The 57,671-nt window shown below is 55.2% G+C and carries 44 protein-coding genes and 2 riboswitches (2 of these 46 cut by a window edge); of the genes, 17 read left to right on the top strand and 27 right to left on the bottom strand.

The window, feature by feature from the left end; translation table 11 throughout:
* From celB to ACTHO6_RS03960, 3 genes are all read right to left on the bottom strand, one after another.
* Window positions 1–271, bottom strand: partial view of a PTS cellobiose transporter subunit IIC gene (gene celB / locus ACTHO6_RS03970; RefSeq protein WP_440239601.1) — the 5' end (the start) only. 1,073 nt of this gene lie to the left of the window's left edge; the window shows 271 of its 1,344 coding nt (coding positions 1–271); it begins with the start codon at window positions 269–271; its stop codon lies beyond the left edge, outside the window.
* 13 nt (window positions 272–284) lie between these two features.
* A complete protein-coding gene (locus ACTHO6_RS03965) occupies window positions 285–587 on the bottom strand; it encodes a PTS sugar transporter subunit IIB (RefSeq protein ID WP_440239599.1) in 303 nt (100 codons plus the stop codon).
* A gap of 206 nt (window positions 588–793) precedes the next feature.
* Window positions 794–3,472, bottom strand: a complete 2,679-nt coding sequence (locus ACTHO6_RS03960) for a sigma-54-dependent transcriptional regulator (RefSeq protein ID WP_440239597.1) — start codon at window positions 3,470–3,472, stop codon at window positions 794–796.
* 236 nt (window positions 3,473–3,708) lie between these two features.
* On the opposite strand from ACTHO6_RS03960, the gene ACTHO6_RS03955 reads away from it, so the two are divergent.
* From ACTHO6_RS03955 to lplT, 4 genes are all read left to right on the top strand, one after another.
* Window positions 3,709–5,103, top strand: coding sequence for a sensor histidine kinase (locus tag ACTHO6_RS03955; RefSeq protein WP_440239595.1), 1,395 nt, complete (start codon window positions 3,709–3,711; stop codon window positions 5,101–5,103).
* Between the two features lie 2 nt (window positions 5,104–5,105).
* A complete protein-coding gene (locus ACTHO6_RS03950; RefSeq protein WP_440239593.1) occupies window positions 5,106–5,744 on the top strand; it encodes a response regulator transcription factor in 639 nt (212 codons plus the stop codon).
* A gap of 108 nt (window positions 5,745–5,852) precedes the next feature.
* A complete protein-coding gene (locus ACTHO6_RS03945; RefSeq protein WP_440239591.1) occupies window positions 5,853–7,961 on the top strand; it encodes an AMP-binding protein in 2,109 nt (702 codons plus the stop codon).
* A 1-nt stretch (window position 7,962) separates the two neighbouring features.
* Window positions 7,963–9,153 carry a lysophospholipid transporter LplT gene (gene lplT, locus ACTHO6_RS03940; RefSeq protein ID WP_440239589.1) on the top strand — a complete coding sequence of 397 codons (1,191 nt, stop codon included), beginning with the start codon at window positions 7,963–7,965 and terminating at the stop codon, window positions 9,151–9,153.
* A 135-nt stretch (window positions 9,154–9,288) separates the two neighbouring features.
* Here lplT and recQ read toward each other — a convergent pair whose 3' ends face one another.
* The 5 genes from recQ to ACTHO6_RS03915 form a co-directional block, all read right to left on the bottom strand.
* Window positions 9,289–11,064, bottom strand: a complete 1,776-nt coding sequence (gene recQ, locus ACTHO6_RS03935; RefSeq protein ID WP_440239587.1) for a DNA helicase RecQ — start codon at window positions 11,062–11,064, stop codon at window positions 9,289–9,291.
* Window positions 11,065–11,251: 187 nt separating this feature from the next.
* The gene (gene fumC, locus ACTHO6_RS03930) at window positions 11,252–12,640 is read right to left on the bottom strand and encodes a class II fumarate hydratase (protein ID WP_440239585.1); all 1,389 of its coding nucleotides are present in this window, start codon (window positions 12,638–12,640) and stop codon (window positions 11,252–11,254) included.
* Between the two features lie 232 nt (window positions 12,641–12,872).
* The gene (locus tag ACTHO6_RS03925) at window positions 12,873–13,550 is read right to left on the bottom strand and encodes an MgtC/SapB family protein (protein WP_440239583.1); all 678 of its coding nucleotides are present in this window, start codon (window positions 13,548–13,550) and stop codon (window positions 12,873–12,875) included.
* Window positions 13,551–13,746: 196 nt separating this feature from the next.
* Complete coding sequence (locus tag ACTHO6_RS03920) at window positions 13,747–15,102, bottom strand: MATE family efflux transporter (RefSeq protein WP_440239581.1); 1,356 nt, start codon at window positions 15,100–15,102, stop codon at window positions 13,747–13,749.
* 146 nt (window positions 15,103–15,248) lie between these two features.
* Window positions 15,249–16,157: a nucleoside hydrolase gene (locus ACTHO6_RS03915; RefSeq protein WP_440240086.1), complete on the bottom strand. Its 909-nt coding sequence runs from the start codon at window positions 16,155–16,157 to the stop codon at window positions 15,249–15,251.
* Window positions 16,158–16,351: 194 nt separating this feature from the next.
* Window positions 16,352–16,454: riboswitch (SAM riboswitch) on the top strand.
* Window positions 16,455–16,578: 124 nt separating this feature from the next.
* Here ACTHO6_RS03915 and ACTHO6_RS03910 point away from each other — a divergent pair.
* From ACTHO6_RS03910 to ACTHO6_RS03880, 7 genes are all read left to right on the top strand, one after another.
* Window positions 16,579–17,412 carry a MetQ/NlpA family ABC transporter substrate-binding protein gene (locus ACTHO6_RS03910; protein WP_440239579.1) on the top strand — a complete coding sequence of 278 codons (834 nt, stop codon included), beginning with the start codon at window positions 16,579–16,581 and terminating at the stop codon, window positions 17,410–17,412.
* 41 nt (window positions 17,413–17,453) lie between these two features.
* The gene (locus ACTHO6_RS03905) at window positions 17,454–18,512 is read left to right on the top strand and encodes a methionine ABC transporter ATP-binding protein (RefSeq protein WP_440239577.1); all 1,059 of its coding nucleotides are present in this window, start codon (window positions 17,454–17,456) and stop codon (window positions 18,510–18,512) included.
* Window positions 18,491–19,153, top strand: coding sequence for a methionine ABC transporter permease (locus tag ACTHO6_RS03900; RefSeq protein ID WP_440239575.1), 663 nt, complete (start codon window positions 18,491–18,493; stop codon window positions 19,151–19,153). Before ACTHO6_RS03905 ends, ACTHO6_RS03900 begins: the two co-directional genes overlap by 22 nt.
* 167 nt (window positions 19,154–19,320) lie before the next feature.
* Window positions 19,321–19,761 carry a hypothetical protein gene (locus ACTHO6_RS03895; RefSeq protein ID WP_440239573.1) on the top strand — a complete coding sequence of 147 codons (441 nt, stop codon included), beginning with the start codon at window positions 19,321–19,323 and terminating at the stop codon, window positions 19,759–19,761.
* Window positions 19,749–20,048: a YxcD family protein gene (locus ACTHO6_RS03890; RefSeq protein WP_440239571.1), complete on the top strand. Its 300-nt coding sequence runs from the start codon at window positions 19,749–19,751 to the stop codon at window positions 20,046–20,048. Before ACTHO6_RS03895 ends, ACTHO6_RS03890 begins: the two co-directional genes overlap by 13 nt.
* Before the next feature lie 210 nt (window positions 20,049–20,258).
* Window positions 20,259–21,107, top strand: coding sequence for an ABC transporter ATP-binding protein (locus ACTHO6_RS03885; RefSeq protein WP_440239569.1), 849 nt, complete (start codon window positions 20,259–20,261; stop codon window positions 21,105–21,107).
* A 262-nt stretch (window positions 21,108–21,369) separates the two neighbouring features.
* Window positions 21,370–21,726, top strand: coding sequence for a response regulator transcription factor (locus ACTHO6_RS03880; RefSeq protein WP_440239567.1), 357 nt, complete (start codon window positions 21,370–21,372; stop codon window positions 21,724–21,726).
* Window positions 21,727–21,788: 62 nt separating this feature from the next.
* On the opposite strand, the gene ACTHO6_RS03875 is transcribed toward ACTHO6_RS03880, so the two are convergent.
* Complete coding sequence (locus ACTHO6_RS03875; RefSeq protein ID WP_440239565.1) at window positions 21,789–27,770, bottom strand: AAA family ATPase; 5,982 nt, start codon at window positions 27,768–27,770, stop codon at window positions 21,789–21,791.
* Between the two features lie 127 nt (window positions 27,771–27,897).
* On the opposite strand from ACTHO6_RS03875, the gene ACTHO6_RS03870 reads away from it, so the two are divergent.
* Window positions 27,898–28,509 (top strand): cupin domain-containing protein, encoded by a 612-nt coding sequence (locus ACTHO6_RS03870; RefSeq protein ID WP_440239563.1) that lies wholly within the window; start codon window positions 27,898–27,900, stop codon window positions 28,507–28,509.
* A 122-nt stretch (window positions 28,510–28,631) separates the two neighbouring features.
* The gene (locus ACTHO6_RS03865) at window positions 28,632–29,282 is read left to right on the top strand and encodes a YHYH domain-containing protein (protein ID WP_440239561.1); all 651 of its coding nucleotides are present in this window, start codon (window positions 28,632–28,634) and stop codon (window positions 29,280–29,282) included.
* A gap of 132 nt (window positions 29,283–29,414) precedes the next feature.
* Here ACTHO6_RS03865 and ACTHO6_RS03860 read toward each other — a convergent pair whose 3' ends face one another.
* The gene (locus tag ACTHO6_RS03860) at window positions 29,415–30,368 is read right to left on the bottom strand and encodes a lipase/acyltransferase domain-containing protein (protein WP_440239559.1); all 954 of its coding nucleotides are present in this window, start codon (window positions 30,366–30,368) and stop codon (window positions 29,415–29,417) included.
* A gap of 169 nt (window positions 30,369–30,537) precedes the next feature.
* Between ACTHO6_RS03860 and ACTHO6_RS03855 the strand changes: the two genes are divergently transcribed.
* Entirely contained in the window at window positions 30,538–32,169 is a 1,632-nt protein-coding gene (locus tag ACTHO6_RS03855) for a family 10 glycosylhydrolase (RefSeq protein WP_440239557.1), read from the top strand.
* A gap of 94 nt (window positions 32,170–32,263) precedes the next feature.
* On the opposite strand, the gene ACTHO6_RS03850 is transcribed toward ACTHO6_RS03855, so the two are convergent.
* Together ACTHO6_RS03850 and ACTHO6_RS03845 are read right to left on the bottom strand one after the other, a co-directional pair.
* Window positions 32,264–33,247, bottom strand: coding sequence for an iron-hydroxamate ABC transporter substrate-binding protein (locus ACTHO6_RS03850; RefSeq protein WP_440239555.1), 984 nt, complete (start codon window positions 33,245–33,247; stop codon window positions 32,264–32,266).
* 164 nt (window positions 33,248–33,411) lie between these two features.
* Entirely contained in the window at window positions 33,412–34,509 is a 1,098-nt protein-coding gene (locus ACTHO6_RS03845; RefSeq protein ID WP_440239553.1) for a nitric oxide synthase oxygenase, read from the bottom strand.
* A gap of 443 nt (window positions 34,510–34,952) precedes the next feature.
* On the opposite strand from ACTHO6_RS03845, the gene efeO reads away from it, so the two are divergent.
* From efeO to ACTHO6_RS03830, 3 genes are read left to right on the top strand one after another with little or no spacing between them, the layout of a single operon-like run.
* Window positions 34,953–35,840, top strand: a complete 888-nt coding sequence (efeO, locus tag ACTHO6_RS03840) for an iron uptake system protein EfeO (protein ID WP_440239551.1) — start codon at window positions 34,953–34,955, stop codon at window positions 35,838–35,840.
* A 4-nt stretch (window positions 35,841–35,844) separates the two neighbouring features.
* On the top strand, window positions 35,845–37,119 hold the full coding sequence (efeB, locus tag ACTHO6_RS03835; protein WP_440239549.1) for an iron uptake transporter deferrochelatase/peroxidase subunit: 1,275 nt from the start codon (window positions 35,845–35,847) through the stop codon (window positions 37,117–37,119).
* A gap of 28 nt (window positions 37,120–37,147) precedes the next feature.
* Window positions 37,148–38,944: an FTR1 family iron permease gene (locus ACTHO6_RS03830; RefSeq protein ID WP_440239547.1), complete on the top strand. Its 1,797-nt coding sequence runs from the start codon at window positions 37,148–37,150 to the stop codon at window positions 38,942–38,944.
* A 179-nt stretch (window positions 38,945–39,123) separates the two neighbouring features.
* Here the strand turns inward: ACTHO6_RS03830 and ACTHO6_RS03825 are convergent, their stop codons facing one another.
* The 15 genes from ACTHO6_RS03825 to ACTHO6_RS03755 all read right to left on the bottom strand — a co-directional run.
* On the bottom strand, window positions 39,124–40,548 hold the full coding sequence (locus tag ACTHO6_RS03825) for an aldehyde dehydrogenase family protein (RefSeq protein ID WP_440239545.1): 1,425 nt from the start codon (window positions 40,546–40,548) through the stop codon (window positions 39,124–39,126).
* Between the two features lie 18 nt (window positions 40,549–40,566).
* A complete protein-coding gene (gabT, locus tag ACTHO6_RS03820; RefSeq protein ID WP_440239543.1) occupies window positions 40,567–41,916 on the bottom strand; it encodes a 4-aminobutyrate--2-oxoglutarate transaminase in 1,350 nt (449 codons plus the stop codon).
* A 196-nt stretch (window positions 41,917–42,112) separates the two neighbouring features.
* A complete protein-coding gene (locus tag ACTHO6_RS03815; protein WP_440239541.1) occupies window positions 42,113–43,516 on the bottom strand; it encodes a sigma-54 interaction domain-containing protein in 1,404 nt (467 codons plus the stop codon).
* 221 nt (window positions 43,517–43,737) lie between these two features.
* Window positions 43,738–44,802 carry an enoyl-CoA hydratase/isomerase family protein gene (locus ACTHO6_RS03810; RefSeq protein WP_440239539.1) on the bottom strand — a complete coding sequence of 355 codons (1,065 nt, stop codon included), beginning with the start codon at window positions 44,800–44,802 and terminating at the stop codon, window positions 43,738–43,740.
* 13 nt (window positions 44,803–44,815) lie between these two features.
* On the bottom strand, window positions 44,816–44,989 hold the full coding sequence (locus ACTHO6_RS03805) for an enoyl-CoA hydratase-related protein (protein WP_440239537.1): 174 nt from the start codon (window positions 44,987–44,989) through the stop codon (window positions 44,816–44,818).
* Window positions 44,990–45,309: 320 nt separating this feature from the next.
* Window positions 45,310–45,499, bottom strand: a riboswitch (cobalamin riboswitch).
* Window positions 45,500–45,604: 105 nt separating this feature from the next.
* Window positions 45,605–45,943, bottom strand: a complete 339-nt coding sequence (locus ACTHO6_RS03800; protein WP_440239535.1) for a zinc ribbon domain-containing protein YjdM — start codon at window positions 45,941–45,943, stop codon at window positions 45,605–45,607.
* Between the two features lie 126 nt (window positions 45,944–46,069).
* Window positions 46,070–47,449, bottom strand: a complete 1,380-nt coding sequence (gene lpdA / locus ACTHO6_RS03795; protein WP_440239533.1) for a dihydrolipoyl dehydrogenase — start codon at window positions 47,447–47,449, stop codon at window positions 46,070–46,072.
* 12 nt (window positions 47,450–47,461) lie between these two features.
* A complete protein-coding gene (locus tag ACTHO6_RS03790) occupies window positions 47,462–48,772 on the bottom strand; it encodes a dihydrolipoamide acetyltransferase family protein (RefSeq protein ID WP_440239531.1) in 1,311 nt (436 codons plus the stop codon).
* Between the two features lie 98 nt (window positions 48,773–48,870).
* Window positions 48,871–49,908 (bottom strand): alpha-ketoacid dehydrogenase subunit beta, encoded by a 1,038-nt coding sequence (locus ACTHO6_RS03785; RefSeq protein WP_440239529.1) that lies wholly within the window; start codon window positions 49,906–49,908, stop codon window positions 48,871–48,873.
* A 17-nt stretch (window positions 49,909–49,925) separates the two neighbouring features.
* Window positions 49,926–50,918, bottom strand: coding sequence for a thiamine pyrophosphate-dependent dehydrogenase E1 component subunit alpha (locus ACTHO6_RS03780; RefSeq protein ID WP_440239527.1), 993 nt, complete (start codon window positions 50,916–50,918; stop codon window positions 49,926–49,928).
* 279 nt (window positions 50,919–51,197) lie between these two features.
* Window positions 51,198–52,031 (bottom strand): lipoate--protein ligase family protein, encoded by an 834-nt coding sequence (locus ACTHO6_RS03775; RefSeq protein WP_440239525.1) that lies wholly within the window; start codon window positions 52,029–52,031, stop codon window positions 51,198–51,200.
* Window positions 52,032–52,068: 37 nt separating this feature from the next.
* Window positions 52,069–53,961: a sigma-54-dependent Fis family transcriptional regulator gene (locus ACTHO6_RS03770; RefSeq protein WP_440239523.1), complete on the bottom strand. Its 1,893-nt coding sequence runs from the start codon at window positions 53,959–53,961 to the stop codon at window positions 52,069–52,071.
* Between the two features lie 224 nt (window positions 53,962–54,185).
* A complete protein-coding gene (locus tag ACTHO6_RS03765; RefSeq protein ID WP_440239521.1) occupies window positions 54,186–55,235 on the bottom strand; it encodes an LLM class flavin-dependent oxidoreductase in 1,050 nt (349 codons plus the stop codon).
* A 184-nt stretch (window positions 55,236–55,419) separates the two neighbouring features.
* On the bottom strand, window positions 55,420–56,808 hold the full coding sequence (locus tag ACTHO6_RS03760; protein ID WP_440239519.1) for an amino acid permease: 1,389 nt from the start codon (window positions 56,806–56,808) through the stop codon (window positions 55,420–55,422).
* A 440-nt stretch (window positions 56,809–57,248) separates the two neighbouring features.
* Window positions 57,249–57,671 carry the 3' portion of an alpha/beta hydrolase gene (locus ACTHO6_RS03755; RefSeq protein ID WP_440239517.1) on the bottom strand. It continues 393 nt past the right edge of the window, so only the last 423 of its 816 coding nucleotides appear in the window; its start codon lies off the right edge, out of view; the stop codon is at window positions 57,249–57,251.

The following is a 57,671-nucleotide window of genomic DNA, read 5'->3' as shown; positions in this document are numbered from 1 at the left end:
CTCCGAAGCTGACAATCAGCGCCATGATGTCAAACGTCGCGTTCACCGGATACAACAGCTTGGTCAGCCATTGATCGCCGAAGATTCCGCTCATGAATTCGCTGTAACCCGGAATGGGAATAAAACCGATGATGAGGAAAAGAGAGCCGATAATGAGCAAAGGCATGGTAAGAATAATTCCGTCGCGAATCGCCTGCAAATGCTTCTGCTCCGCAATCCTGCCCGCCACAGGCATCACGCGGTTCTCCAGAAACGAAATAAACCCTGCCATACGCCATCCCCCTCTACTGTTTTAGCCGCAGCGCAAACTCCAGCACGTTCTTGCCATTCAGCGAGCCGTAGTCGACCGTGCCAATCACATCAACGGGAATCCCTCTCGCTGCGCCTTCCTTTTTCATTTCCGCCAGCTTGTAGCGGACTTGTGGACCCAGCAAAAGCACCTCGGCCTGGTCGATATGATGCTTCACCTCGTCTGCCGACACCGCCCAGATTTTTGCTTCCAGCCCTTTTTCCCGTGCCGCCTGCTCCATTTTTTGCACGAGCAGACTCGTAGACATCCCCGCTGCGCAACATAGCAAAATATTCAATTCAGCATCCTCCCCTCGATTGGTTATGTCCTTTTCCTAGAGCAAGTCACGTGCCAAAACACCAGAGCTGTATGCGCTTACAAAAAGAGGCGCATCACAATCGCATTTGGTGGGCACCCGTCGCTTTTGCCGTCTTGCAGTGTTTGAATGAAAGCGCTGTAGTGTTTTGGTGACAGAGCCAAAACAGACAAAAAATAAAACACTAGCTACACCAGCGTTTTATTGTGCAGGAAGAAATTCATGACGAAACACACATCATCCTCGCTGAGAACCGCGTCGTATTTGTCCTCCAACGGCTGTAGCTCATGGCGAATCAGGCTGTACAGCTTGCGGTTTTCCGCCAAAAACGGCACCTTGTCGGTATAGGCTACGGAGCGCTCCCCGGCTTTCAGCCGATCCACCAGGCAGCAGATGTGCAGATAGGCCCCGATTCGCGTATCGAAAACCAGCTTGCTGACAAGCCGCTCCTCCATGCGCGCCACACACGTCCTGACGTCATCGAGAATGTCTTGGCCCCTCACCATTTTCAGGTGCTCCCTGAGCGATTCCTTCATCTTCACATAAGCTTCTTCCAGATCAATCAGCTGCTGGATGTCGGACAGCGCCTCGCCGTTCACTACATCGTCCATGCTGTAGCAGCGCAAGTCGCGATCCAGCATGTAGTTGCTCACGACGCAGAGAACCGTCCGCTCCTCCTTGAGCTTTTTCAACCGATTTTTCGCTTGCCCTTTGTCCATGAGCTGCAGCGGGACGAATTCCAGCAGCTTCTCGTCGTAGCGCAGCTTCGATTCGAGCAGCTTTTTCAAAAAAAGCGCGCTGCCCTCGCCGGACAGGCAGGCCGCTACGATCGTCAAGGCCGGTACCGACACGTCTGTCGCTTCCTTGGGCAGTTCCTCCCGCTGCCCCATCGAAATGCCGACGACATCGCGGTACACATCGTCCAGCGAATGTCCCAGCATCGCTTTGCGCGTCGCCTCGATCACATGGGGGGTGCTCACCATCGGCACCACCTTGACGGGAATGCCCAGCTCCTTTTCGATGGCCTCCCCGAATCCCAGCAGCGAGCCCATGTCGACGAGCAAAAGCAGCCCGGCTGCGCTTCCGATTTCCCGCGCTGTCTTGATCGCTTGCTCCAGGACGACCAGCGAGTCTTCCTCCAGCGGCAGGTCGATGGCACGCGCGTACTGGGTGACCAGCAAACGGTTGGTCACGTCGACCATCGCCGTCGCTCCCCCGCTGCCGTGCGTGATGACCAGGACACCGACTGTTTCCCTCTCCTCCTGCATGCTCTCGTCATCCAGCACGAAAAACATGGTCAAGTAGCCCGCTTCGCCAATGGGCAAGTCCATCAGCAGCGCTTCCTCGATCATGCGCACGCACTCCAGCGCTACGGCAAACTCCCGTTTGTATTTGAGCCGCACGCTGTTGATGTGCGGGTGGACGATTTGCTTTCCTTGCGACAGCCGCTCCTTCGACGTCTGGATGTGCAGCGCCAGGCCGAAGATGACCTTTTGGCTCAAAACCTTCTCCAGCTTCGCCTCGGCATAGCGCACGATGTCTTCGACGAGGTGAATGATAAGCGGATCAATAATTCGCGCCATGTCGCCTTTGTTGATGCGCTGATGAACCCCTTTGATAAACGTGGTGAAGTAATGCTCGATATCGAATTCCAGCTCTTCCTCGCTGACCCCCTGGTTTTGCAGCTCGTATATTTTCTGCTCGATCTTCTCGTAGACGCTGTCGGCGGCATTCTCCGACTCGCCGCCAAACCAGATGCTTTCCTCGGAGGGCTGCACCACAAAGCATTTGCGCTCGGTGCCGATCAGCGCCTCCAGCTCCTGGCGATAGTCTTTGGCCAAAAGCAGCCCTTGCTTGACGTGATGCGGAACGTCCTGAATAGAGACTTGCAGCAAATTTTTCTTCAAGGAAATAAATTCGGCATAAGCGCTGGCACAGGTCAGCTGGATATCTGTCTTCAACTGGCCGATATTGTTCGGGCAATGATAGCAGAGAAACGCTTGCACGACGCTTGCCGAGATCTGAATTTCCCGCCCCAGCCGAAACGCTTCTTCGCGGAAAATTTCCAGGATAAGCCCGAAGCGCTCCTCCATGTCCCGCTCCACCAGGGAAGGCAGCTTGATGACCATCGGGATGCGGCGCATGAACGTCTTGAGCAGGCTGGATTCCGGATTTTCCGTCGTTGCCATGACGATTTGCACCTGCGCGGAACGCTCCACCTCTGTTTCCCCGACCCGGCGGAACGTCCCTTTGTCCATGAACGTAAAAAAGATTTCCTGCCCCTCTGCCGGCAAGCGGTGAACCTCATCGAGAAACAAAATCCCGCCGTCCGCCTTTTCCACCAGCCCTTTGCGGTCCATCTCCGCTCCGGTGTACGCCCCTTTTTTGACCCCGAACAGTTGGCTGATTAAAAGCTGCGGGTTGTTGGCGTAGTCGGCGCAGTTAAACACGACAAAGGGCGCCCCCTTGTCCAGCCGACCGATATCGACGGCAAACTCGTGGATCATCCCCGCAAACCACGACTTGCCTACTCCCGTTTCGCCCAAAATCAGACAGTGCATCCCGCGCGGCGGATACAGCACCGCTGCCTTCGCCTGCTCGATGCGGGTCATCAGGCTTTTGTTCGTTTTCGCCAGCCTGTCCAATGCCGTTTGCGCCAAATAAAGCGAGTCTTTCGCTTGCTTCACAGAAAACCGAGTCGGACGCCCCTCTTCTTTTTCAATGCGCCCTTCCCTCCATAAGCGATTCAAATCGCTGCTCACATTCGCGCGGCTCAGGCCCAACAGCTCGGCCAGCTCGCCTGCGCTGACCTTTTTTCCGGGACCGGACTCAAGCAGCTTCTGGTAAATGAAATCGACTCGTTTCACCACTGTTCACCTGCCACACAACGGATTCGTTTTCATTTTTACGCTATACTGGAAAAAGCTTCTTACCTATGAATATGCTGGATGGACACGCCTCATCCCGGCAAAATAAACAGCCACCCTTCTCTGAGAAAAGGATGGCTGCTTACCCATTTTTTTGTAATCGATTCATTTTCGTTTTCTGCCTCACAGGTACGCTATAATGGGTGTAACATGACGGACACAGGAGATCGCTTGCCATGATGGTTTTCATCTTATTCACCATATGGGCGCTAGGGCTATTGGTCCTGTTCACGGACCCGAAGCGCACGTCGATCCGCTGGGCCTGCGCCACTGCATTCATCGGAGGATGCGGCTTCCTCTCTGCGGTCATTGAAGAGACGGTCATGCCTCTTTGGGCCGATGCTTTCACCATGAATCACGGTACCGAGCAGACTTTGCTTTTCTTCAGTCGCTTGTCGTCCTTCATCTGTCAGGTCGGGTTGCCTTATTCATTTCTCATGTTCGCCGTCCATTCGGCGGAATTTCTCACCCGCCGAACAAAGCTGATAGCCCCGTTCGCTGCGCTCTGCCTGCCGCTTCTGATGCTCGCGATCACCCCCATTTATCCTGTACTGAGCTTCAATTACTGGATCATGGTGGCATGGGTCATTCCCTTTTTTCTGATCGCCTGCACGCTGCTCATCATACAGTACCGGAACGAGAAAGACCCGTTGGTCAAAAAGAACAGCTTTTTCACGAACGTCTTAATCATCGTCCCGCTCTTTTTCGTCTTTATTTTCATCTACGTCATGCGCATTCAGAACGATTACGAAGCATGGCGCTACAACATGCTGGTCGTCGCGATCCAGTTCATTTTGATTGTTGCCATCAGTTTGAAATACGGCTTTTTGGGCGTCCGGCTCCGCGTAGAAAAAAGGCGTCTGGACAGCACGTTGCGCGCCCTCACGTCAGGCGCGCAAATCATGAACCACACGATCAAAAACGAAGTGGGCAAAATCTCGTTGTACGCCGATCGGATCGAAACGTACGCGGAGGAAACAAACCAGCCGAAACTAAAGGAGGACGCGCTCGTCCTCCTGCAATCCTCCCAGCACATGCTCGACATGATGAACCGGATTCAAAACCAGCTTCGCGACGTCGAGCTGCGCGAATCATCCAGCGCACCTGGCGAGATCATCAGGCAAGTCATTCAAAACTTGAAGCCCTACATGGAAAAGCAGCAGGTGCTGGTGGAATGCGAGCTGGATGAGAGCCTTCACCTGTATGGCGATCCCGTGCAGCTTCGGGAAATTCTCACCAATTTGTGCATGAACGCGATCGAAGCGATGAAGTCGGGCGGCAAGCTCACCCTGCAACTGTTTTTGTCCAACCGCCACCTCGTCATCGCCGTCGCGGATACGGGTACAGGCATCTCCAAGGAAAATTTGCCGCATGTGCTCGACCCTTTTTTCTCTACCAAACGAACCGGCCAAAACTTCGGCCTCGGACTTTCCTATTGCTATAACGTCATGCAAAAGCATCAGGGAATGCTGGAGATATACAGCGAGCCAGGAAAAGGAACGACGGTGTTTTTGTTCTTTCCGAAAAAACGCGTCCTGACAGGCTCTACCCAAACAGAAGGGGGGAAATGAACATGGAGACGATCAAAGTATTTCTCGTCGAGGACGACCCTGTCTGGCGAAAAGGACTGGTCGACTACCTGAACAAAGAAGCCGACCTGACTGTTGTCGGCGAAGCAGGCACCAAGGCGGAAGCGACCGAGCGCTTTTTGGCAGCAAAAGCCGACGTCGTCCTGATGGACATCAACCTGACCGAAAACAATCTCGACGGCATCGAAACCGCGATGGAGCTGATTGCGCTTGAGGCAGGCTGCAAAATCATCATGCTCACGTCCTTGACCGCCGAGGATGTGATTGTCGAGTCCTTTTCTGCCGGCGCCGTCAACTACATCAGCAAGTCCAGCTTCAAGGAAATTCCCGACGCCATCCGCGCTGCCCACAACCAGCAGTCCGCGATTCACCCGACAGCAGCGGCCGCTTTGCGCAACGAGTTTTTGCGGCTGAAAAACGAAGAAAACCGGAAGCTTCTCTCCCCTGCCGAAAAAGATATTCTGCAACTGATCCACCAGGGAAAGACGCAGACGCAAATCGAGCAGTCCCTGCACATCACCAAGCGGACCATCAAAAACCACATCAACCGCATCCTGAAAAAAATGGGCGTCAAAACAAGCAAGGAAGCGGCCGCAAAAGCCAGCCAGAAAAAGCTATTCTAGGTATTATGACCAGGTACCAATGAATGTTGGTACTTTTTTTACTCCCCCCGCTCCTTACAATGAGGACTATAAAGCAACACCATTCCCCTTTGAAAAGGTGTGGTCTACATGGTCCTCATTCATGCCTTCCTGAAAATGATTTTGCTGCTGTGGTTTCGGCCGCGCATTCACGGTGTAAACAAAATCGACCTGACAAAACCGTCGCTCCTCATTCCCAACCACGTCTCCCTGCTTGATGCGGTACTGCTTTCCTTTTGCCTGCCGAAGAAAGCTACCTTTGTCGTCAACACCGAGATTGCCAAGCGGTTTGCCTTTTTCCTGCGCTTCCGCAAGCATATCGCAATCGACCCGCTCAACCCGTACTCGATTCGCCACATGCTGCGAGTCATCCGCAAAGGAGAGACACTGGTCATTTTCCCGGAAGGCCGCATCACCACAACAGGCGGCCTGATGAAAATTTACAGCGGCGTCGGCTACCTCGCCATGAGAACAGGCGCAACCGTCTACCCGATCGCAATCAACGGACTGGAGCGCTCGCTCTTCTCCTATTTGCAAGGCAAGCTGCGCTGCTCACTGTTTCCCGCCATTACGATGACTGTGGGCACGCCGTTCACCATCGACCGCGACGAAAACCGCTCCATGCGTGAACAAAAGGCGTCGGCCAATGACCTGATCCTGCGCACCATGCAGGAGGAACTGTTCCATAGCCGGATGAAGCAAAACGTCAACCTGTTCGATGAAGTGCTGGCAGCCGCCCGCCTCAACGGGCCAAAAATGGAGATCGCCAAAGACCTGACCTCGGCTATCAACTATCGCACCCTGCTCATCGGCAGTTACCTGCTCGGCAACAAGCTGCTACAGCCTTTGAGGGGGAAGGCGGCCGTCGGCGTATTCCTCCCCAACTCGGTCGGGCATCTGGTTACGTTGCTGGCGCTGTTTTGCATCGGGAAAACACCAGCGATCCTGAACTTTTCGCTCGGCATCCGCTCGCTGCTCGACTGCTGCGAGACAGCGCATCTCGATACGATCCTGACCTCGCGCGCCTTCATCGAAAAAGGCAAGCTGGAGCTTATCATCGCGGGCCTGTCGCCGAGCGTGCAGATCATTTACCTGGAAGATTTGAAAGCGTCGGCGACTGCTTTTGACAAGCTGGCTGCCCTCGCCGCTTATGTGACGAAGCGAAAGGCCGCGCCAAGCACCAACGAGCTGATTCTGTTCACATCCGGCAGCGAAAGCAAGCCAAAGGGTGTCGTGCTGACGCACACCAATCTGTACGCGAACATCCAGCAAGTGACCAGCATGATCGACATTACCAGCCGCGACAAGTTTTTCAACGCCTTGCCGATGTTCCACAGCTTCGGGCTGACTGCCGGCACGCTTTTGCCCGTCATCAAAGGCATTCCGGTGTATCTGTATCCGAGCCCGCTGCACTACAAGGCGATTGCAGAGCTGGTGTACGATCAGAACGCGACCATTTTGTTCGGAACCTCGACGTTCATGGCTGGCTACGGCCGGATGGCGCACCCGTACAACTTCTACTCTTTGCGCTATGTGTTCGCAGGCGCAGAGAAGCTGAAGGACGACGTGCGCAAGCTGTGGATGGATAAGTTCGGCGTGCGGATTTTCGAAGGCTACGGCGCGACCGAAACGGCTCCGATTCTCGCCCTCAACACGCCGCTCGCCAACAAACCCGGCACTGTAGGACGGCTGGTGCCCGGCATGAGCTATCGGCTGGACCCGGTCGCAGGCATCGACGAAGGCGGAGAGCTGCTCGTCAAAGGCCCGAACGTCATGAAAGGCTACCTGATTCACGGCAAGGGCTTCGTGCCCGCCGGGGAATGGTACCGCACTGGCGATCTGGTGACGGCTGACAAGGAAGGCTTTCTCAGCATTCAGTCCCGCCTGAAACGTTTTGCCAAAATCGGCGGCGAGATGGTGTCGCTCAATCTGGTGGAAGAACTGGCCATGCAATGCTTCGGTCACTCCGCCTTTGCCGCGATCACCGTCAACGACCAGCGAAAAGGCGAGCGCGTCCTGCTGTTCACTACAGATGAAACCGTTCAGCTCAGCCAACTGCGCGCGTATTTGACGGAAAAGCAATACTCGCCGCTGCTCATTCCCGGCACGATGCAGGTAATCAAGGCGCTGCCACTTCTCGGGAGCGGAAAAACGGACTACGTCAGTCTGAAACAACTGGCGGAAAGTGGAGGAAACTGATGTGAAGATGCGACTGCAACCGCTGCAAGCCCTGTATTTCACGCAATTTCTCTCGGCCTTTGCCGACAACATGATCTTGTTTGTCATTGCCAACCTGCTGCGGGAGAACGGCTTTTCTCCCGCAATGCTCGCACTCGTTTCCATTTCCTTTTTTCTGCCGTACGTTTTTCTGGCTCCGCTCGTCGGGCCTTTTGCCGACAAACACGCCAAATCGTTCGTTCTGGTGATCGGCAACCTGATAAAAGCGCTCGGCATCGTGCTGCTCTTGGTCATCGACCACTCCAGCATTTTGCTGCTGATGCTCTGCTACTTTACGGTGGGGGTCGGCGCGGTTGTCTACTCGCCTGCCAAGTACGGCATCCTGCCAGAGCTGACTCGGAATGAGCAGGAGCTGTTCCAGGCCAACGCACGCATCGAGGCGTACACCATCGTCGCGATCTTGACCGGAATCGGCGGAGGCGGAGCGATCGCTTCCATGACCGCGCCGCTGTTCTCCTCCAGCATCTGCCTCATCCTCTACCTGCTGTCGCTGGGCGTGACCTTTTTCATCCCGCGCCTGAAAGGGAACGCCGCGATTCGCTACGGTGCGGAAGCTCGCCGCTTTTTCATCGACTTCCAGCACCTGATGAACCGTGCGGAAACGAACTTTGCCCTGATCGGCACCGGAGCCTTCTGGATGAGCTCGGCTGTGCTGCGGGTCGCCGTGCTGGCCTGGATACCCGCCGCGCTCGGGATGAACCCGCAAAGCTTTTTTGTCTCGCTGATCCTGGCTACGACGTCAATCGGGATCATCATCGGCGCTTTTCTCGCGCCGCGGCTGATTCCGCTGTCCCGGTTCACCCGCTCGGTCAGCTACGGCTTCGGCATGTTTCTCGTCATCGTGCTGTTTCCGTGGATTCACGTTACTGTCATCGCGATCTGCCTGCTGCTCTTGGTCGGGTTCATGGGCGGGGTGTTCATCATTCCGATGAATACGATCTTGCAGGACGAGGGCAAAAAGATGGTCGGCTCCGGCAAGACGATTGCGATTCAAAATTTTATCGAAAACGTTTTGATGGCTGTCGGGTCGGGGATTTACTACCTGGTCGTCTACCTGGGCGCCTCCATCTCCGGCGCGATTGTCGCCCAAGGGTTGCTGCTGCTGGCTTTTCTGCTGTATCTGATGAAGCATCGCAGGAGAATCGCGGGCTAAAGCGGGGGAAAGAGAAGACTGCTGCGTGCGTGAGTGGATGGCGCCCGTGCATAAAGTAGCAAAAGCCGTGATAGTCAGCGTCACGGCTTTGGTTTTGGCCACCGCTACCATAGCGAAAAGCCGTGACAATGAACGTCACGGCTTGACGGCGGCGTAGTTTTGCAAGCACTCCAGGAAAAGGTGGCCGTACTTGTCAAACTTGGCTTCGCCCACGCCTTTGATCTGGAGCATCGCCTCTTTGTCGGTCGGGCAGAGGCTGCTCATTTCCTTCAACGTGCTGTCGTGGAAAATAACGTATGGCGGCACGCCTTCGCGCTGCGAGATTTCCTTGCGCAGCGCACGCAGCTGCTCGAACAGCTCGTCGTCCTCTGCGAGCGCCACAGGGCGGAGCGAGATTTTTTGCACGACGCGCTCCTCGCCCTTGAGCACGGGAAGCGCCCGCTCGCCCAGCTTCACGATCGGGTATTGGCTCTCTGTCACCTGCAAGTATCCTTCGGCGATGAGAAGCTGGATCAGGTCGGCGATCTCTTTTTCCTTGTACTCCTTCATCAGCCCGTAAGTCGGAAGCTGATCGAACTGGAACTGCGCAACCTTCTTGTTTTTCGAGCCTTTGAGCACCTGGGCGACCAGTGCCGCGCCGAAGCGCTCCCGCATTCGTTTGACGCAGGAAAAGATTTTTTGCGCTTCGAGCGTGATGTCGGTCAGCTCCGTGTCGTCCGTGCAGTTGTGGCAGCGGCCGCACGCAGGTGCCTCTGTCTCGCCGAAATACTGCACGATGTACTGTTGGAGGCAGCGCGGGGTCCGGCAGTAGTCGACCATGGCGTACAGCTTTTTGTACTCGTGCTCCTTGCGCTCGTCGGTCAGCTGGTTTTGCTCGATAAAAAACGACTGGGTCTGGATGTCCTGCGGCTGGTACAACAAAATGCACTCGCTCGGCTCGCCGTCGCGTCCGGCCCGTCCTGCTTCCTGGTAGTACGCCTCCAGGTTTTTCGGCATGTTGTAGTGAATGACGTAGCGCACATTGGACTTGTCGATGCCCATTCCGAATGCGTTGGTCGCGACCATCGTGCGGACGTCATCGAACAGAAACGCTTCCTGATTTGCTGCCCGCTCTTCCTCGGACAGCCCGGCGTGGTATTTGGTGACCGAAAAGCCGCGCTTCGCGAGGTCGGCATGCAGCGCATCGACGTCTTTTCGCGTGGCGGCGTAAATAATCCCGGCCTGCTGCTTGTTCGCTTTCAGGTACGCCTGGATAAACTCGCGGCGGTTTTCCCCTTTGCGCACCGACAGGATCAGGTTGTCCCGGCCAAAGCCCGTGATGAAAAGGCGCTCATCCTCCAGAGCGAGCTGGCGCTTGATATCGGCCGTAACCTCCGGCGTCGCCGTCGCTGTGAGGGCCGCGACGATCGGACGCTCTGGCAGCGTGCGCAAAAAGCGGGCGATCTCCAGATAGCTGGGGCGGAAATCGTGGCCCCACTGCGAGACACAGTGCGCCTCGTCGACAGCGATGAACGATATCGGCACGTCGCGAATCCATTTTTGAAACGTTTCCGATTCGAGGCGCTCCGGAGCGATGTAGAGCAGCTTGTACTCCCTGCGCGCCGCCATCCGCAGGCGCTCGCGCACCTCGCTGTAGTCGAGCGAGCTGTTGATCTGCGTAGCCGCAATGCCCATGCTGACCAGTACGTCTACCTGGTCCTTCATTAGCGAGATGAGCGGCGAAATGACAATGGTGACGCCGTCGAACAGCATGGCCGGCACCTGATAGCAGATGGATTTTCCCCCGCCGGTCGGCATGATGCCGATCGTGTCGTGGCCTGACAGCAGGCTCTCGATTATCTTCTTTTGCCCCTCGCGAAACGATTCGTAGCCAAAGTATTTTTGCAAGACCTCTTGCGCCTTCTGTAACAACCAGAATCACCTGCTCTTCCGATAGAATGGTTCTCTGTGTTTTCTATTCATGTAACCATAGGTGTCGGGACAAAACAAGCAGACGACGCTACAACAGCCCCGCAAACCGACCGAAAGCCTCCATCGGCTGCCCTGATAGAGAAAAGCCGATGGCGTGGATACCATCGGCTTATACATCCTCTTTCTCTTATTCTTTCGGATGAATCATCTGCTCAGGGCGTACGATCTGGTCGAACTGTTCTTCGGTCAGCAGGTTGCTCTTGATGGCCGCTTCCTTGAGCGTGATGCCTTCCTTGTGCGCCAGCTTGGCCACGGCTGCTGCGTTTTCGTAGCCGATATGCGGGTTCAGGGCGGTGACAAGCATCAGGGAGTTGTTCAGGTTCTCCTGGATGACAGACAGGTTCGGCTCAATACCGACCGCGCAATGGTCGTTGAAGGACTTCATGGCGTCCGCGAGCAGTCGGGCCGATTGCAGGAAGTTGTAAATGATGACTGGCTTGAACACGTTCAGTTCGAAATTCCCTTGGCTGGCGGCAAAGCCGATCGCGGCATCGTTGCCCATTACCTGGCACGCTACCATTGTCATCGCTTCGCTCTGCGTCGGGTTCACTTTTCCTGGCATGATGGAGCTGCCCGGCTCGTTGGCAGGGATGACGATTTCGCCGATTCCGCAACGCGGTCCGCTCGCCAGCCATCTGACGTCGTTGGCAATCTTCATCAGGTCGGCGGCCAGCGCTTTCAACGCTCCGTGTACGTGAACAAGCTCGTCGTGGCTGGTCAGCGCATGGAATTTGTTTTCGGCGGTCACGAATGTTTTGCCGATCGCTTCGCTGATTTCCGCAGCGACCATTTCCCCGAAGCGCGGATGGGCGTTGATGCCGGTTCCGACAGCCGTACCGCCAATCGCCAGCTCACGCAAATACTCGCTGCTTTCCTGAATCATTTTCTCGGTTTTTTCCAGCATGCGCACCCAGCCGCTGATTTCCTGGCCCAGTGTCAGCGGAGTGGCATCCTGCAAATGCGTCCGGCCGATTTTGATGATGTCTATGTAGGCTTCGCTTTTCTCTTTCAGCGTTTTCTTGAGCAGCGCCAGCGCAGGCAGTACCTGATCTTCGATGGCTACCAGTCCCGCCATGTGCATGGCTGTCGGGAATGTATCGTTGGAGCTTTGCGATTTGTTCACGTCGTCGTTGGCATGGATTCGCGCGCTGCTTCCTTTTTCCTCCAGCAGCTGGTTGGCGCGGCGAGCAATCACTTCATTGACGTTCATGTTCGATTGGGTGCCGCTTCCGGTTTGCCAAACCACCAGCGGGAAGTGATCGTCCCATTTTCCGGCAATGACTTCGTCGGCTGCCGTGACGATCGCTTCCGCCTTTTCTGCGTCCAGCTTGCCCAGCTTTTGGTTCGCCAGGGCCGCGCTTCGTTTCAGGATGGCAAACATGCGGATAACCTCAAGCGGCATTTTCTCCTCGCCGATCTCGAAGTTTTGGAAGCTGCGCTGCGTTTGCGCCCCCCACAGCTTGTCCGCAGGCACTTTCATTTCACCCAACGTGTCTTTTTCGATCCGAAATTCCATCTCGCATCCTCCTCTATGAATGATTGCCTCTCTATATCATGTCCACTTCTTCCTGTTGGATAGAAGCGCAGACGTATTCATTAAAAATGATAATGATTTTCATTCTTGTTAGCAAGAGGAGAAGTGTATAAAATATCACGCAATATCCTTGGCGTGGTGATTCCTGCCCAGAGGACTCGAAGAAAAAACCGCAGCGCCCTCTCTCGGCAAACCGCGGTTCTGGTTGACGTCATCATCTGCTCTCTACTTCGACGGAAATCACGTGATCGACTGCCTTCAGCAAGCTGTAAATGTCGGTCGTATAGGTGCTCTCGGCAGCGGTAATCAACATTTCCAGTTTTTTCTGCCCGTTGTCCAGGTCTTTCACCTTGACTCTCTTCACCTGAAGGTCGATATGCTTGATCTGTTTGAAAACACCGTCCAGATCGCCACCGGCTTCGACTACAATCTTGATCGACAAATCCCGCTGGCGCAAAGACTCGGGACCAATCCACTTGAGAATGAACGGAAACAGGTTGATCGCCAAAATAATCAAGATGGTCGCTGTCACCGCCTCGTAATAATAGCCAGCGCCTACGGCAATTCCCAGTCCGGAGGCCGCCCAGACCAAGGAAGCCGTGGTCAGCCCGGAGATTACATCATTGCTTCTGCGCAAAATGACGCCGGCACCGAGAAAACCGACGCCGCTCACGATTTGTGCGGCCAGGCGCAGCGGGTCCATGTTGGTGTGTCCAGGCAAGGAGAACCGGTGTACCGACTCAATCGAGACAATCGTAATCAGGCAGCTTGCCACGGATATGACCATGCTTGTTTTCACGCCAAGCGGCTTGTGCTTGAGCTGCCTGTCTACCCCGATCAGCAAGCCCAGAAACATCGCGATCCCCAGCTTCATCAAAAAATCATAGGTCATGCGTTTCTCCTCCCCCTTTCCTTCAATGTCAGCTTTTCTACCATCACTCTACTAAAAAGTATATACGCTCTCCTTGAAAATTAGGAGAGAAATTTTTCACGGGCTGCTCATAGTGTAAGCTCGCCTCTCTGTGTTCATGCAAAAAACGGGAAACTCCTTGTCCGGAGATTTCCCGCTTTCGTTGCACCGTGTTTGGTTACGGGGTGCTGCGTATCATGCGTTTTTGCAAGGACAACAGACGCCCGAACAGGAAGATCGCACCTGCCGCCAAACCTGTAATCAAGCCGATCCAGTAGCCGAAGGCAGCCAGCGAGGTGTACTGCGCCAGAACGTAGCCGAGCGGCAACCCGATGACCCAGTACGAGATCAGCGCAACGATAAATGTAACCGTCACATCCTTGTATCCGCGCAAAATCCCTTGGATGGGAGCGGCCACCGCATCGGAGATCAAAAACAGGATCGAGTACATCAGGAAGTGCTGCGCAAGCTCCAAAACCGCCATGTCGGTCGTATAAATTCCGGCAACCTGCCTGTTGAATACCAAGAGCCCTGCGCCGAACAGCAAAGCAAGTCCCGTGGCAATCCCGATGCCCAAATAGCTGTACTGCTTGGCGTCGCGAAACCGCTTCGCCCCTACCTCGAAGCCGACCACAATGGTCAAAGCCATGGAGATGCTGAGCGGAACCATGTAAATGAACGAAGCGAAGTTCATCGCCGCCTGGTGCGCCGCAATCGTCACCGTGCTGTACTCGCTCATGAGCAAGGTCACAGCGGCAAAAATGCTCACCTCGAAAAAGATCGAAAAGCCGATCGGCAAACCGAGCTTGAGCAGCTCTTTCCAGGCGCTCAAGGAGACGCGATAAAACTGGCGGAACATCCCGAAATCGGTAAAGGGCTGCACGCGCCGAACGACAAACAAGCTCACCAGCAAAATACACCAGTAGGTCAAGGCAGAGGCGTAGCCCGCCCCGATCCCGCCCAGGCGCGGCAAGCCGAAGTTGCCGAAAATCAGGGCGTAGTTCAGCACGACGTTGATGGGCAGCGAGAGCAGCGTAATGAACATGGTGATTCTCGTCTCCCCCAATGCGTCGATAAAACAGCGAATGACGGTGTAAAGGAACAAAGGCACAATCCCGATGGCAATGGCATGCAGGAAGCCGCGGGCAATGTGTCTGACTTCGCTCTCCAGCTGCATGCTGTTCAAAACCGGATCAAGCGCCAGTCCGCCGATAACCAGCACCCCGAAAGCAATCGCCACGCCCAGGTACAGAGCTTGCATGACCGTGTAGGGCACCTGGTCTTTGCGTTGCGCTCCGATCATTTGCGCCACCATCGGCATCACGGCCATGAGAATGCCCGTCAAGCCTGCTTGCACAGGCGTCCACAGACTGGCCCCGATCGCCACCCCGGCCAAATCAGTCGGGCTGGCGTGCCCGGACATGATCGTGTCGGCAAAGGTCATGGAAAAGAGCGCCAACTGCGATATCAGGATAGGCAGCAGCACCACCAGAAACTGCCGCCATTTTTCTTGTAACGAATGGGTCTGATGCATGGTTGTTCGTCCTCATTTACATAAAAATATACACGCGAAAAATAGCGCAAAAACGCTTTGAAAAACACGGAAAAAAGCTTCTCTATGCACTGTAGCACAAAAAGGCAGTCTAGCATAATAAAATGGCAGACAACACGAAAGAAAACTCACTGTTTCAATGTTCTGATAAAACGCGCGAAGAACGCAGCTGCATCTACGTCCAGACAGACGTTCATGTTCGGCTCTTTTTTCAGGCGGTTCTGAAAGTCGCAAACGGTTTGCCCGTCACAAAGCTCGCTTTTCGTCTCGATATCGACGTACAGCTTTTGCGTTTGCACCAGCGAGCGGTCCAGCGCCACCGCTACAGCCAGCGGATCGTGCAAGGCGCAGACACGCGCGCCGTTGCGCTCGAAGCTGCGGTTCAGGTAGTCGGACGTGCATTGCTGCACAAAGCGGCCGATGGGCGTATCGCCCAGCTCCCGGATATGCTCTTCGTTCAACAGGACTCGTCGTGTCACATCCAGCCCGACCAATGTCAATTGCGGAAATCCGGCATGAAAGACAATCTTGGCCGCTTCCGGATCGACATACATGTTGTACTCGGCTACCGGGGTCACATTTCCTTGCGTGGTCACCGCGCCGCCCATAAACACGACTTCCTTCACATGCCTGACCAGTTCGGGGCACTTTTGGACAGCCACAGCCAGATTGGTGAGCGGCCCCGTCATGACAAGCGTGACGCTCCCGGGCTGGGCCAGCACTTGCTCGCAAATAAAATCAGGCGCAAAGCCGTCTGCCGGCTGCGTCTTCGCCTCTGTCTCTTGTAAAGCCCGGCCAAGTCCGTCCTCCCCATGAAGACGATGCTCACGCAAAAGCGGCCGGGAGGCTCCCGGAATGACAGGAATTTTTGCGCCCGCCTGCAAAAAATCGAGGATTTTGCACGTATTTTCTGTCGCTTTTTCAAGGGGGACGTTGCCGCTTACGGTCGTGATCCCCTTTACCTCACATCCACCGCTCTTGACCGCCAACATGATTCCCAGCGCGTCATCCATTCCCGTATCGACATCCACAATCATGTTTTGCTCCACAAAACGTCCTCCTTCGTTTGAAAAGACATTCGCCTGATGCCTCCCCTCCATCATGCCTGACTGGACGCGAATGAAAAAGTTCATTTGGAAAAACAATTGACAGGTGGAGAGTGGCAAGCTATAATCCAACTAACCAACTATGAATTATTGGTTATTTTCCAGCAACTGAATATACGCTCCTTCTCTTATAAAGAGAGGTCGAGGGACTGGCCCAATGACACCTCGGCAACCTATCGCAACCGATATGGTGCCAAATCCAGCGGAAAACATTCCGACAGATAAGAGAGGCATGGATTACTGTGAATGTTGCATGCGCAGGTAACAGCCTCTTCTTCAGCGGAAGAGGCTCTTTCTTTTCCAGGTTACCATTTTCAAAACGATACAAACACCAAAGAAAAGGGGAATTTTCATGAAAAAGACAGGCTTACTGCTCACTTCACTTTTGCTGGCTGCCTCCCTCGTTACGGCTTGCGGAGGCAAGCAAGACGCGGCTTCCGCTAACGGCGGAGCTTCTGCTGAACAGCAAACCAAAATCAAGGTCGGCGTGACGGCCGGTCCCCACGAAGAGATTTTCAACAAAGTAAAGGAAGTCGCCAAAGGGCAGGGAATCGACGTGGAGCTGGTCGTGTTCAACGATTACGTGCAACCTAACCAAGCTCTCGACAAAGGAAATCTTGATCTGAACAGCTTCCAAACCATCCCGTTCCTGGATAAATTCAATCAGGACCACAAGACCAAAATCGTCGAAATCGGCAAAACCGTCACCTTCCCGATGGGCCTCTACTCTACCAAGCATAAAAAAGTGGAAGACATTCCGGAAGGCGGCGTAGTGGGGATCCAAAACGATCCGACGAACCGCGCCCGCGCGCTCTTGCTCTACCAGGCTGCCGGACTAATCAAGCTCAAAGACGGGGTGAAAGACAACGCCACCCCGCTGGATATCGTGGAAAATCCGAAGAAGTTGCAGTTCAAGGAGCTGGAAGCTGCGTTCCTGGCTCGCTCGCTGAACAATGTGGAAGTCGCCTCGATCAATACCAACTTTGCCATGGAAGCAGGCTATTCGCCGAAAAAAGACGCGATCTTCTCGGAAACGTCCGATTCGCCTTACGTCAACATCATCGCAGTCAACGAAGCAGACAAAGACAACCCGACCTATAAAAAGCTCGTAGACATCTACCGCTCGGAAGAAGTAAAAACATTCATCGAAGAACACTTTGAAGGAGCCGTGCTGCCGTCCTGGTAATCACGATGCCGGGAACAACCGACAACAAGGAGACACTGGTGATGATACAGCTGACTGATATTCACAAAACGTACAAGGTAGGAGCCAAGCAGGTCGAAGCCTTGAAGGGCGTATCCCTTCGCGTGGAAAAAGGGCAGATCTACGGCGTGATCGGCTTTAGCGGAGCGGGGAAAAGCACCCTGCTCCGCACGATTAACCTGCTGGAAAAGCCGACAAGCGGCTCAGTGGTCGTCAACGGGCAAAATCTGCTCGAACTGAAGGAAAAAGAGCTGCGCCAGGCGCGCAAAAAGATCGGGATTATCTTCCAGCACTTCAACCTGCTCTCCTCCTACAACGTCTTTGACAACGTAGCGGAAATTTTGCGGATGAACCGTGTACCGAAGGATGTCATCAAACGCAAGGTCGAGGATCTGCTGGGCCTCGTCGGTCTGGCGGACAAGGCAAACGCCTATCCTTCGCAGCTGTCCGGCGGACAAAAGCAACGGGTAGGCATTGCCCGCGCGCTTGCCACCGATCCGGAAATCCTGCTTTGCGACGAAGCCACGTCCGCCCTCGATCCGCAGACGACCGAGTCGATATTGGAGCTTTTGCTCGACATCAATCGCAAGTTCAATCTGACCATCGTGCTGATTACCCACGAGATGCAAGTCATCAAAAAAATATGCGATCAGGTCGCCATCATGGAAAACGGCGTCATCATCGAGCAAGGGAGCGTACTGGATATTTTCAGCAATCCCCAGCAACAGACGACGCGCAATTTCATCAAGACGATCTTCGACGATGAGGTGCCGGGAGACATTTTGGCCAAAATCAAGCCGTCCGGGCCTGTCTCGAAAATCCTTCGTGTAGCCTTTCGCGGGGATGCCGCTCTCGATCCGGTACTGGGCACACTGTCCGCACGTTTTCCGGTCAGCACCAATTTGCTGTACGGCTCCATTACTTCGATTAAAGGAACGGCGCTCGGCATCCTGTTGTTGCACATTTCCGGCGAGGAGCAAGCGATCGAGGAGGGCATTCATTTTCTGCGTCAATCGGTATACAGAGTGGACATCGTAGAACGAGAGGAGGGCACACGCTCATGGAACGCCTTGCTGAAATGATTCCCGTCTTCGGACAGTCCCTGCAAGAAACCGTCATTATGGTAGGCGTCTCGCTGTTCCTTGCGACGCTGATCGGCATTCCGCTGGGCATCCTCCTGGTCGTGACCCAAAGCAACCACCTGTTTCCGAACAAGTTGATTTACCACGCGCTGAACACCATCATCAACATCGTGCGCTCCTTGCCTTTTATCATCCTGATGGTCGCGATCATCCCGTTTACCGAGCTGATCGTCGGTACCTCCATCGGCATTGAAGGCGCCATTGTCCCGTTGATTGTGTACACGGCTCCCTATATTTCCCGTTTGATGGAAACCGCGCTGCACGACGTGGACCGCGGCGTCATCGAGGCGTACCAGGCCATGGGGGCCTCCCGCAGACAGATCGTTTTTCGCATCATGCTGCGCGAGGCAAGACCAGGCATCGTCCTCTGCCTGACGATTGCGACGATCGGTCTGATCGGGGCGACAGCAATGGCCGGGGCCGTCGGCGCTGGCGGCCTGGGCGATCTGGCGCTGCGCTACGGATACCAGCAATGGGATATCGAGGTCATGGTGATAACCGTCATCATCCTTGTTGTTTTGGTGCAACTGATCCAGACGCTCGGCAACTGGGTCGCCCGCAAATTGAAAAAAAGCGCCTAGCGGATGCCCGGAAGTCCTTGACTGCTGAAGTGCCCCCTGTCAGGGGCTTTCTGTTTGTTTTCTTCTTCCATCCAGCAATGTTCACCGAATGTTTGATGGTAAAGCTCCCAATATTCATGTACACTTATATGTAAATCCATGATATAGAGAGGGGCTACTCAAATCACATGAAAAAACTCATCATGCTATTGGTCGCCGTCATGCTCGTACTCGCTCCCGGCGGATTTACGGATTATGCCGATGCGAAAGGCTATAAATCTGGCAAAAAATCGTTCAACTCCAACACAGCTCCAACGAACACGCAAACACCAACGAAGGCCGATTCGAATGTCAATGCCTCTACCAATAAAAGCACGACAACCACTACGCCAGCCACTGCGGCTCCAACCAAAAGCAGCGGCGGCTTCATGAAAGGTCTGCTCGTCGGTGGACTGGCTGGCTTGCTGTTCGGCAGCCTGTTTGGCGACATGGGAGCTTTGGGCGCGATCTTTGGTTTCCTGATTAACATGCTGGCCATTGTGGCTATGATTGTTCTGATCCGCAAAATCTACGTTTACTTCAAAACGCAACGCGCGAAAAAACAGGAACTGAACGCATGGAAAAGATAACCTTCTCGGAACAAATGCTCATCAACGCCATCTGCCTGCATGTAGCGAGCAAAAAGCAAATTCAGCCGCAGGATGTAGAAGTGGAGCTGATGTGGGACGAAGACTACGGCTTTTCCGCGGAAGTGTTCGCCAACGGCCGGAAGCAAGTGTTTGTCGAGATCAACCTGATTGAAGCGATCCGCTTCTATCTGGATACACACATGCACCGTAACCCGTACTCCGCCGGTATCGAGCTGGTACTGGACGAGGAAGAAGGCATCATCGCCCACGTTACGTACCAAAGCTAGTTGCCGCTCTTCCCTCGCTTGTGATTCAATAAGCCAATTTGCTTTCACCCGGAAGCAGGTTGGCTTTTTTCCTTCCCGGATCTTCACGCGATCAAGCGATCACGTATTGAAAAAGCCTGCATTCCGTTATATACTTTAATGAAAATGATTATCATTGTCCGCGTATATGCATACATGTACATACTTTCCTATAAAAGGAGTTGGCCTATTGTGGAACGCTTATACACGCAAAAGCTGGACATCGGTTACGGCGAGCTTTCCATTGTCAAAGACCTGAATATCAGCATCCCTTCCGGCAAAATCACCGCGCTGGTCGGCGCAAACGGCTCGGGCAAATCGACGATTCTCAAGACATTGGCCCGAATCATGAAGCCGACAGGTGGACAAGTGTTCCTGGACGGGAAGTCGATCCATCAGCAGTCAACAAAAGAAGTCGCCAAGCAGCTGGCGATTCTTCCGCAGAACCCTACTGCTCCCGATGGATTGACCGTGTCTGAGCTTGTTACCTACGGCCGCTTCCCCCATCAAAAGGGCTTCGGCTCCCTGACCAAGGAAGACAAGGAGATCGTTTCGTGGGCGATTTCCATGACGGGCATGGTCGACTTCTACGACCGTCCTGTCGATCAGCTCTCCGGCGGTCAACGCCAGCGCGCCTGGATCGCCATGGCTCTGGCACAGGGAACCGACATCCTGTTCCTGGATGAGCCGACAACCTTCCTCGACATGGCGCACCAACTGGAAGTGCTGAAGCTATTGCAAAAGCTGAACGAAGAAGAAAACCGCACGATCGTGATGGTCGTCCACGATCTGAACCATGCGACACGCTACGCACAGCACATGGTGGCCATCTCTCGCGGTACGGTTGTGGCAGAGGGCACCCCGGCAGAAGTCATGACTCCTGACATGCTGCGCCGGGTATTCAACATTGAAGCGGATATTTTGACCGATCCGCGTACAGGTGTGCCGCTTTGTCTTCCTTACGAGCTCAGCAGTGCTGTTGAAAGCAAACAGTCGGCAGCCAGCTCCCACGAAGAGCGCAAGCTGGTCGGCACTCGTTAGTTCCCTCCATGATGGACAGCTCAAGCCATTCTCCTGATCGGCCAGAAGGAGAATGGCTTTTTTTGCACAAGGAGCATCAACAGACAGGCAAATATGCCGTCCTGCCCATCGTCGTTGACTGATTTGTGACGTTTCTGTCAAAGATCGCTCACATTTTCTCGTAATGGGATTGCGACTATTTTCCTGACAGTGTTATGGTTAAAGCAGGCAACCCCATGCACGATCCAACCCTATCACACCGCTTCGACACACAGGAGGTTTTATGGCTCGTATACTTATTGCCGATGACTCGATCGTTGTCCGAGAATACATAAAAATGATCCTTCAACGGGCTGGCCATCAAGTCATTGCAGAAGCGGCGAATGGACTAGACGCCTACCAGCAGTACATGACGCACCAACCTGACGTAGTCATGATGGATATCAACATGCCAGGCATGAACGGTATTGACACGGTCAAAAAAATTATGAGCGAATTCCCCGATGCCTACATCATCATGATTAGCACCTACGGTTTAAAGCATTTGGTCTTTGAAGCGATCAATGCGGGAGCGCGTCACTATATTACGAAGCCGATTGATGAAGAACGCCTTTTGGATTCCATTCAAAACACGCACTGAACGATCGGCTGTCGCACAGAAAAAACTGAGGGCTTCCACGCGCCTCAGTTTTTTCCTTGTCTCTAAGTCTGCATACGCCTGTCTTCCAGCGGAATCCGGAAAAGAAAGCGGGTGCCTTGTCCGGCCCGGGAGGTCACAGTTACCGTCCCCTGCAAGTTCTCGACCTCGCGTTTGACAATCGATAGCCCCAATCCTCTGCCCGCGTACAGATCGGCTTCTTCTTTGGCGCTGACCTGCTCCTCAAACAGAAAGCCCAGCTCCTCTTCGGCGTTGCCCTCTGTACCCCAGCCTTTTTCCAGCCCCTGCTGCTTGAGCTTGTCGATGTCGATCCCTCTGCCGTCATCCTCGATAGCGATCAAAAGCGCCACCTCCTCTTGCCATATCCGGCAACGGACGGTTCCCCTGCTTTCTTTGCCGTGCGAAAGACGCTCCTGGTCCGGCTCGATTCCATGGGCAATGGCATTGGAAAAGACATGAAGCAGGCTGTCTACAAACGGCGCAAAGCGCTCAGGGTCCACAAAGATCTCCTCCGCTTCCAGCTGAAGCGGATGGATCGTTTTGTCCAGACGCCGGGCAAGCTCGGCTACATACTCCTGATAGCGGGCCATCATTTCCTTGATCGGACGATGGTGCAGCTCGTCCATCCATTGACTCAGCCGGGCAGCAGAGTGGTCAGGCAGCAGGCTGGTCAGCTTCCCTACAAAATGCTCCCACCTGTCCTTGGGAATGGTCATGTCCCCGTCGCCCGTTTCCAAAAAATGGTCCCCCAGCTTGTTGCGAATGATCTCCAAGTCTTGCTGCATGGCAGCCTGAACGTGCGCAACGGGCAGCTGGTTCGGAAAATCTCCGGCTGTAAACCGCTCCTGCTGCCTGTCCCGATCCATCAGCCACGTTTCCAGATCGTGCAGCTTTTGCGGCGTGTGGATCAGATGGAATTGACCGAAATCCCCTTTGAATTGATGGATTTGCGCCGCCAGCTTGAGCAGGCTGTCCGACTCGTCCGTGCCTGCGCGGAAAAGCGTTTTCCAGCCTTCCGCGAAGAAAGCCGTGAAGGAGCGATATAGCTTTTGAAACAGCGGTAGGCTGATCGCCACGGTCAAAATCATATTCAGCCTTTGCCACTCCTGCTCCATTTTGCTCTCCAGTGCTCGTTGCTCGCTCACATCTGTCAAAATCAGCATCAAGCCCTCGGGAGAATCGCGCCGATCCTCATAGATAGGCTTGCACTCCAGCTTCAACGGCAGCTGATTGACGTAAACTTCCGTCGGGAAGAGACTCAAATACAGCTCCTTTTGCGCCTGATCCTTCGTCTCAAAATACGTTGTCAAAAGAGATTCGACAAACGCCCGTTCTTCCGGACGGTTCGGGTACAAAAGGCTTGCCACCGATTCGCCCGCCAGCTCCCTACCGAACATTCGCAAGCATTCGCGGCTGTATTCGGAATGAACTAGCAAATTTTTGGAGAACGACAGAAAGCCCTGGCCTGCGTTGTTCAGCAAGTTCTTGTTCGCCTGCAAAAGCGACTGAATCTCCGTGGTCCGCTCGGCGACGATCCTCTCCAGCGACTGGTTCCATTGCTCCAACTGATGGTACAACCGGGCATTTTCAATAAAGATCGCCATTTGGGAGAAAATGAGGCGCAGCGGCTCCGAGCGTTTTTCGTTGAAGACGTGCGTCGTCTCGTTGTTCTCCAGGTAAATGACGCCGATCATTTTGCCCTGCTGCCACAGTGGCGAACACAAAATCGACTTCGGCTTGTTTTTCGCGATGTACGTGTCGCGGAAAAATACGCCCTCTACCGAAGCGTTGTGCAGCACCAGCATTTCTTCTGTGCGGATCGTGTAATTGACCACCGCGACAGACAGCATCCCGCTATGCTCGTACGGGACCGATTGCATGATTTCCACGTCCAGATCGACGGACCCGGCTGCCTCGATGACCCATTCGCTTTCGTTTTTCAGGATCAGGATGCCTTTTTCCGCTCCCGCATTGCTCATGACCGTACGCAGCATGGTCGCGAGCAGCAGCTCCAGCCTGATCTCGCTCGCCATCGTTTGCGACGCCCTAATCACGCTCATCAGATCGACCAAATCAGCGGACTGGTCAGTCGCCGCAAACTCTGCCGATGCTTCCAGCCCTCTTCCCCGCTGTACAAGATGCGGGTACCGCTCTTCCATCTCTCTCGCCTTGGCCAAGGCTCCCCACTGCATGTACGCCTCGTACGCTTCGGTCATGTACACCCTGGCAATGGTCTCCAACCCCAACGCTACATAATGATGAGCCGCCAGTTCGCTCGCCAAAGCCTCATTTTGCAAAAAGCCGTCTTTTTTCGCCAACTGCACCGCCTGATCGTACAGCTCTCCCGCTGCCTGCCGCTTGCCGTTTACACGATTCCATTCTGCACTCATCAACAAGTATTTGTGCTGGAAGTTTTCCGGGCAATGGTTGGCCCAGAGCTTCATTTTTTTCAAATGAGCCTTGATTTTTTTCGCGTAGCGCCTCTGTTCCCGGCGATTGACACGCTCGTACAGCTTCGTTAATGCCAGGGCGTGCATGAACACGTGCTGGCTGACCAGCACCTGCCCGCTGACCGATTCCATCCATTGCTCGGCTTCACTCAACAGCTGCGCGGCTTCCTCGTAATGGCCGTACATGAGCTGCGCCAGCGACTTGTAAAAATGATACATGTACCGCTTGTAGCTGGTGCCTTCTTTTTGCAGGCTGTTCACGTACTGCGACTCATCGAAGCCGTCTCGGCAAAATGCCGTCTTATCGCCCGCTGTCCCATGCGTAAACGTGTACAACGCTTGCCGCAGCAACAAGAGCCGATCGTCGTGATCAACCACCTTCATCTGGCAGATCAGGTCGGCATGCTCCTCGATTTGCTGCTCCAGCTCTTCCAGCGGCAGCCCGCAGTAGAGCATGGCCTCCAGCAAGCCATGGGCATTGTAGGCAGCGTAAATGTTTCCTCCGCCCTCCATCCCGAGCTGGATCGCCTTTTTCAGCAGCGGAATGTTTGTCCGCGCATGCTCGCACCAGTGGTTGATGAGCAAGGCAAACGCTCCGTACGCTTTCGTCATGGCGATCGGATCCGCAAAGCCATCCGCCACCCGGCACGCCAGCTGCCCGAACTCGTACGCCTCCCGGTAGTTGCCGAACTTGGAGCCGAGGACGATCCCGTAGCCGGTATACCCGTTGGCGGACGCAACCGCGTTACCGTGTAAAAGCGACAAATGCAGCACACGCAGAATCGTCAGCGCAAACCAGTTGGGGTTGACGAAGTACGAAGAGGGCCCTGCATTGCTGATAATGCTCATCGCCAGCTGATAATTCTCATCCGGCACATCCGGCAAATACAGCAACTCATCAATTTTGCGTCCTTTCAGTCGCCGCTTGATCTGCCACATTTCCTTGATGATCGCCAGCTTCCCTGGCTTGTACGGGATGGGCACGCCAAGCAGTCCCAACGCTTCGCTCGCCAGATCCATCACCCGCGAAAACTCGGCCAGGCGGGTATACATGTGGATTTGCAGCTCCAGAATACGCACACGCTCGCGGTTTGTCCTGGCATGCGAAAGGGTAAGGGCAAACAGTCGATTCGCCTCTTCCATCTGATTGCACAAATACGCAGACTCGGCATGGAGCGTGTACAGCTCCATCGCCAGTGGATGATGCTGCTCCCACGCCGACTCGCCGATGAACATCGTCCCTCGCTGAAAATACTGCAACGCCGCATCGAAAGCCGCAGACGCCATCGCTTTTTGGCCGGCGAGAAGATGGCCGTAAGCGACCTGTATCCGTTCGTCCGCATCGTCAATCAGGTCCGCGCCGCGATACATGTGCTCGCATATGTCAAATAGCCGCACCGATTCATCCGAATGGGACATGTCTCGCATCATTCTTCCGAGTTTGACGTGCGCCTGTTTCTGCTCCGCTTCCGACAGCGAAGAGTACGCCGCCTGCTGAATCCGGTCGTGAACAAAATTGAACTGGATCGTGACCTGCGCAAGATTTTCTTCTTCCTCTGCAACCGCATAGGCCAAATACTCTGCACCCTCCAGGGGATAGATCAACCCTTCTTCTATGGCAGGCCAAATTTCCCGGATTGCTTCGGACTCATTCCGATTTTGTACTTTTGCCAGCATGCTCAAATCAAAAGAATTTCCCAGACACGCCGCATAAGCCAGCAGCTTCTGCGTCACGCTAGGCATTCGCCTGACTTTTTCCACGAGAAAATCAGCGACATTCTCGGTGGTGCTGAGCTTCTCGATTTTGGCCAGCTCCCATTGCCAGCCACGCTCTTCCGGGACATACCGCAACAGGCTTTGCTCGTACAAAGACTTGATAAACTGCCGGGAGTAAAACGGATTCCCGGCCGTTTTCCGCATGAAAATCATCGCCAGCGGCTTCGTGACAGCAGGGTCTGTATGCAGCGTATCGGAGAGCAGCGCATTGATCTGCGCACGCCGCAGCGGCAACAGCGTAATTTGACGCAGCATCCGGCTTTTGACTCCGGCTTCCGTCAAAATGGCGATCAACGGATTGAGCGCACCTCCCTCTTGATCGCGATAGGCGCACACCAGCAGAAAATGACTGAGCGGCATATCGGCCACTAGCTCGCGGATGAGAAACAACGAGGACGAATCCGCCCATTGCAGGTCATCGAGAAACAGTACCAGCGGATGCTCGGGTCTTGCCCATAGGCGGATAAACCTTTGCATGACCAGATGAAAACGGTTCTTCGCCTCCGCTGCGGGCAACTCCGGCACAGGCGGCTGCTTTCCGATTACCGCCACCAACTGGGGAATCACGTCCATGATGACCTGACCCAGCCCCTGCATCGCTTCGAGAATCGTTTCCCGCCACGTCGCCAGCTCTCTTTCGTTCCCGGCCAAAAGCTGCTTGATCAAATCCTGAAAAATTTGAATGATGGCCGAATACGGCACGCCTTGGCGGTATTGATCGAACTTGCCGGCAATAAAACGCCCTCTGCCCTTCAGGAAAACTTTTTGCGCTTCATACACCAGCGCAGACTTTCCCACACCTGCACTGCCGCACAGCATGACCATCCGCGACGCGCCATTTGACACCTCTTCGAACGAGTCGATCAGCATCTGAATTTCCCACTCGCGCCCGTACAGCTTTTCCGGAATGTGCAAGCGATCAGCGCGATCGTGCTGCGCCAGCGGAAAAAGACCGATGGCTTCGTGGTTGACAAGCTGCTCCAGGCACACCTGCAAATCTGCGGCCAGGCCAGCCATACTGAAATAGCGATCTTCCGTATTTTTGGACAGACACTTCATCACGATGTCCGACAAAATCGGCGGAACAGATGGTCTAACCTGCGCGGGAGCAATCGGCTTTCGGGCCATGTGGGCATGCACCAGCTCAAGCATGTCCGAAGACAAAAACGGCGGTTTTCCTGTCAACAGTTCATAAATCGTCACACCAAACGAGTAGATGTCCGTCCGGTAATCGACCGTCCGATTCATTCTTCCCGTCTGCTCAGGCGATACATAGCGCAGGTTGCCTCTCCATTCCTTCGGGTTCATCACGCCCTGGTATTCCTGGTATCTCCTGGTTGCCAGGCCGAAGTTCATCAACTTGACCGCGTACGTCTCCGGGTGTACCAGGATATGCGCCGGATTGATGTCTTGATGGATCACGCGCTTTTGATGAATGTCCTCGATGCACGAAGCGATCCGAATCGAGATGGTCAGGATGTCCTTTAGCGACAGCTCTTTCATTTTGCAGAGCAGGGAGAGCGGCACTCCCCCGAAATCTTCCGTGACAAGAGCCGTTTCCCGGCTGTGATCGATCAGCTCAACGGCCGCTTCCACAGCTGGCGATTCGAGAGATTGCAACATCCGATACTCGTGCTTCAGTCTCCAAAGCGACTCCTTGTGCGCGGGACCTTTACGCGGCTTTTTGATGATGACGGGCAGGTTGTCGCTGTTGCGAAATCCACGGTACAATCCCATATTTGAATGTGTCGAAAGAAACTCTGTCACTCTGTATCCCGGAATCACGATCAGGCCGCTCATACTATCCTCTCCATCTAGGCAGAACATCCTATCATTTTTATTGTTGGTTTAGGACAAATAATCTATATTGAGTATATATTCTGTCATAAAATCGTTTTTTTCTACTAATTCTTATGGAGGTATCTCTATGGCAAATTTGAGTCGAAGTGTAAGCAACCCGTACACGAATGAAACGGTCACCTTTCTGAAGACGACAGAGGAAACCAAGGGGGAATATTTGCTTTTCCGAACAGACCTGCCACCGAACAATGGAATTTTTCTACATTATCATACCGAACTTACGGAAACGTTTGAAGGGATAAGCGGAAATTTGGAGGTAAAAATAGACGGCAAAACAATCATTTTGAAACCAGGCGAGAAACTGGACATTCCTCGCAACCAGGTTCACCAGTTTTACAACCCTTCCAACGAGTTCGTCAGCTTCACAGCGGAAATCCGTCCTGCCGGCACTTTCGAGTCGTTCGTCCGCTGCGGATACGGCCTGGATACGGACGGGCGGAGCTTTTACATGCCGTTTTTGAAACAGTACCTGCCAAAAAACATCCTGCTTCTGGGCACGCTGTTCAAAATGGGGCAATTCTACGTTCCTTCCCTGCCGCTCTTCCTGCAAAAAGCGTTGTTTGGCGCCTTGGCCAAGCTGGCGCATTGGACAGGCTCGGACAGGTCACTGGAAAAATACTACAAAGGCTCCGTCGACAAAGAAGCTGTAGCCCCAGAACCGCTGCCCAAAACACCCTGACGATTCCCCATCCGGTAGGGCGTCTGCCCATGCTGTCTCTGTACATACATTTCCCGCACCTCACGTGCTCAAACGCTACCGGTACCGTGTTTACAAGTACGCCTGATTTTAGGAGGATCGCCATGAAAAAATCCGCTCTTTTGTTTGCCCTCATCCTTGCCGTTCTTATCCTTCCCCTTCAGACGCTGGAAGCGCATCCCGGCCGAACGGATGCAAACGGCGGACATACTTGCAGAACGAATTGCGAAAAGTGGGGATTGCAGTACGGCGAATACCACTATCACAACAAAGGAAGCAGCTCGTCCGGCAGCCGTTCTTCCGGCAGCAGCCAGGCGAAGCCCGCTTCATCCAAGCCGCCAGCCGCCAAGCAAGCGCAGCCGAAGCCAGTCTTGCCCAAAGTCATTGTAGCAGTAGACCAGGCGAACGTTTTTACCGCTCCCTCCGCCGACTCGTCAGTAGCTGCAACGCTCTGGTATGGTTTTGAGCTTGTCGACTCCGGTACTCACCCTGCTTTCGTCACCATCGGCCAAGGCTTCGTCTCCAAGAAAGTCATTACTTCGTACACGCCCATCCCCCCGAAGGTAGTCAGCATTCACGCGGATAAAGGCTACTTCTTCTCCACGCCTTCCGCGGAGAGCCGTGGCAGGGGCTATGCCGTGAAATATGCGCTGGTCCAGGTCGTCGGTGAGCACGGCGACTGGTACTACGGCTCCACCCAGGACGCACAAGGCAATGTCCTGGTCGGCTTCGTCTCGAAAAGCGTCGCTTACTGACAACGAGCAGGCTCGCCAACGATACGGTTACGCCCGCATCCATTCTGCTTGGCACAAAAAAGAGGACTTGGGCACCATTCACCGCTGCACCAGTCCTCTTTTCTTGTTGAAAAAACACCAGCCGCCTTCGCTTCACGATCCCAAAAGCTGTCTCAGAAGCGATTCGCTCTTGTACAAAATATCCAAGTGAGTGGCTTCGACGTAATATTTGTCCCCCTCCAGCGCAAACACGCTTTTTGCCATGACGCTGCCGTCGCCAGCCGAGCTGCTGATGGAACCCACAACTCTCCCATCGACCCATTTGGTCGGGGATTGCGACGGCACCGTGTGCAAGTAGTGAATCGTCTGTTGCCCGATCCCGGCCACAACGGTAACGCGGATGTTGCGCTCGTAAATCAGCTCCATCGTGCTGTTGAGCAGGTCCATGTAATGGTTTTTGACCACCATGCGGCTGTACGGAACAAAGCTCTCCGCCCCGTTTTTCTTCTCCAGCAAGTACTCTCCGTAGTCAGCGGAAGGCACCAGATCAAGCAGGCTCGGAAAATGTCTCTGGATCGCCTGCACGCGTTTAAACGGCTTGCCTTGCTCCAAATAGGCGAGGTAGACATTCATGTAGATTTCCAGCACATTTCTTTTCCCCGGAACCGTGCGCGGGAGCTTTCCTCCTGCCCAATAGCAATAGCTGATCGGCGAGCCTGCGTTTGGCGTGGCAAAAGCCAGCAGTTGGTCTACGTCGTTTTGGTACGTATCTCCTTGCACGTACGCTCTGGCAACCAGGCCGCCCATGCTGTGGCACACGAGATTGACATAGCTTGCGCCTGTCGCCTGCTTCGCCCACTGGATGACGGGCACGAGAGAGTGCTCGGCGGAAATGCCAATGGGCCTGCGCCAGTCATAAAAAGCGACAAACAGCTGTTTATTCAGTCGGTACCCCATTTGTTCCAGCATGCGAATGAACGGTTCATATGCGGTTCGCGCAAGACCGAAGCTCCAGTCCCCCGTCCCCGGTATAATCTGATCGTTCATCGACCCAAACAGCCCGGGAACAAACACAATCGGCACTTTTTGCGAAAGAAAAGAACTCATCCTGCTATTCCTCTCCCTAAAATGGCCTATGTCTTTGCCTATTCCCCGTCAGCTTGGGTGGTTCCAGCTCGTTTTTTCCTCCCACACCGCCGTAACAAAGCGCTATAATAAACGTCTAACGATTAGCGAGAGTTTTGCAGCAAATAATACGTGTCGGAGGATTCACAAAATGAAGGTACGCAAGTGGTTGATGCTATTGCTCATGTTCGTGCTGTGCATTCCAGCGCTGGGGACATCTGTGCAGGCTGCGCAGGCCGCTCCGGCGATCAGCATCTTTCTGGACGGGCAGCCCGTCAGAAGCGATGTCGCTCCGTACATCATTCCCAAAGTCAATGTGACGATGGTTCCTTTGCGGGTCATCAGCGAAAGTCTTGGCGCAGAAGTCTACTGGGATCAAAACTTGCAGACGGCCACGATTTTGAAAGGCGATACCGTGCTGTCCATGACGGTCAACCAGGCGCATGCACTCGTAAACGACAGCACCGTGCCACTGGATGCTTCTGTCCAGAACAAACAGGGCCGGGTGATGGTTCCGCTCCGCTTTGTCTCCGAGCAGCTTGGCCTGCAGGTAGGCTGGACGCAGGAGACGAGAACGATTACGCTGTCGACGGGCAGCCCCGTAGCCGTTACGCCGACTCCCCAGGACATTCCGGGTGGAAATGACAGCACTGTCGTCGTCCCACCAGCGCCTCCCGTCTCCACCAACGGTTCGCTGCGCGGGGTATGGATATCGACCGTGTACAATCTGGACTGGCCTTCGACTGGCTCCTACGGAAACCAGGCCAAGCAGCAGCAGGAATACATACAGCTATTGGACGAGCTGCAAGCCCTGGGCATGAATGCCGTGTTCGTGCAGGTGCGCCCTTCTGCGGACGCCTTGTACCCGTCCTCGCTCGTGCCGTGGTCGAAATATTTGACGGGCACGCAAGGGAAAAATCCCGGCTACGACCCGCTCGCGTTCATGGTGGCGGAAACCCATCGGCGCGGCATGCAGTTCCACGCCTGGTTCAATCCGTTCCGCGCCAACGTGGACGCGAAAACCGACCAGCTGGCCGCCAATCACGTCGTGAAAAAGCACCCGGAATGGATCGTCAATTCCAGCAACAAGCTGTACATCAATCCGGGCATCCCGCAAGCCCGCCAGCAAATCATTGCGGAAATCATGGAAGTCGTGCAGCGCTACGACATCGACGGCGTGCATCTGGACGATTACTTCTATCCGTCCAACGGCACCTTTAACGACGATGCGACCTTCAAAAGCTACAACAGCAAAAAGATCGCGACAAAAGCGGACTGGCGACGCGACAACATCAACCAGTTCGTGCAGCAGCTCCACCAATCGATCAAAAGCGTCAAGCCGCAAGTCCAGTTCGGCATCAGTCCATTTGGCGTCTGGCGCAACATCGCCGTCGATCCGACCGGCTCCGATACAAAAGCAGGCGTCACTGCTTACGACCACATGTACGCCGACGTCCGCACCTGGATCAAGCAAGGCTGGATGGATTACGTCACGCCGCAAATTTACTGGAGCCTCTCCTTTGCCCCCGCCCGGTACGACAAGCTCGTCACCTGGTGGGCCAACGAGGTACGCGGCACCAACGTCAAGCTGTTCATCGGCCATTCTCCGTACAAGCTGGGCACAGCCGAAGCAGGCTGGCAAAGCTCTCAGGAGATTATCCAGCAACTGAATTTCAATGCAACGATCCCCGAAGTCCAGGGTAGCGTCTTCTTCAGCGCCAAAGATTTGCGCAAGAACCCGCTGGGCCTGCTGCAAGCACTCAGCAGCTACTACAGCCGTTAAGGGATCGACAAAAACCCCCGAACCAGGAGCAGCGTTCAATCGCTGTCTGGCTCGGGGGTTTTTCATGGCCTGCGCGTTTTGCTTTCGTTTTGCTTTAGTTTTGCGTCAGTTTTTCGACAAAGAAATCGAGCTGCGCTTCCAGCGAAATCGGATCGTTAAAGAACGAGCCGTCGCGGTCGAGCTGGAATACCTTGTTGTTTTTCACAGCAGGAAGTGCTTTCCAAACGCTGGAGCCGTACACGCTCTGTGGATCGGCGTCGTCTCCGGACCACGCGCTGGTGAAAATGTAGTCGCCCGCGAAGTCCGGCAGTGTTTCCAGCGAGACATCCGCCCAGCCGGTGCCGCTGTCGATCGCAGCCTTTTGCGTTGCGGCAGGAGCCTTCAACTGGAATTCGCCGTAAATAATTTCGCCGCCTCGGCCGTAGTTGTGTCCGAAGGCATAGATTCCTTTGGCGTAAGGCTGAAGGATGGCAACCGTTTTGTCGCCTACCGCCGCTTGTACTTTCGGCTTCAGCTCAGCGATCTTTTTGTCCCAGGCAGCAATCCACTCTTTGGCTTTGTCTTCTCTGCCCGTCATTTTGCCAAACTCCAGCAGTTGCTCGCGGAACGTTTTCTTGCCGTACGGAATCGCTACTGTCGGCGCAATTTTGGAGAACTCCGCCAGATTTTTATCGCCTTCAAAGACGACGATCAAGTCTGGATTCATCGCGAGCACCTTCTCTACGGAAGAGCCGTCGCCAACGCTTTCGATGCCGTCCAGCTTGCCTTTCATGTACGGGTTTTTCATGACGTGATCCGTAATCCCGATCGGCTTGATGCCCAAAGCCAGAAAATCTCCGACGTAGCTGTCTGCGAGCACGACCACTCGTTTCAGGTCTTTCGGAATTTTCACCTCGCCATTTACTGCTTGGTAGGTGATAAATTCGCTGTCGCTCTCGGCTTTGGCTGGAGCAGCCGGTTGCTCTTGCGCCGGTTGGGCAGCGTTATTGGCCGGTGCTTGTCCGCAAGCGGACAAAAGCCCGACAAGAACCAGCATGAAAGCCAGCAGAAGGACTTTGTAAGAACTCGTTTTGCGCAAAGTGAATCTCCTCCAAACCACTTAATAATGATAATCATTATCGCTTAATTTTATCACAAATCACCGATTTCGCCACCCCTTTTGCGCAAGAAAATGTATCATTCTTCGCTGTACAAAAAAATGCCGCGAACAAGTCATCCGCGACATTTTGGCTGTTGCTTCTTCTATTTTTTCGGCAAATCCGGTTTGGCCTGATAGTGAAAATTCGGCGACTCCATCCTGTTGTCGTACATGCTGTGAAAAATGTGCGTCGCTGCAGGAGAAATCGGTGGAATCAGCCATGTCCAGTCCCCTGTAATCGCACGGCTATTTTTCGCTTCCCGTTCCTCAAAACGTTTGAACTGCTGACTGGCTGTATGGTGATCGACAATCGAAACCCCTTTTTCCTTGAACGAATGCAGCACGGCTACATTCAGCTCGACCAGCGCCTTGTCCTTCCAAAGCGTCGCTTCCCGGCTCGTATCCAGACCCATGACCTCCGCGACTTTGGGCAGCATGTTGTAACGCTGTTCGTCCGCCAGATTGCGCGCCCCGATCTCGGTCCCCATGTACCACCCGTTAAAAGGAGCCGCCACATAATCCAGGCCGCCGATTTCCAGGCGCATGTCCGCAACGATCGGCACGCCGTACCACTGCAGGCCGAGGTCTGCGAAGCCAGGTATTTCCGGGTGCGTAATCGGCACTTCGATGACCAGCTCTGGCGGGATCTCAAAAAATTGCGGCGAGCGATCCCCGATTTGCACGACCAGCGGCAATATGTCGTAAGGCGTGCCAGCCCCCTGCCACCCCAGGCTCAAGCAGAGCTTCGTCAGCTCAAGCGAGGCGGGATCGCCCAGGATGCCGTACTCCGTCTCGTATCCGGCGTAGCGAATCAGTTGATGGTTCCAGATGCGCAGCTGCGGCCGCCCCGGTATGGCAGGGGCAAAAACGGTAATGGTCGGGCGCACTTTCCCGCCATTCGTCGCGAACTCGATGTGCTGCAGCAACGCCTGGGCCATCTCCTCCTCTGTCTGGACATGGCGCTCATCCAACACAATCAGCGATTCCCAGAAAAAGCGTCCAATGCATCTATTGCTGTTGCGCCACGCCATTTTTGCCCCGTGGCGCAGCTCTTCCTCGGTATGCTCATAATACCCTTGCGACTCGATTTGCTGCCGGACTTCCTGCAAACGCTGCTCTGTCTCGGCCGCCGTTTTATTCAATTCGCTGTAGCAGGTGCGGATAAAACGTTGAGCTGCTTCAAACAGTTGATTTGGTTCCATAGTACCCTCTTTCCCGCTGAAAAGGCGCTTCCTCGCTGTGTATGTACCTTCATTATAGTTTTCCCGAACTTGCATTACCAATCTCCCGGGCATTTCGACACATATCTGTAAAACCTCGTGCCATCTTTGTGAAAAACAACAGCCAGGGCCATCTGACGTGACCCTGGCTTTTTCTATCCAAGATGACACGCTGCCCGCCGCAGTTCGCCGAACAGCTCTCCCCCCTTTTTTCCGTTTTGCACGATATTTGCGCGATAGTCGATTCGGCAGCCATTTTCCGCCCGCGCCCGCCCCTGCCCCGCATGCAAAATAAACCAGCGATTCAGCCTCAAAAATAGATTGCAAATCGCAAGAGAAAGGTTTACATTTTTTCTGAATGATAATGATTTTTATTATCAATGTATAAGAATCTACTTATATAGTAGCTAAGGGGATGTTTTTACATGATGAAAAAATGGGGTTACCCGCTGTCCGCCGTTGTACTCGGATCTTCGCTGTTGCTGTCTGCCTGCGGCAGCACCGAGACGGCAAACGAGGAGAAAAAGCCTGAGGCCGCTCAGCCGGACAAGCCGGCCGCTGCCGAAACCCCCGCGAACACCGCTGCCGTAGACCTGCAAGCTCCCATCGACGCCTACCGCAAATGGGTCATTGAACAGACAGACCAGCTGGTCAAAGCGACAGAAAGCTTTACGGCCGCCGTCAAAGCTGGCGATATGGAAAAAGCGAAAAGCGAGTATGCGCCCGCCCGCGCCTATTTTGAACGAATCGAGCCGATCGCGGAATCGCTCGGTGATTTCGACCCGTGGATCGATGCCCGCGAAGGCGATGTTCCCGATAACGAATGGCGCGGCTATCACAAGCTGGAAAAGGCGCTCTGGGAAACCAAATCGGTCGCCGACCAAGGTCCGGTGGCAGACCAGCTGCTGCAAGACGTCAAACAACTGCGCGTGAAAGTCGAGAGCGTGGATATCGACGTGAAAATGCTCGTAACAGGCGCGGTCGAGCTTTTGAACGAGGTTTCGACCAGCAAGGTCACAGGCGAAGAAGAGCGCTACTCCCACACCGACCTGTATGATTTCGCAGCAAACGTGGAAGGTGCGCACGAGATCTTCAAAGTGCTCAAACCCGCTGTCGATGCCAAGGACGAAGCCTTGTCCAAAGAGATCGAAACCCGTTTTGCCGAGCTTGACGCCGCACTCGCTCCTTATCGCAAGGACAACGGCTACGTTTTGTACACCGAGCTGAAGGAAGATCAGGTGAAAAAACTGAGCCAGTCTCTGGATGCCTTGGCTGAACCGCTGTCCAAAATGGGGACAATCATTGGGGGCTAACCTGATGGAAAACAAACATCCCGCAAGCGACAAAACAACGCTGACACGTCGCGAGGCGCTGAAGCTGGCAGGCATCGGGGGGCTCGGACTGATTCTCGGCGCTACCGGCGTGAAATCGCTTCTGTCGTCCGCTCCCGCCAGCGAAAAAACGGCTGCAACGCCTGTGCTTGCCGACGGAATCGTTCCTTTTTACGGCAAACATCAGGCCGGGATCATTACACCTATGCAGGATTTTATCTGCATGGGTGCTTTTGATTTCACGACGACCTCGCTCGACGATGTGCGCAAGCTGTTCCAAAGCTGGACCGTGGCGGCAGCCCGTTTGACGGCCGGGAAAACCGTGGACGAGGAGAGCCGCAGCCCTCACCTCCCGCCCGCCGATACAGGCGAGAGCGCGGGGCTGAACCCGATGCGGCTGACGATTACATTCGGGCTTGGCGCTTCCTTCTTCGACGAGCGCTTCGGGCTTGCCGCCAAACGCCCCGCTGCACTGGTCGACCTGCCCCGCTTCAACAGTGACGAAATACGCAAGGAATGGTCTGACGGCGATATCGTCGTCCAGGTGTGCGCCAACGATCCGCAGGTGGCTTTTCACGCGCTGCGCAACCTGGCCCGCATCGCGCGCGGCAAGGCTGTCCTCCACTGGGTTCAGGAAGGCTTCCAGCGCACCGGGGCAGCTGACCCAAGCGGCTCCACTCCCCGCAATTTGATGGGCTTCAAGGACGGAACCAACAACCCGAAGGTCAGCGACCCGGCTGTGGCAAATGAAATTGTCTGGGTGCAACCCTCGGACGATCCAGCCTGGATGGCAGGCGGAAGCTACATGGTCATGCGCCGAATCCGCATGCGCATCGAAGTCTGGGACCGCTCTGCTTTAGACGATCAGGAAAATACGTTTGGCCGCCATCGCGATTCGGGCGCACCGCTTGGCAAAACAAACGAGTTTGACGATCTGGAGCTGGATCGCAAGGACGCAAACGGCAATCCGGTCATTCCGGCCAACTCCCACGTCGCTCTGGCCCACATGGAAGGCAAAGTCAAAATCCTGCGCCGCGGCTACTCGTATTCGAACGGCTTGGATGCGCGGACCGGACAACTGGACGCCGGACTGCTGTTTATCTGCTTCAATCGGGACCCGCGCAAGCAGTTTATCCCGATGCAGCAAAAGCTCGCTGCCGTCGATTTGCTGAACGAATACATCACCCACGTCGGCAGCGGCCTGTACGCCTGTCTGCCCGGTGCCAGCGAAGGCGGCTATATTGGAGATACGCTGTTTTAACCTACTAGCAAGGATGGAGTGAACCCCCTTGACACGCAATCTTTTTTCCGTTTTCCTCTGCCTCCTGCTGCTCCTCTCCGGACTGTCGACTGCCTTCGCAGCGCCACTTGCTCCCGAGCAGCTCAAACAGTTGATCGCCCTCTCCAGCGACGCGCTCATCAGCAGCAGCGATAACAATTGGGACGAAGCGACAAAAGCCGTTGCCAGCATAAAAACCATCTGGGCAGCGAACGCAGACGATACCTCCGCCGTCGCAGAGGCGCTGTCGACTGCCATCGCGCAAGCCGAGCAGGCTCTCGCCCAGGTACAGTCCCAGCCGGAGGACGCGGCTGCCGCCATCTCCAACCTGGCCAAAGCAGCCGATCGCTACGTCTCTGCCCAGGAATCACCGGCACAGCCAAAAGAAAAGGCGCACAAACAGATCGGGGCCCTGCTGCCTTTTCTGGAAAAAAGCCTGGCCGCCGTCGAACAAAGCGACTGGACGCAAGCCAAACAGCAGTACAACCGCTTCGTCGAAGGCTGGTACAAAGCGGAAAGTCTCGTTCGTTCGGAAAACGCCGCCGTTTACGGCGATATGGAAGTGAAAATAAGCGGGGCGCGCATCGCCTTGAACACCGAACCGCCCCATCCGCAAAAAAGTACGGAAAAGCTGCAAGCGCTGCTGCAAGCGGTCCAGGACTACGTGTCAGGAAAAGCCGGGCAAAAGACGGCAGGAGCGACGGGGGCGACAGGCTCGGCAGAACAGCCGTCCATCTCCTCCCTGCTTGAACTCATCGGCTCTGTGGAAGCGGACATCGCCAGCCAGAACGCGGAGGACGCTGCGGGGAAAATGGACAGCTTCATCGCCACATGGCCTCTGGTGGAAGGCGTGGTCATGACCAAATCGCCTGCGACGTACAGCAGCATAGAAGCCAAGATGGTGGCCGTACCAACGCTGATTTTGTCCACCCCGCCACAATGGGACAAAGCCACAGCGCTGCTTGGCGAGATGAAGGCAGAGCTGGAGCCGTTCGCCACCGCTTCCTCTTACACCGCCTGGGATGCGGGACTGATTTTGTTCCGCGAAGGCTTGGAAGCGATCCTGATTATCGTGTCGCTGCTCGCCTTCCTGCAAAAATCGGGAAATGCGGACAAGCGCAAATGGGTCTGGTCAGGCGCCGCGCTCGGCGTAGCGGCCTCCGCCATTCTCGCCGTGGTACTCGCCATCGTCTTTTCCAACCTCGCGACAGGCAGCTCGCGGGAGACAATCGAAGGCATTACCGGGCTGATTGCCGTATTCTTCATGCTGACCATCGGCGCCTGGCTCCACAAAAAGTCGAACTTGCAGGCATGGAACGATTTTGTGCAAAAATCAATCGGCTCCTCCCTGGCAAAAGGCGCGCTCTGGTCGCTTGCTTTCACCGCTTTTCTCGCTGTCGCCCGCGAAGGCGCGGAAACGATCATTTTTTACATGGGGATGGCCGCGACGATTTCCATGGCGGACCTGGCGCTCGGTATCGTCGGAGCACTGGTCGTGCTCGCCCTCATCAGCTTCGTCATCATCAGGCTCAGCGCGCGGATTCCTGTCCGTCCGTTCTTCCTCGTCGCCAGCCTGCTTTTGTACTACATGGCCTTCAAGTTTATCGGGGTCAGCGTCCACTCGCTTCAGGTCACAGGCAGCTTGCCCGCACACAGCGCCGATTTCTTGTTCCATCTGCCTGATCTGGGCATATATGCGACCTGGGAGACCACGATTCCGCAGCTGGTCATTCTTGCGGTCATTCTCGTCAATCTGTCGCTTTACTCGTGGAAAAGACCAGCCAAAGGAGTCCCTCGTATCCCCTGACTGAAAAAGAAGCAGGCTCGAACAATCCCCGACACGGAGCGGTAAGGTAAACCCAGGCGGCGCCAAGCCATTGGCGTAGCCTGGGTTTACGTATTCCAGTTGGAGAATCTGCTCATTCGTATGCGTGCAAAAAAAAAAAAGACGAGCGCTACGGCTCGCCCTTCCTTTTCTTCCCTTTTTTACAGCTTGATCGCAATCAGCTTCAACTCGGTCAGCTCTTCGACGGCATATTTGATGCCTTCGCGGCCAAATCCGCTGTCCTTCACGCCGCCGTATGGCATGTTATCCACGCGGAAGGTCGGAATATCGTTAATCATCACGCCGCCCACTTCCAGCTCCTCTGCCGCGCGCATGGCTGCATGGATATCGCGCGTGTATATGCCGGCCTGCAGGCCAAAGCGGGAGTCGTTCACAGCCGCAATCGCCTCGTCCATCGTCTCAAACGGCGCGACGACAACGATTGGCCCAAACACCTCCTGGCAAGACACGGAGGAGTGGCTGCTCACGTTCGTCAGGATCGTCGGAGCAAAAAGGCGGTCGCTCACCGGTTTTCCGCCTGTCACGACGCGCGCTCCGGCATCCACCGCTTCCTGTACCCACGCTCCCATCCGCTCATGGTCTTTGGCGGAAATGACAGCGGACATGTCCGTTTCCTCCTGCAACGGATCGCCCAGCACGAGCTTTTCTGTCGCCGCCTTGAATTTGTCCAGGAACTCCTCATACTTGCTCTGATGAACATAGACGCGCTGTAGGGAAATGCACACCTGTCCGCTAAAGGAGAAGGCTCCCGTCACGCAGCGGTCGATCAAGCTCTGCGTAATCTCTACGTTGTGGTCGATGATGACCGCAGAGTTCGAGCCAAGCTCCAAGGTCACGCGCTTCAATCCAGCCTTGTTTTTCATCGCAATCCCGACCGCAGGGCTGCCCGTAAAGGTAATCGCGGCGATCCGACTGTCGCTGACGAGCTTCTCGCCGACGACGGCGCCTTTTCCCGGAAGGATGTTCAGCGCTCCCGCTGGCAATCCCGCCTCGGCAAAAATATCGGCCAAAATCAACGCGCTGAGCGGGGTCTGGCTGGCCGGCTTCAGCACGACGGTATTTCCTGCCGCAACCGCCGGGCCGACTTTGTGTGCGACCAGGTTAAACGGAAAGTTAAACGGCGTAATCGCCCCGACCACGCCGATCGGCTTGCGTACGGTAAAAGCGAGTCGTCCCTCGCCTCCCGGAGCCGCGTCGAGCGGTACGGTTTCCCCGTGAATTCGCTTGGCTTCCTCCGCCGCGAATTTGTACGTCTGAATCGTGCGAGCGATCTCAATTCGTCCCGTGCGCAACGGTTTGGCCGCTTCCTGGGCGAGAATCACGGCCAGCTCCTCCTTGCGCGCTTCCATGCTCGCCGCCGCTTTTTCCAAAATCAGCGCCCGCTGGCTGGCTGGCAGCTTCGCCATCGTTTTTGCCGCAGCGTTGGCCGCCCGGATCGCTTCATCGACATCCGCCTCGTTCGCCTGGGCGACCTGTGCCAGCAGTTCGCCGGAATAGGGTGAGTACAGCGGGGCGTATTCGCTTGCTTCTTTCCATTGACCATTGATATACAAATGCTTTTTCATGCGTACCTCCCTGATGAATTAGTGAGTCACGTATTGGCTTTTCAGCACATCGGTCATGATATCCAGCGCTTCTTGCAGCTGCTCGTCGGTAATCACCAGCGGAGACAAAAACCGCAGCACGTTGCTGTGCACTCCGGCGGAAAGCACGATGACGCCGGACTCGTAGCAGCCTTTGGTCAGATTCGCCACCAGCTCTTTGGCAGGCTGCTTCGTTTTGGGATCGATAAATTCTACCGCGCACATCGCGCCCAGTCCGCGGATGTCCGCAATTACAGGGAATTCCGCTTGCAGCGCTTGGAAATGCGTCTTGATCGCCTTGCCAATCTCTTTCGCGCGTCTGGGCAAATCCTCGCGCTCCATCTTCTCGATCACCGCGAGCGCCGCTACGCAACCGAGCGGGCTGCCGCCGTAAGTACCGCCGATTTCGCCCGGATTGGGCGCATCCATAATTTCTGCGCGCCCGGTCACAGCGGATATCGGCAAGCCAGCCGCGAGCGACTTCGACATCGTAATGAGGTCAGGTTCGATTCCGAAATGGGTCGAAGCGAACATCGCCCCGGTACGGCCAAAGCCTGTTTGAATCTCATCGGAAATGAACAGGATCTGATGCTTTTTGCAAATGTGGAAGACGCCTTGCACGAACGCTACAGGCGGCACGATGAAGCCGCCTTCGCCCTGAACCGGCTCCATGATGACGGCCGCTACTTCCTCCGGCGCAACTTCTGTCAGCAGGAAGTCTTCGAATTGGCGAACGCAAAATTGCGCGTACTCATCCTCCGTCATGGAAGCCGGCTTGTTCAGCGGATAAGGAAATTGCGCCTTGTAGGTAGCGGGCGCGAACGGCCCCATCTCGAATTTGTACGGCTTCACTTTGGAGGTCAGCGACATGCCCAAGAGCGTGCGTCCATGGAATCCGCGGCTAAACGAAATGATGCCGGGACGTCCGGTGTATTTGCGGGCGATCTTTACGGCGTTTTCCACCGCTTCCGCTCCGCTGTTGGCCAACATCGTTTTCTTTTCGAAGCTGCCGGGCGTGATTTCGGCGAGCTTTTCCGCCAGGGCCACATACGGCTCGTACATGCCGACGTGGAAGCACGGATGAATGTATTTGTCCAGCTGTTCTTTCACCGCATCGACTACCTCCGGCGGGCAATGCCCTGCGTTGAGCGTGCCGATCGCGCCTGCGAGATCAATGAACGTGTTGCCGTCGACGTCTGTCACAAGAGCGCCGGAAGCCTTTTCTACAAAAATCGGCGTATTGTTCCCGATCCCTTTTGGCACAAACTGTTTTCTCTTCTCGATCAGGGCGGCCCCTTTCGGACCAGGTACACCAGCAGCGACATGAACGAATTTGCGTGGGTTGGACATAGCGTGATCTCTCCTTGTATGAGATGGATAACAGCAGGGTAATGCCTTCGCTGACAATCAGGTAGCAATACCCGTGCCAACCGAAAAGCTTGCCGGAGCCGCACAGGCAACACGGGCATGGGGCGCAGTAATTCAAAAATGAATCAAAAACCGCCAAAAACTCGATTCATTTTTGAATAGTCGATTCGTTTTTGAATTAACGGGAGCGAATTCGGTATTTTTGCAGCTTGCGTACGACAGACGGCTGACTGATGCCGAGAAACTCCGCCATCTCCGCCGTCGTCCGATAACGCTCTGCCGCATGGCGCAGCCATTTTTCCTCCACCTGCTCCAGCGCATCCCGCAACGACATTCTCGCCAACGCTGCACCCGGCTCCATCGCTGCCTGCTCCTCACCCGCCGCCCGAATTTCGGCGGGCAGGTGCTGCAACGTAATCACATCTTCGTCCGCTGTCACGACCATCCGTTCCAGGACGTTTTCCAGCTCCCGCACATTCCCCGGCCAGTCGTACTGCATCAAGGCATGGGTCGCCGCTGCATCCAGCCGCTTGTTCATTCCGTACCGCTCATTCAGCGTGCGCACAACGAGCTTCAACAACGCGGCGATATCCTCCGGCCGATCGCGCAAGGCTGGCACCTGAATCGGCACGACGTTCAGCCGGAAATACAGATCCTGGCGAAACTTCCCTTCCCTGACCATCTTCTCCAGGTCGCGGTTAGTCGCGGCGATCAGACGAAAATCAACGTCCCGGTACTGCATGCTGCCCACGCGCTGCAACCGTTTTTCCTGAATCACCTTCAACAGCTTTGCCTGCAAGGTCAGCGGCAGCTCTCCCAGTTCGTCCAGAAGCAGCGTCCCCTCGTTCGCCATCTCGATGATCCCTTGCTTGCCCTGCTTGCCTGCGCCCGTAAACGCGCCTGCCTCGTAGCCGAACAACTCCGATTCCAGCAGCCCTTCCGGAATCGACCCGCAGTTGATTTCCACGAACTGCCCGCCTGCTCGCCGACTGTTGCGGTGAATCTCCCTGGCGATGACGTTTTTGCCGACGCCGGATTCCCCAAGAATAAGCACGGTGGAGTCAACCATCGCCACCTTTTTGATGAGGCGGTCAATGTCGCGCATCGGCTGACTGACGGCCACGAAGCCCTCCTGGTTTTTCTCGCGCAGCTCTTCGATCTCTGACTCAAACTGCTTCAATTGCTCCGTCAGGCTCTCGTAACGACGCTTCAATTCCAAAATTTCCGTTAAATCGTGCGAATAGCTGATGACGGAATGCATGCTACCATCGGCATTCCACAGCGGATAGGCCGTCACCATCAGCTTTCTGCCCCCGGGAATTTCCTGCATCATCGTCTGCGGCGTCTTCGTATCCATCACCTTACGCGTAACGGATGGCGAGAATACTTTCTCTTTTTCCAGCTCGATGACGTTTTTGCCCAGCAGTTCATCTTTGCCGATCCCGTACATTTCGTAGGACGAATCCCCGACTAGCTGAATATAGCCTTCCGGGTCCGTGATGAGCAGATGATCGCGCGACGTCTCCACGATGCCTTCCAGCACGCGGCTCATCCATCGCTCCCGGCACTCTTCCTTCTTCATTCGTCCGCCTCCTTTTGGCTTCAGGCTGGTGTCGCCTCTTCCGCTTGCCAGCTTGTCCCCTTCGCCTTTTCCCCAAACCGTTGCTGCCTTCGCGGACGGCTATATTTATGTCCTTTTATTATAGATTATTACAGAATAGAAAATAGCACTTGCCAGAACAACGAAAGCCAAAACAGCCGTACATGCATCGTCGGCTGTTTTGGCTGCCCTGCTCGTTTGTGTTACGAAGAAGTCACACTGTCGCTCGCCCGAAAAAATCGTTCCACCAACTCTTCCGAAACATCGCCCAAAGTACGGTACGTATAGCGGGGAGAACGGTCCCTATCAATGAGAACCGAGCGAACCCCTTCAAAAAAATCGGGATGCCGCATAAAGTTTTGCGCAAGTACAAGGTCTGTCGCAAAGCATTCTTCCCTTGTTTTGTTTTCGCCATCGACCAGTTGTTTCAAGGTGACTTTCAGGGAGCTGGGCGACTTCTCCAGAATAGCGGCTTTTGTTTTCGCGGCAAACTCGCTCTCCTCTGCTTCCAGGGAGGCAAGGATTTCCTCGATCGTGGCAAACGCAAAGTGACGGTCAATCGATTCGCGCAGAGCGGCAAGCTGTCCCTCGCCTGCTGGCGTTTCCGCATACGCCTGAATCAACGGGTCCAGCTCCACCGCCGCCTTTTCTCCCGTCCAATCTTTTTGTTCCAGCTCGCCAAGAAACGCTTTCAGCCGCTCGCTGGCCATGTACACGTCCGCCGCCTGGCTGTACAGCACATCGGGAGCCTGAATGACAGCAGCGGTCAAAGCGAGGTATCGGCCGACATATCCAGGTGCCTTGTTCAGAAAATACGCGGCGCCTACGTCCGGGAAAAAGCCAATATTCATTTCCGGCATGGACCATTTCGTGCGCTCGGTCACGATTCTGTGGCTGGCTCCGTAAGTCAACCCGACTCCGCCTCCCATCACCACTCCGTCGAGTACAGCGACGATCGGTTTGCCGAACGCGTAAACCATCTGGTCCACTTGGTACTCGTCCGCAAAAAAGCGAACGGCTTTTTCCAGCGCTTCCGCACCTGTATTCGCCTCGTACAGCGCTTTTATATCCCCGCCTGCGCAAAAGCCTTTTGTCCCTTCTCCTTTTATGACCACGAGGCGGACGTTCTCCTTGCCCGCCCATTCACGCAGTCGTTGCCCGATAGCCAAAACCATGTCGTGCGTAAGCGAATTGATCGCTTGCGGCCGGTTTAGCGTGATCGTAGCCAGGCCATTGTCGCCAACGGAAAACAGCACGTCGTTTGTCATGGAATCCTCCTTTTCAGGAATGAGTAAAATGCGGCTTTCGCTTCTCAATGAACGCTTGAATCCCTTCTTTGGCATCGGCTGTCGCGAACAGCTCGGCAAATTTTTGCCATTCTATTTCCAGCCCTTCCGCCATGCTTCCCCTCTCGCTGTGCGTGATGCACGCCATTGCCCGCGCAACGCTCGTCATGCTCTTGCCTTCTATCAGGGAGTGGCTATCGCCGGATAATCTCGCCCTTTCATTTCGTGTAATGGGCTTTGATCACGCTCGGATTCTCTATCGTCAAGTTGTTCATTATGCACGTCTGAAAATCGTTGGTACAATACTCGACTGTCCCAAACCTAAAGTCATTCATCCGTCACGTACCCTCCTGAAAATCCGCACAAAAAAAACAACTTCTGCAGAAGTTGTTAAGAGGCGAATGAATACCGAAATAAGCATGCCGATTGTCAAAATCAAAAACACGCCCATCCATTTCGCACTTAACACCCCCTATCCTCGTAGGTATTGATGTTGTGCTCAAACAGGCAGGTCTCCTGGCTTATGTTCATCGCTTTTCGAACCTTCCCATTTTCGGCTGGCGAAAACAGTGGCATCTTCGAATCGCTCCCAATTACAGTTGCGGGACAGCGTCGGATTCTAACCGTACTTCCCTTTTAAGCAGATAACGCTATCTGCACCTGTTTGTACACGTATTTAGTTTGCCCTGAATATAACATCTATTCAGAAAATTAACAATCGGTTTCTTTTCTATATAATGGGTGCTAGAAAGCCAGCTTCTCTCGGAAAGCTGGCCTGACGCTTCTACACTTTTTTCACGAACGCTGATTTCAGTTTCATCGCACCCAACCCGTCGATCTTGCAATCGATATCGTGGTCGCCGTCCACCAGGCGAATGTTTTTGACCTTTGTGCCGATTTTCACGACCATCGAACTCCCTTTTACTTTCAGGTCTTTGATGACCGTGACCGTATCGCCGTCTTGCAGGACATTTCCGTTGGCGTCCTTGATTACTTTTTCACCGCTGTCCTCGGCTTGTGCCTGCAATGTCCACTCGTAGCTGCATTCCGGACAAATGAGCATGCTTCCATCCTCGTACGTGTACGCGGAATGACATTTGGGGCAGTTTGGCAATGTACTCATGTTTTTTTATACCTCCATCCCATTTCGGCTCATTGTAACATAGGATGGCTTTTCATGCATGGCTGCTGCCAAATCCCGAACGAAACCACACCCCAGCCATGAACCGCCGTTCCTCGGATTGTAGCGTTATCCGTGAATCGCATGTCCCAACGCGCCGCGAACCGCCTCCAGCAGCACTTCCGATAGCGTAGGATGGGGGGCGATAAAGCTCTCCATCGCATCTGCTGTCATTTCCGCATGCAGGAGCAGCGCGGCTTGCCCGATCAACTCTGTTGCCAGAGGGCCGACCAGCGTCACGCCGACGATCTCGTGGTACGTTGGCTCGACCAGCACTTTTACTTTGCCTGCGGCTTCCTGCACAATCATCGCCTTGCCGTTGGCCGAAAAAGAAAACTCGCCGACGAGCAGCCCTTCGTATCGTTCTCTGGCCTGTCGCTCTGTCAGCCCGACAGAAGCCACCTCCGGGGAGGTATACATGCAGCGGGGTACAGCCCGCAGGTTGAGGATCGCTTCCTCGCCGCACGCCTGGCGGGCAGCGACCTCGCCTTCGTGAAAAGCTACGTGGGCAAGCTGAATCGTTCCGCGCGCATCCCCTGCGGCATAAATATGCGGCTGGCTCGTCTGCAAGCGCTCGTTTACCTCGATCCCGCGCGCTGTCGCTTGCACCCCGGCCCGCTCTAGCAAAAGTCCGTCCAGCCGCGGCTTTCTTCCGATCGCGACCAGGACGGCATCTGCCGTGAGTTCCCTGACGCCTTCCGGAGTACGGATACGCGCCAGCCTGTTCGTCCGATCGAGTGCCTCCACACGGCTTGCCAGATGCAGCTGCACGCCCTCCTGCTTCAAGCCGCGCTCCAGAAACACCGCGATGTCAGCGTCTTCTCCGGGCAACAATTGCTCGGCCATCTCCACGATGACGACCTGGCTGCCCATTCTGCTGTACACCGAAGCAAATTCGCAGCCAATCACTCCTCCGCCCACGATGAGCAGCACGGGCGGTGCCTTTTCCAATTGCAGGCAGTGGCTGCTATTCAAAATCCACTCTCCGTCGAATGGAGCAAACGGCAGGGCGATTGGCTCCGCCCCGGTCGCTATAATAAACTTCTCCGCCTCTACGCTGCTCGTACCGTCTGCCGTTTCCACCTGCAAGGCTCGCTCGTTTTGAAAGGCGGCGCGCCCTCGCATCACTTGCACCTGGTTGCGTTTCATCAGGTACTGTACGCCGCCTGTCAGCTTTTGCACCACACTCTGTTTATAGGCGTGGATTTTGTCCCACTGTACCCGCACCCCGTCACCAGCAACTTCGATGCCAAAGCGATCTGCGTGCAGTACCTGACGATACGTGTCCGCGCACTCCAGCAGCGCTTTGGTCGGCATGCAGCCTTCGTTCAGGCAGGTGCCGCCCAGTTCCTTCTGCTCGATCAGCACCACCTGCTTTCCGGCGCGCGCCGCCGTGATCGCCGCCACGTAACCCGCTGGTCCGCCGCCGATAATCGCGATATCGTACATGCTCTTCCCTCCCTAGACCAGCAGGCTGTGCGGTTCTTCCAGGTAAGACCGGACTGTCGCCAAAAACGCCGCAGCCGGAGCGCCGTCAAGCACCCTGTGGTCAAACGTCAGGGAGAGCGGCAACAGCGTGCGGCGCTTCAGCTCGTCGCCGACGAATACAGGCGTGTCTTTCGCCGCTCCGACGCCCAATATCCCGGCTTCCGGCGGATTCAACACAGGCGTAAAGGTGTCCACGCCATAGCTGCCCAGATTGGTGATCGTGAAGGTAGAGCCTTTCATTTCTTCCGGCGCCAGCTGATTTTGTTTGGCCCGGGCGCTGACGGATTTCAGTTCGCTGGACAGCTCGGCCAGCGTCTTATGCTCGGCCTGGCGAATGACGGGGACGACCAGACCTTTTTCCAGCGCGACGGCGATTCCCAGATGAACCTCTTCGTACAGCTCGATCCGGTCTCCCACATACGCGCTGTTCATCTGCTTGTGCCGCAAAAGCGACAGAACGACTGCCCTGGCAATCCAATCGGTAACGGACAGCTTGAGCTGATAGCGGCGCTCCATTTCTGACGAGAGCTTTTCCTTCAGCTGCAAAAGCTCGGTGATGTCCGCCTGCATCGTGATCGTCAGTTGGGCGCTTTGCAATAAGCTCTGATGCATCCGCTCGGCGATGACTTTGCGCATGCCGGAGACAGGAATGCGCTCGGGCTGCTTTTCGGAGACGGTGGAGACCGCCCGACCGCTGCCCTCCGCAACAGGTGCAGCGCTCTTCTGCGCTCCGGCATCTTGTGCCACTTCATTCAGCGCTTTTTGTCCGCCAGCCTGAATGACGCGCTCCACGTCTTCCTTGGTAATCCGGCCCTGCGGCCCTGTGCCCGTCAGCCTGGTGTAGTCAATGCCCGCTTCCTCCGCCATTTTACGTGCCACCGGGGAGATTTTGATGCCTTCCCGCGGACGGTCCAGTACGGCAGTTGCCGTTGTTGCCGCTGGCTCTCCTGCTTTTGTCCGCTGCTCATCCGCAACCGCCAGCGCAGCGGCCGACTCGGCAGTCGCGTTGACCGACACGGCGGCAGAGGCCGTGCCTACCTGCTCTCCTGGCTGTCCGATCACCCCCAGCACCGTGCCATAGGGGACCACGCCGCCCTCGGGCACCTCGATTTTTAACAGCACGCCATCTGTAGCGGCCTCTACTTCCATTTCAATTTTTTCCGAGCTGATGTCGACGATGCCTTCGCCCTTTTTTACCGCCTCTCCCTCGCGCTTCTTCCAGGCGATAACCGTTCCTTCCACCATTGCCATTCCCAGCTTGGGCATGATGATATTTTCTGCCATTTCGCTCTCTCCTCTCCTGCCTTGCCTATGCGCTTGTGTTCAGCCGAAAAAGCACCCGGCATTTGCTCGTTGCCGACAGCCGGGTGCTGCCCAGTCGATCAGGAAACGGCGGTAATCGAAGCGTCCCCGATCATTTCCGACACGACCTGAATGACCTTCTGCGGTGATGGCAAATACAGGTCCTCCAGCACCGGGGAAAACGGAACAGGGGTATGCGGCGCTGTAATCCGCTTGATCGGCGCATCCAGCGTATCGAAGCCTTTATCCGCCACAAGGGCGGCGATATCGGTAGCGATGCTGCAACGCGGATTCGCCTCGTCAATCACGATCAGACGATTCGTTTTCGCCACGGAAGCCAAAATCGTATCCTCATCCAGCGGCGACAGCGAACGCGGATCGACTACCTCGACCTCGATTCCTTTTTTCGCCAATTGGTCGGCTGCCGCAAGCGCTGTCTGCACCTGCTTGCCGATCGCGACAATCGTCAGGTCGCTGCCTGCCCGCTTGATGTCGGCTACCCCCAGCGGAATCGTGTAGTAACCTTCCGGAACTTCTCCCGTCGTGTTGTACAGCGTCTTGTCCTCGAAGAAAATGACCGGGTCGTTGTCCTCGATGGCGGCAAGCAGCAAGCCTTTTGCCTCGTACGGTGTAGACGGCACCACTACCTTGATGCCCGGGATGTGCGTGAACATGGCGTACAGACTCTGCGAGTGCTGGGCCGCCGCCCGGAATCCGGCGCCGTGCATGGTACGAATCGTGATCGGCACCTGCGCCTTGCCGCCGAACATATAGCGGAATTTCGCTCCCTGATTCATCACCATGTCGAGGCAACTGCCGATAAAATCGTTGAACATCAGTTCGGCAATCGGTCTCATTCCGGTTGCCGCAGCCGCCATCGCGGCCCCGATGTAGCCTGCTTCGGTGATCGGCGTATCCAGCACGCGGTCGCGGCCAAATTCCTGCACAAGCCCTTTGGTTACACCCAGCACGCCGCCCCACGCTTCATCGTCCTGCAAATGATCCACCTGCGCGCCGCCTGCCACATCCTCCCCCAGCAAAATCACGTTCTCATCGGCTCTCATCGCCAGCTTCATCGCTTCGTTTACAGCAGCAGAAAAACTGATTTTTCTCGTCATGTCCCCATCCCCCTCTCTTAGTACGACACGTACACGTCAGTCAGCAGCTCATCGGCATTCGGATACGGGCTTTCCTCGGCAAAGCGGATTGCCTCCTGGATCGCCGCTTCCACAGACTGCTCGATTTCCGTCAGCTCCGTGTCTGCAAGCGTCTGCGATGCCGACAAATGTTTACGGAACGTCGCGATCGCATCCTTTTCGTTCAGATGCTCCTCTTTGTCGCTCTCTTTTTTGTATTTCTGCGCATCCCCTTCGAAATGCCCGTAGTTGCGGTAGGTCACACATTCGATCAGCGTAGGGCCTTCGCCGCGCCGCGCACGGGCTACTGCTTCCTCCGCCGCCCGGTAAACAGCGAGCACGTCTTTGCCGTCCACTCGCACGCCCGGCATATTGTAACCGTTTGCACGATCGGCGATATGTGTGCAGCTGGAAGCGTATGTGAACGGCGTCGCCTCTGCGTACCCGTTGTTCTCAGCCACAAACACGACAGGCAGCTTCCAGATCGCCGCCAGATTCAAGCCCTCGTGGAAGGTTCCCTGGTTGTTTGCGCCATCTCCAAAGAAACATACGCTGACCGCATTGGTCCTTTTCAGCTTGGCTGTCAACGCCGAGCCGCACGCCAGCGGGAATCCGCCTCCGACAATGCCGTTTGCCCCCAGCATGCCTTTGTTCAGGTCCGCGATGTGCATCGAGCCGCCCTTGCCTTTGCACAGCCCTGTCGCCTTGCCGTAAATCTCCGCCATCATTCCATTCAAGTCGCATTCCTTGGCAATGCAGTGGCCGTGACCACGGTGCGTGCTGGTAATGCTGTCCTGCTGGTTCAAATGTACGCCCAGCCCAACCGCAATCGCCTCTTCTCCCGCATACAAGTGGACAAAGCCTGGCAGCTTGCCCTGTCCGAACAACACGTGAACCGCGTCCTCGAATTTGCGAATCTCCAGCATTTTGCGGTACATCCACTTCGCCTGTTCACGGGACAGCACCTGTTTTTCCGCCTGGATTCCTTTCATCAGATACGCCTCCTCCGTCGTGACTTGTCTGGAACGACCGGTCGATCGCTCTTGCCCTTTTCTATGTGCAATCCTTGTGCCAGTCTGGGGCTTGTCCGCCAAAAGCGTGTATCTGCGCCACTATTCCGACGATTCTCACTGAGACACGTCCTTCTCTGGTGAGACAAACGGAGACGCCGTCCCATTTTGTCTCATTTTTTCTCGTTTTCTCACGGAGAACCGCGCCTGCTCCTGCTTCTGGCCCGGCCTGGTCAGCGCGAAAATAAAATAAGCCGGTTCTCAAGAACCGACCAGATGACGCTGCCTTTGTTTTAACGTATGGAGCGCAGTCTCTGCCTCCCGGGCAAGCCATGGCGGGCAGACATCCATTAGCGTCAGGGATGCTTCTGCCTGTGTATGTAGCACCTCGTGTATTCGTGCGGCCATCCCTGCTGCTCCTCCTGGCACGCCCAGCTCGGACAGGCTTGCCATCCGTTCAGGCTGCACCTGCGGATATTGTTCGGCAAACGCTCCTTGGGCAGCCGTCTCGTAAAAGGACTGGACAATCTCTCCGTACATGCGCCCGCAGCCCTCGGCATTGATGAATGCCTGCACGGAAACGGCGCGCGTCAAACGCCGCTGGGCAATCCCGCAAAATTTATAGCCGTCGATGGCAAGGTCATACGTCCCCGGACAATAGGAGCCTGCCACCTCCCCGCTGCGCATGCGTTTTCCGTCGGTGCCCAAAGCTGCGCGAATCAGCTCGACCATTTGCACGAAAAACGGCTCGGGGTTCAAGTCGTAAGCTCCGACAGGCAGCACCAGCGACAGGTTGACCACGCCCGGAGCAAGCGGAACGGCTGCTCCCCCCGATTGGCGGACAGCCGTGCGATATCCTTTTGCCTCCAGCTCGCGGACAGCCTTTGCCGCCTGCGGCAGCTTGGCGTCTCGCGAACCCAGCACCACCGCTTTTTCATGTCGCCAGAGGTTAACCAGTGGCGCGGTCCTTTCGCCCTTTGCACACAGGCGGGCGTACGCTTCGGCGATGCCAAACGGGACAAGCACTTCCCCCGTGTGCATCCGGGAGGTCGTATCGAGCAGCTGCACAGCCGTTTGTCGCCATGTTGGTTGCATGCGTGCGTTCCTCCCTGTTGTTTTCGTCGTCAGAGACTCAGAGCCGATACTTTTTCAGCTTGCGGTAAAAGGTACTGCGGGGAATGCCGAGCAGCTCGGCCGCCACGGATGCGCTGCCGCCGCTCTTTTCCAGCGCCTGGACGATCGTCTGCCGTTCCAGTTGTTCGCGATAGCGCAAGGAGTCCGGTTCATAAAAAGCAGGCTCGCTGGCCGCTTGACCGGCGTTCCGGCTTCCATCTGCGCTTGGTTGCTCCAACACTCGGTCCGGCTCGGGCTGAATCAACCCGGACAGAAAGCGCTTCCAATCCTCTCTGGGAATCACCCGGAGACGTTCCACCACGTTGTACAGCTCGCGAATGTTTCCCGGCCAGTCGTAGGCCATCAGCTCTTTTTGCAAAGTCTCCGGCAACTCCGGCTCGACATAGCCATTTTTGCGGCAATAATGCCGAATGAGCAACGGAATGTCCTCCTTGCGCGAACGCAGCGGCGGCAGCAAGACGGGAAGCACATGCAGCCGATAGTACAAATCCTCGCGAAAGCTGCCTTCGTTCACCTGCTGGCGCAAATTGCGATGTGTAGCCGCGATGACGCGAATATCCAGCGACTGTTCTTCCGTACTGCCAATCGGCGTGACCGTTCGCTCCTGAAGAACGCGCAGCAAAGCTACCTGCATCGCCACGGGAATTTCCCCGATCTCATCGAGAAACAGCGTGCCCCCGTTGGCCTGGGCGAGTTTCCCCTTGTACCCGCGGCGACGCGCTCCGGTGAAGGCGCCCTCGACGTAGCCAAACAGCTCGCTTTCCATCAGTTCGCGCGGGATTGCCCCGCAGTTGACGGCGACAAACGGCCCCTCCCGGCGCGGGCTGTTGTCGTGAATCGCTTGCGCCACCAGCTCCTTTCCCGTGCCGCTCTCGCCGTAGATCACGACATTGCCGTCCGTAGGCGCGATTCGCTCCAGCTCCCGCAGCACCCGGGCAAAAGCCGCGCTGGTTCCCGCCTCGCCTTTGAACCGAAACGCGGGACCGCTGTTGAGAAAAATGCGCGGGGTTCGCGTGCCGCCAGAGACCAGATCGACAACCCAGCCGATCAGCCCGTGATGACGCCCGGAAAACACCGGGGCTTGCCTGACCTCCATCAGCCCGTATTCAGCCAGCTCGCGCCGCGTCCGTCCCGACCAGCCAGCGATTTGCTTGCGTATGGCCGCACTCGCGTACACAACCCGCTCTTCCTGGTTGTAGACGATGACATGACGCTCCGGTTCGTCCGCCAAAAGCACGGAGCGCTGCAACAATTCCAGCTCGTCCTGCTGCCGCTGCTTCATCCACGCCTGCTCGATGGAGTACGCCAACGTCATGACGGTCGCCATCGTCTGGGGATGGCTGCGCTCCAGCGGGCTGGATACATCAATCACCCCCAGCAGATTGCCTGCTTCGTCGCGAATCGGCGCGGCAAAACAGCTCCAGCGATGGGAGGCAACCGAATAATGCTCCGTCCCGTTGACCATGATCGCTTCCTTTGCCAGGAGCGCGGTTCCGATGGCGTTCGTCCCCACCTCTTCTTCCGTCCAGCGCACGCCTTCGACGAAATTGATCGCGTTCGCATCCAGGAGCGCCCGCTTTTCGCCGCTCATGCTCAGTACGTAGCCCTCTGGATCAATCACGAGCGCGATCATTCCCACATCGTGGATAAAAGGAGACAGTCGGTCGATCTGCGGCAAGGCAAGCTCCAGCAAAAGCCGATTGCTCTCCTGCTTTCTTTTCAACGCGTCTTTTGCCAACACTACCTGTCCCGTTCCTGCATACGGATTTACCCGATTTTTTTTGCAGCGATGCCACGATTCTGTAATCCGTTTGTTGATTCGTGCCGAGTCCATTACACCTTCTTGAACAAAACGTTTCCACACCCGCAACGAAACGCTTTCCTCGAACATGCATCAACCCCCCTCCGCTTTACGAATCAATCCTTTCCTTCAGATTATCCCGAATGTTCAGAAGTTTCAAGGGCTGTCTGTTTTTGAGCTGGCTGCGCGCGTTGAAGCGATCAGAGAGGGAAACTCCCCCTCTGATCCGGCAGAATGTGCTTCTTTCTCACACAATGCCGATTGGGTGGCCGAGTGGAAGCGTACTGCTTCGTCCCTGTTCCCGGACAGCCGACTCACTGCTCCGCTTCCCACTTCGCCACTTCTTCGCGCACGCGCGGCGCCACCTCGGTTCCCAAAAGCCGAATGGCCTGCATGACCTGCTCGTGCGGCATCGTGCCCACGGGGACGTGCAGCATGAACCGGGTGACCCCGACCTGTTTGCGCAGGTGAATGATCTTCGCCGCTACCGTTTCCGGGTCGCCTACATACAGCGCGCCTTCAAAGCTTCTGGCCGCGTCAAAGCTCGATCGGTCATAGTGCCCCCAGCCGCGCTCCCGTCCGAGAACGTTCATGACATGCTGAGTCGAGGGGAAAAATTTGTCTGCCGCCGTCTCCGTATCCCAATCGATGAAGCCGTGCGAATGGGAGGCCACCCTCAGCGTTCGCGGATCGTGACCGCCTTTGATCGCCGCGCGCTTGTACAGCTCGACCAGCGGCGCAAACTGCACCGGACGGCCGCCAATGATGGCGAGAACGAGCGGAAGCCCCAACAGTCCGGCCCGAATGACCGATTGTGTGTTGCCGCCACTGCCAATCCAGACCGGCAACGGGTCCTGGACAGGCCGGGGATATATCCCGAGATTTTCAATGGCGGGCCGATGCTTGCCGCTCCAGGTCACCTTTTCCGACGCGCGGATTTTTAACAGCAGCTCCAGCTTTTCTTCGAACAGTTCATCGTACTCTCTCAAATCATAGCCGAACAACGGGAATGACTCGATAAAAGACCCTCTCCCGGCCATGATTTCTGCGCGCCCGTTCGAAATGGCATCGAGTGTCGCAAAGTCCTGGAATACACGCACCGGGTCAGCCGAGGACAGCACCGTCACCGCGCTCGTCAGTCGAATCCGCTTGGTCTGTGGCGCAGCCGCCGCAAGCACCATCGCGGGAGAAGACGCCGCAAAATCCTTCCGGTGATGCTCGCCAACGCCAAACACATCCAGCCCTACCTGATCCGCCAGCACAATTTCCTCGACCACTTCCCGCAAACGCTGCGCATGGCTGATCACCTCGCCGGTTTGTGGATCCGGCGTCGTTTCTACAAAGGTGCTTACCCCGATTTCCACGCAAATAGCCCCCTTACTGTCTCGCGATTTTTCTTCCATCACACACGTAGCTTTCCACCAACCAATATCTTTATTTTAAGATTCTTGAACTTGAATTTCAACCCCGCCCACTACATCGGCTATATTTCCCACATATAAAAAATAGGGACATCGTTGCCAATGTCCCTATCTATTGTCCCTCTGATTATTTCCGCTTGGCGTTCCCGGCCTGCTCATCGAGCGGAACCGCCCTGCCAATGCCAAAAGCATAAAAGCTGATCGTCACGATTCCCAGGAACACAATGCCGGCAATCAGCGAGATGCGGGTTTCGCCGTTGATCCACATTCCGACCAGTACCATCAGCAAAAAGGCAATCGTGATGTAGTTGGTCAGCGGAGCCAACGGCATCTTGAACGGATGATCGCGCAGTTCAGCCGCCCTTTGCTTGCGGAACCGGATTTGGCTAATCAAGATGACAAACCACGGAACCATACCAGGAAGCACGCTTGCGCTGTACACATACACAAACAGATTTTCCGGCGCGATATAGCTCAGGATCACACCGATACCCAACCCGATCAGCACGCCAATCGTTCCCAAGAGCGGTACGCCGTTAGGGGACAGCTTGGTGAAAATTTTCGGCGCCTGTCCGTTTACACCCAGCGTGTACAGCATACGGCCCGCACTGTAAATTCCACTGTTACATCCGGACATCGCTGCGGTAATCACGACAAAGTTAATGAACCCAGCTGCTGCGGTAATCCCGATTTTCGCAAACGTCGCCACAAACGGGCTGCCAATCGACTGCAATTGATTCCAAGGGTAAACGGTTACAATAACAAAAATCGCACCGATGTAGAAAATCAGAATCCGCCAAATGATGCTTTGAATCGCACTCGTCAAGGTTCTCTTCGGATCTTTTGCCTCACCGGCAGTAATCCCGATCAACTCGACCCCTTGGTAAGCCCCGATAACCAATGACAAAGCGAAGAAAAAGCCTGTCCAGCCTCCAGCAAAAAAGCCGCCATGTTCCCACAGATTAGACAATCCAATCGCATTGCCGCCGTTGCCGATCCCAAAGAAAATCAGGCCAAATCCGGCAATAATCATCAAAACGATGGTGACAATTTTAATCATAGCAAACCAGAATTCAAATTCACCAAACGATTTAACCGAAACCAAGTTCGCAGCCCCGAGAATCAACATGGCAATCATTCCCGGAATCCAGGCGGGCAAATCCGGGAACCAGTACTTCATGTACGTCCCAACGGCAATAATCTCCGCCATCCCTACAACGACCCACTGGAACCAGTTACTCCAGGCTGTCAGATAACCAGCCAAGGGATGAATGTACTTATAGCCAAATGTCGCGAACGAACCGGTACTTGGCTCTACGTACAACATTTCCCCCATGGCTCGCATGATAAAAAATATAAAAATTCCTACAATTGCATAAGCAAGCATTACGGATGGGCCTGTCCATTGAATGGTACTTGCCGATCCCATAAAGAGCCCTACGCCAATGGTGCCGCCCAAAGCGATCATCTGAATGTGACGCGTTTCCAGACCCCTTTTTAATTCTTTCTTTTCCACTTTGGTTCTTCTTCCTCTCTGCTTTGGCTAGCTGTATTTTACAAAAGCTGTGGAACACTGCCTACTCGTACACATCATGAGCAACCGATCACTTTTCTTTGATAAAAAACGATCAGGCGCATCATGTAGTGCTTCTCATAAAGCATTCCTACTAGTTGGTAAGATTATTCTTCTCCCCCTTTTAGCTTGCTTTACTTCAGAAACACTTGTTTATTGTAATATGTTTTTCTGATAATAACAATTGTATTCACCAGAAAAACAGTTGGTAAATCAATATATTCAGATTATAACAAACAAAAATTACATGATAAATAAAATAAATTTCTCTGGGCCGAACAAACCACCCGTCCCGCTCTGTTGGTCTGTCCTGCATAGGTTTGGCCTGCCATAAAACAGGATGAGCCGTCATTTCCTGCTGACGGCCCATCCGTTCTCTGTCGTTATGAACGTTCTTTGCCAGACCACAGAAACCGCGGCAGGCGGCTGAGCATAGCGGGCAAAACCGTTACATGATCTTCCCCCGTGAATTCCACCCATTCCAGATGCAGTCCCTGCCCCGCGAGCAGACTCATCCCCCGGGCAACCTGTTCCGCGCCTGTGCGCATATCCTCCAGTTCATCGGCCCCGATCGTCAGCAGCAAATGACGCTGTTCCTCGCCCCGCCAGCTTGCCTGAAACCGCTCCATTTCTCTGAGCACCTCGTTATCGGCCCACCAGACAGAAGGACTGCCCGCCACATAATGCGTAAACAGATGCGGCCTGGTGAACAGGGCGTGCAACGTGAACAATCCACCCAGAGAATGCCCGACAATTGCTTGTCTGGCCGGGTCAATCGGCCATTTCCTGGCGATAGCTGGCATCAG

The organism is Brevibacillus sp. SAFN-007a (assembly GCF_051967035.1).
In the GTDB taxonomy this organism is placed as follows: Bacteria; Bacillota; Bacilli; order Brevibacillales; family Brevibacillaceae; genus Brevibacillus.
The sequence above is the reverse complement of the archived record's forward strand: the minus strand, read 5'-3'. Positions and strand labels throughout refer to the sequence as shown.

Excerpts from the sequence above, each read along its gene's own strand:
- ACTHO6_RS03955 (WP_440239595.1), top strand. The coding sequence starts at position 3,709 with ATGATGGTTTTCATCTTATTCACCATATGGGCGCTAGGGCTATTGGTC.
- ACTHO6_RS03950 (WP_440239593.1), top strand. The coding sequence starts at position 5,106 with ATGGAGACGATCAAAGTATTTCTCGTCGAGGACGACCCTGTCTGGCGA.
- ACTHO6_RS03945 (WP_440239591.1), top strand. The coding sequence starts at position 5,853 with ATGGTCCTCATTCATGCCTTCCTGAAAATGATTTTGCTGCTGTGGTTT.
- fumC (WP_440239585.1), bottom strand. The coding sequence starts at position 12,640 with ATGGAATTTCGGATCGAAAAAGACACGTTGGGTGAAATGAAAGTGCCT.
- ACTHO6_RS03925 (WP_440239583.1), bottom strand. The coding sequence starts at position 13,550 with ATGACCTATGATTTTTTGATGAAGCTGGGGATCGCGATGTTTCTGGGC.
- ACTHO6_RS03920 (WP_440239581.1), bottom strand. The coding sequence starts at position 15,102 with ATGCATCAGACCCATTCGTTACAAGAAAAATGGCGGCAGTTTCTGGTG.
- ACTHO6_RS03915 (WP_440240086.1), bottom strand. The coding sequence starts at position 16,157 with ATGATTGTGGATGTCGATACGGGAATGGATGACGCGCTGGGAATCATG.
- ACTHO6_RS03910 (WP_440239579.1), top strand. The coding sequence starts at position 16,579 with ATGAAAAAGACAGGCTTACTGCTCACTTCACTTTTGCTGGCTGCCTCC.
- ACTHO6_RS03905 (WP_440239577.1), top strand. The coding sequence starts at position 17,454 with ATGATACAGCTGACTGATATTCACAAAACGTACAAGGTAGGAGCCAAG.
- ACTHO6_RS03900 (WP_440239575.1), top strand. The coding sequence starts at position 18,491 with ATGGAACGCCTTGCTGAAATGATTCCCGTCTTCGGACAGTCCCTGCAA.
- ACTHO6_RS03895 (WP_440239573.1), top strand. The coding sequence starts at position 19,321 with ATGAAAAAACTCATCATGCTATTGGTCGCCGTCATGCTCGTACTCGCT.
- ACTHO6_RS03890 (WP_440239571.1), top strand. The coding sequence starts at position 19,749 with ATGGAAAAGATAACCTTCTCGGAACAAATGCTCATCAACGCCATCTGC.
- ACTHO6_RS03880 (WP_440239567.1), top strand. The coding sequence starts at position 21,370 with ATGGCTCGTATACTTATTGCCGATGACTCGATCGTTGTCCGAGAATAC.
- ACTHO6_RS03875 (WP_440239565.1), bottom strand. The coding sequence starts at position 27,770 with ATGAGCGGCCTGATCGTGATTCCGGGATACAGAGTGACAGAGTTTCTT.
- ACTHO6_RS03870 (WP_440239563.1), top strand. The coding sequence starts at position 27,898 with ATGGCAAATTTGAGTCGAAGTGTAAGCAACCCGTACACGAATGAAACG.
- ACTHO6_RS03865 (WP_440239561.1), top strand. The coding sequence starts at position 28,632 with ATGAAAAAATCCGCTCTTTTGTTTGCCCTCATCCTTGCCGTTCTTATC.
- ACTHO6_RS03860 (WP_440239559.1), bottom strand. The coding sequence starts at position 30,368 with ATGAGTTCTTTTCTTTCGCAAAAAGTGCCGATTGTGTTTGTTCCCGGG.
- ACTHO6_RS03855 (WP_440239557.1), top strand. The coding sequence starts at position 30,538 with ATGAAGGTACGCAAGTGGTTGATGCTATTGCTCATGTTCGTGCTGTGC.
- ACTHO6_RS03845 (WP_440239553.1), bottom strand. The coding sequence starts at position 34,509 with ATGGAACCAAATCAACTGTTTGAAGCAGCTCAACGTTTTATCCGCACC.
- efeO (WP_440239551.1), top strand. The coding sequence starts at position 34,953 with ATGATGAAAAAATGGGGTTACCCGCTGTCCGCCGTTGTACTCGGATCT.
- efeB (WP_440239549.1), top strand. The coding sequence starts at position 35,845 with ATGGAAAACAAACATCCCGCAAGCGACAAAACAACGCTGACACGTCGC.
- ACTHO6_RS03825 (WP_440239545.1), bottom strand. The coding sequence starts at position 40,548 with ATGAAAAAGCATTTGTATATCAATGGTCAATGGAAAGAAGCAAGCGAA.
- gabT (WP_440239543.1), bottom strand. The coding sequence starts at position 41,916 with ATGTCCAACCCACGCAAATTCGTTCATGTCGCTGCTGGTGTACCTGGT.
- ACTHO6_RS03815 (WP_440239541.1), bottom strand. The coding sequence starts at position 43,516 with ATGAAGAAGGAAGAGTGCCGGGAGCGATGGATGAGCCGCGTGCTGGAA.
- ACTHO6_RS03810 (WP_440239539.1), bottom strand. The coding sequence starts at position 44,802 with ATGACAAACGACGTGCTGTTTTCCGTTGGCGACAATGGCCTGGCTACG.
- ACTHO6_RS03805 (WP_440239537.1), bottom strand. The coding sequence starts at position 44,989 with ATGACGAGCGTTGCGCGGGCAATGGCGTGCATCACGCACAGCGAGAGG.
- ACTHO6_RS03800 (WP_440239535.1), bottom strand. The coding sequence starts at position 45,943 with ATGAGTACATTGCCAAACTGCCCCAAATGTCATTCCGCGTACACGTAC.
- lpdA (WP_440239533.1), bottom strand. The coding sequence starts at position 47,449 with ATGTACGATATCGCGATTATCGGCGGCGGACCAGCGGGTTACGTGGCG.
- ACTHO6_RS03790 (WP_440239531.1), bottom strand. The coding sequence starts at position 48,772 with ATGGCAGAAAATATCATCATGCCCAAGCTGGGAATGGCAATGGTGGAA.
- ACTHO6_RS03785 (WP_440239529.1), bottom strand. The coding sequence starts at position 49,908 with ATGACGAGAAAAATCAGTTTTTCTGCTGCTGTAAACGAAGCGATGAAG.
- ACTHO6_RS03780 (WP_440239527.1), bottom strand. The coding sequence starts at position 50,918 with ATGAAAGGAATCCAGGCGGAAAAACAGGTGCTGTCCCGTGAACAGGCG.
- ACTHO6_RS03775 (WP_440239525.1), bottom strand. The coding sequence starts at position 52,031 with ATGCAACCAACATGGCGACAAACGGCTGTGCAGCTGCTCGATACGACC.
- ACTHO6_RS03770 (WP_440239523.1), bottom strand. The coding sequence starts at position 53,961 with ATGTTCGAGGAAAGCGTTTCGTTGCGGGTGTGGAAACGTTTTGTTCAA.